At 60.3% G+C, this 56,960-nt stretch carries 52 protein-coding genes (1 of these 52 running past the window's edge); 22 read left to right on the top strand and 30 right to left on the bottom strand.

The features are described from left to right. The 7 genes from folD to ACC569_RS02850 all read left to right on the top strand — a co-directional run. Window positions 1–860, top strand: partial view of a bifunctional methylenetetrahydrofolate dehydrogenase/methenyltetrahydrofolate cyclohydrolase FolD gene (gene folD, locus ACC569_RS02880; RefSeq protein WP_372521994.1) — the 3' portion only. The gene continues 1 nt to the left of window position 1, outside the view; the window shows 860 of its 861 coding nt (coding positions 2–861); its start codon straddles the left edge of the window (only 2 of its three bases are visible, at window positions 1–2); it ends in the stop codon at window positions 858–860. Window positions 861–910: 50 nt separating this feature from the next. Next, window positions 911–2,290: a glucose-6-phosphate isomerase gene (locus ACC569_RS02875; RefSeq protein WP_372521993.1), complete on the top strand. Its 1,380-nt coding sequence runs from the start codon at window positions 911–913 to the stop codon at window positions 2,288–2,290. Then, window positions 2,274–3,098: a zinc-dependent peptidase gene (locus ACC569_RS02870; RefSeq protein ID WP_372521992.1), complete on the top strand. Its 825-nt coding sequence runs from the start codon at window positions 2,274–2,276 to the stop codon at window positions 3,096–3,098. The genes ACC569_RS02875 and ACC569_RS02870 overlap by 17 nt, the downstream gene beginning before the upstream one ends. After that, a complete protein-coding gene (locus ACC569_RS02865; protein ID WP_372521991.1) occupies window positions 3,095–3,799 on the top strand; it encodes a rhomboid family intramembrane serine protease in 705 nt (234 codons plus the stop codon). The genes ACC569_RS02870 and ACC569_RS02865 overlap by 4 nt, the downstream gene beginning before the upstream one ends. A 132-nt stretch (window positions 3,800–3,931) precedes the next feature. Further along, window positions 3,932–4,726, top strand: a complete 795-nt coding sequence (locus ACC569_RS02860; RefSeq protein WP_372521990.1) for a thymidylate synthase — start codon at window positions 3,932–3,934, stop codon at window positions 4,724–4,726. An 83-nt stretch (window positions 4,727–4,809) separates the two neighbouring features. Beyond that, window positions 4,810–5,307, top strand: a complete 498-nt coding sequence (locus ACC569_RS02855) for a dihydrofolate reductase (protein ID WP_372521989.1) — start codon at window positions 4,810–4,812, stop codon at window positions 5,305–5,307. Further along, a complete protein-coding gene (locus tag ACC569_RS02850; protein ID WP_372521988.1) occupies window positions 5,304–5,984 on the top strand; it encodes a hypothetical protein in 681 nt (226 codons plus the stop codon). Before ACC569_RS02855 ends, ACC569_RS02850 begins: the two co-directional genes overlap by 4 nt. Before the next feature lie 8 nt (window positions 5,985–5,992). Here ACC569_RS02850 and ACC569_RS02845 read toward each other — a convergent pair whose 3' ends face one another. The 5 genes from ACC569_RS02845 to leuC all read right to left on the bottom strand — a co-directional run bounded on the left by ACC569_RS02845 (window position 5,993) and on the right by leuC (window position 13,751). After that, a complete protein-coding gene (locus tag ACC569_RS02845; RefSeq protein ID WP_372521987.1) occupies window positions 5,993–8,896 on the bottom strand; it encodes a FimV/HubP family polar landmark protein in 2,904 nt (967 codons plus the stop codon). Window positions 8,897–9,252: 356 nt separating this feature from the next. Further along, window positions 9,253–10,368 (bottom strand): aspartate-semialdehyde dehydrogenase, encoded by a 1,116-nt coding sequence (asd, locus tag ACC569_RS02840; RefSeq protein WP_372521996.1) that lies wholly within the window; start codon window positions 10,366–10,368, stop codon window positions 9,253–9,255. 158 nt (window positions 10,369–10,526) lie between these two features. Next, on the bottom strand, window positions 10,527–11,600 hold the full coding sequence (leuB, locus tag ACC569_RS02835; protein ID WP_372521986.1) for a 3-isopropylmalate dehydrogenase: 1,074 nt from the start codon (window positions 11,598–11,600) through the stop codon (window positions 10,527–10,529). A gap of 103 nt (window positions 11,601–11,703) precedes the next feature. Further along, the gene (gene leuD / locus ACC569_RS02830) at window positions 11,704–12,345 is read right to left on the bottom strand and encodes a 3-isopropylmalate dehydratase small subunit (RefSeq protein ID WP_372521985.1); all 642 of its coding nucleotides are present in this window, start codon (window positions 12,343–12,345) and stop codon (window positions 11,704–11,706) included. Next, window positions 12,345–13,751: a 3-isopropylmalate dehydratase large subunit gene (gene leuC / locus ACC569_RS02825; RefSeq protein ID WP_372521984.1), complete on the bottom strand. Its 1,407-nt coding sequence runs from the start codon at window positions 13,749–13,751 to the stop codon at window positions 12,345–12,347. The genes leuD and leuC overlap by 1 nt, the downstream gene beginning before the upstream one ends. Window positions 13,752–13,844: 93 nt before the next feature. On the opposite strand from leuC, the gene ACC569_RS02820 reads away from it, so the two are divergent. Both ACC569_RS02820 and ACC569_RS02815 read left to right on the top strand, forming a co-directional pair. Beyond that, window positions 13,845–14,714, top strand: a complete 870-nt coding sequence (locus tag ACC569_RS02820; protein ID WP_372521983.1) for a LysR family transcriptional regulator — start codon at window positions 13,845–13,847, stop codon at window positions 14,712–14,714. Window position 14,715: 1 nt separating this feature from the next. Then, window positions 14,716–15,132 carry a hypothetical protein gene (locus ACC569_RS02815; protein ID WP_372521982.1) on the top strand — a complete coding sequence of 139 codons (417 nt, stop codon included), beginning with the start codon at window positions 14,716–14,718 and terminating at the stop codon, window positions 15,130–15,132. Here ACC569_RS02815 and ACC569_RS02810 read toward each other — a convergent pair. The 10 genes from ACC569_RS02810 to ACC569_RS02765 all read right to left on the bottom strand — a co-directional run bounded on the left by ACC569_RS02810 (window position 15,116) and on the right by ACC569_RS02765 (window position 23,014). Then, on the bottom strand, window positions 15,116–16,249 hold the full coding sequence (locus ACC569_RS02810; RefSeq protein WP_372521981.1) for an MFS transporter: 1,134 nt from the start codon (window positions 16,247–16,249) through the stop codon (window positions 15,116–15,118). The two genes, ACC569_RS02815 and ACC569_RS02810, sit on opposite strands and share 17 nt — an antisense overlap. Window positions 16,250–16,355: 106 nt before the next feature. Continuing rightward, the gene (locus ACC569_RS02805; protein WP_372521980.1) at window positions 16,356–16,679 is read right to left on the bottom strand and encodes an EthD family reductase; all 324 of its coding nucleotides are present in this window, start codon (window positions 16,677–16,679) and stop codon (window positions 16,356–16,358) included. A gap of 39 nt (window positions 16,680–16,718) precedes the next feature. Then, complete coding sequence (locus tag ACC569_RS02800; protein WP_372521979.1) at window positions 16,719–17,147, bottom strand: hypothetical protein; 429 nt, start codon at window positions 17,145–17,147, stop codon at window positions 16,719–16,721. A gap of 174 nt (window positions 17,148–17,321) precedes the next feature. Further along, window positions 17,322–18,167 carry a tetratricopeptide repeat protein gene (locus ACC569_RS02795; protein ID WP_372521978.1) on the bottom strand — a complete coding sequence of 282 codons (846 nt, stop codon included), beginning with the start codon at window positions 18,165–18,167 and terminating at the stop codon, window positions 17,322–17,324. Window positions 18,168–18,319: 152 nt separating this feature from the next. After that, on the bottom strand, window positions 18,320–19,099 hold the full coding sequence (locus ACC569_RS02790; RefSeq protein WP_372521977.1) for an MlaD family protein: 780 nt from the start codon (window positions 19,097–19,099) through the stop codon (window positions 18,320–18,322). Window positions 19,100–19,111: 12 nt separating this feature from the next. Further along, window positions 19,112–19,759 carry an ATP-binding cassette domain-containing protein gene (locus tag ACC569_RS02785; RefSeq protein WP_372521976.1) on the bottom strand — a complete coding sequence of 216 codons (648 nt, stop codon included), beginning with the start codon at window positions 19,757–19,759 and terminating at the stop codon, window positions 19,112–19,114. A 27-nt stretch (window positions 19,760–19,786) separates the two neighbouring features. After that, window positions 19,787–20,569 (bottom strand): ABC transporter permease, encoded by a 783-nt coding sequence (locus ACC569_RS02780; protein ID WP_372521975.1) that lies wholly within the window; start codon window positions 20,567–20,569, stop codon window positions 19,787–19,789. A 13-nt stretch (window positions 20,570–20,582) separates the two neighbouring features. Continuing rightward, window positions 20,583–21,680, bottom strand: a complete 1,098-nt coding sequence (aroC, locus tag ACC569_RS02775; RefSeq protein WP_372521974.1) for a chorismate synthase — start codon at window positions 21,678–21,680, stop codon at window positions 20,583–20,585. A gap of 173 nt (window positions 21,681–21,853) precedes the next feature. Further along, on the bottom strand, window positions 21,854–22,171 hold the full coding sequence (locus ACC569_RS02770) for a hypothetical protein (protein WP_372521973.1): 318 nt from the start codon (window positions 22,169–22,171) through the stop codon (window positions 21,854–21,856). A 36-nt stretch (window positions 22,172–22,207) separates the two neighbouring features. Then, window positions 22,208–23,014, bottom strand: coding sequence for a MipA/OmpV family protein (locus tag ACC569_RS02765; RefSeq protein ID WP_372521972.1), 807 nt, complete (start codon window positions 23,012–23,014; stop codon window positions 22,208–22,210). Between the two features lie 59 nt (window positions 23,015–23,073). Here ACC569_RS02765 and ACC569_RS02760 point away from each other — a divergent pair, with 59 nt between their 5' ends. The 5 genes from ACC569_RS02760 (at window position 23,074) to metH (ending at window position 30,806) form a co-directional block, all read left to right on the top strand. Continuing rightward, window positions 23,074–24,048, top strand: a complete 975-nt coding sequence (locus ACC569_RS02760) for a TraB/GumN family protein (RefSeq protein ID WP_372521971.1) — start codon at window positions 23,074–23,076, stop codon at window positions 24,046–24,048. Between the two features lie 94 nt (window positions 24,049–24,142). Beyond that, the gene (locus ACC569_RS02755) at window positions 24,143–25,150 is read left to right on the top strand and encodes a putative zinc-binding metallopeptidase (RefSeq protein WP_372521995.1); all 1,008 of its coding nucleotides are present in this window, start codon (window positions 24,143–24,145) and stop codon (window positions 25,148–25,150) included. Then, complete coding sequence (locus ACC569_RS02750; protein WP_372521970.1) at window positions 25,147–26,169, top strand: D-alanine--D-alanine ligase; 1,023 nt, start codon at window positions 25,147–25,149, stop codon at window positions 26,167–26,169. The genes ACC569_RS02755 and ACC569_RS02750 overlap by 4 nt, the downstream gene beginning before the upstream one ends. Before the next feature lie 203 nt (window positions 26,170–26,372). Next, window positions 26,373–26,831: a ligand-binding protein SH3 gene (locus tag ACC569_RS02745; protein ID WP_372521969.1), complete on the top strand. Its 459-nt coding sequence runs from the start codon at window positions 26,373–26,375 to the stop codon at window positions 26,829–26,831. A 249-nt stretch (window positions 26,832–27,080) separates the two neighbouring features. Beyond that, the gene (metH, locus tag ACC569_RS02740; protein WP_372521968.1) at window positions 27,081–30,806 is read left to right on the top strand and encodes a methionine synthase; all 3,726 of its coding nucleotides are present in this window, start codon (window positions 27,081–27,083) and stop codon (window positions 30,804–30,806) included. An 80-nt stretch (window positions 30,807–30,886) separates the two neighbouring features. Here the strand turns inward: metH and ACC569_RS02735 are convergent, their stop codons facing one another. Further along, a complete protein-coding gene (locus tag ACC569_RS02735) occupies window positions 30,887–31,366 on the bottom strand; it encodes a glycine zipper 2TM domain-containing protein (RefSeq protein WP_372521967.1) in 480 nt (159 codons plus the stop codon). Between the two features lie 171 nt (window positions 31,367–31,537). On the opposite strand from ACC569_RS02735, the gene ACC569_RS02730 reads away from it, so the two are divergent. Together ACC569_RS02730 and ACC569_RS02725 are read left to right on the top strand one after the other, a co-directional pair. Then, on the top strand, window positions 31,538–34,090 hold the full coding sequence (locus ACC569_RS02730; RefSeq protein ID WP_372521966.1) for a cation-translocating P-type ATPase: 2,553 nt from the start codon (window positions 31,538–31,540) through the stop codon (window positions 34,088–34,090). Between the two features lie 295 nt (window positions 34,091–34,385). After that, window positions 34,386–34,967 carry a glycine zipper 2TM domain-containing protein gene (locus tag ACC569_RS02725; protein ID WP_372521965.1) on the top strand — a complete coding sequence of 194 codons (582 nt, stop codon included), beginning with the start codon at window positions 34,386–34,388 and terminating at the stop codon, window positions 34,965–34,967. Between the two features lie 143 nt (window positions 34,968–35,110). Here ACC569_RS02725 and ACC569_RS02720 read toward each other — a convergent pair whose 3' ends face one another. The 3 genes from ACC569_RS02720 to mug all read right to left on the bottom strand — a co-directional run bounded on the left by ACC569_RS02720 (window position 35,111) and on the right by mug (window position 37,209). Beyond that, on the bottom strand, window positions 35,111–35,506 hold the full coding sequence (locus tag ACC569_RS02720) for an SRPBCC domain-containing protein (protein WP_372521964.1): 396 nt from the start codon (window positions 35,504–35,506) through the stop codon (window positions 35,111–35,113). 389 nt (window positions 35,507–35,895) lie between these two features. Then, window positions 35,896–36,513 (bottom strand): NAD(P)H:quinone oxidoreductase, encoded by a 618-nt coding sequence (gene wrbA / locus ACC569_RS02715; protein ID WP_372521963.1) that lies wholly within the window; start codon window positions 36,511–36,513, stop codon window positions 35,896–35,898. Window positions 36,514–36,615: 102 nt separating this feature from the next. After that, window positions 36,616–37,209: a G/U mismatch-specific DNA glycosylase gene (gene mug, locus ACC569_RS02710; RefSeq protein WP_372521962.1), complete on the bottom strand. Its 594-nt coding sequence runs from the start codon at window positions 37,207–37,209 to the stop codon at window positions 36,616–36,618. 189 nt (window positions 37,210–37,398) lie between these two features. Here mug and ACC569_RS02705 point away from each other — a divergent pair, with 189 nt between their 5' ends. Further along, window positions 37,399–37,701: a carboxymuconolactone decarboxylase family protein gene (locus ACC569_RS02705; protein ID WP_372521961.1), complete on the top strand. Its 303-nt coding sequence runs from the start codon at window positions 37,399–37,401 to the stop codon at window positions 37,699–37,701. Window positions 37,702–37,789: 88 nt separating this feature from the next. Here ACC569_RS02705 and ACC569_RS02700 read toward each other — a convergent pair whose 3' ends face one another. The 4 genes from ACC569_RS02700 to ACC569_RS02685 all read right to left on the bottom strand — a co-directional run bounded on the left by ACC569_RS02700 (window position 37,790) and on the right by ACC569_RS02685 (window position 41,497). Further along, the gene (locus ACC569_RS02700) at window positions 37,790–38,755 is read right to left on the bottom strand and encodes an SMP-30/gluconolactonase/LRE family protein (protein WP_372521960.1); all 966 of its coding nucleotides are present in this window, start codon (window positions 38,753–38,755) and stop codon (window positions 37,790–37,792) included. 132 nt (window positions 38,756–38,887) lie between these two features. Beyond that, window positions 38,888–39,586: a ferritin-like domain-containing protein gene (locus ACC569_RS02695; protein ID WP_372521959.1), complete on the bottom strand. Its 699-nt coding sequence runs from the start codon at window positions 39,584–39,586 to the stop codon at window positions 38,888–38,890. Further along, a complete protein-coding gene (locus ACC569_RS02690) occupies window positions 39,583–41,052 on the bottom strand; it encodes a lipid biosynthesis B12-binding/radical SAM protein (RefSeq protein ID WP_372521958.1) in 1,470 nt (489 codons plus the stop codon). The genes ACC569_RS02695 and ACC569_RS02690 overlap by 4 nt, the downstream gene beginning before the upstream one ends. Before the next feature lie 19 nt (window positions 41,053–41,071). Next, the gene (locus ACC569_RS02685) at window positions 41,072–41,497 is read right to left on the bottom strand and encodes a cupredoxin domain-containing protein (RefSeq protein ID WP_372521956.1); all 426 of its coding nucleotides are present in this window, start codon (window positions 41,495–41,497) and stop codon (window positions 41,072–41,074) included. A 67-nt stretch (window positions 41,498–41,564) separates the two neighbouring features. Between ACC569_RS02685 and ACC569_RS02680 the strand changes: the two genes are divergently transcribed. After that, on the top strand, window positions 41,565–42,254 hold the full coding sequence (locus tag ACC569_RS02680; RefSeq protein ID WP_372521955.1) for an SRPBCC family protein: 690 nt from the start codon (window positions 41,565–41,567) through the stop codon (window positions 42,252–42,254). 13 nt (window positions 42,255–42,267) lie between these two features. Here ACC569_RS02680 and ACC569_RS02675 read toward each other — a convergent pair whose 3' ends face one another. Continuing rightward, window positions 42,268–42,654: a hypothetical protein gene (locus ACC569_RS02675; protein WP_372521954.1), complete on the bottom strand. Its 387-nt coding sequence runs from the start codon at window positions 42,652–42,654 to the stop codon at window positions 42,268–42,270. Between the two features lie 102 nt (window positions 42,655–42,756). Next, the gene (locus ACC569_RS02670) at window positions 42,757–43,485 is read right to left on the bottom strand and encodes an MBL fold metallo-hydrolase (protein WP_372521953.1); all 729 of its coding nucleotides are present in this window, start codon (window positions 43,483–43,485) and stop codon (window positions 42,757–42,759) included. Between the two features lie 176 nt (window positions 43,486–43,661). Here ACC569_RS02670 and ACC569_RS02665 point away from each other — a divergent pair, with 176 nt between their 5' ends. After that, window positions 43,662–45,350, top strand: coding sequence for an EAL domain-containing protein (locus ACC569_RS02665; RefSeq protein WP_372521952.1), 1,689 nt, complete (start codon window positions 43,662–43,664; stop codon window positions 45,348–45,350). A gap of 15 nt (window positions 45,351–45,365) precedes the next feature. Here the strand turns inward: ACC569_RS02665 and hrpB are convergent, their stop codons facing one another. Further along, window positions 45,366–47,954 (bottom strand): ATP-dependent helicase HrpB, encoded by a 2,589-nt coding sequence (gene hrpB / locus ACC569_RS02660; protein ID WP_372521951.1) that lies wholly within the window; start codon window positions 47,952–47,954, stop codon window positions 45,366–45,368. Window positions 47,955–48,150: 196 nt separating this feature from the next. On the opposite strand from hrpB, the gene ACC569_RS02655 reads away from it, so the two are divergent. Next, complete coding sequence (locus ACC569_RS02655) at window positions 48,151–49,023, top strand: alpha/beta fold hydrolase (protein WP_372521950.1); 873 nt, start codon at window positions 48,151–48,153, stop codon at window positions 49,021–49,023. Between the two features lie 85 nt (window positions 49,024–49,108). On the opposite strand, the gene ACC569_RS02650 is transcribed toward ACC569_RS02655, so the two are convergent. The 3 genes from ACC569_RS02650 to ACC569_RS02640 form a co-directional block, all read right to left on the bottom strand. Beyond that, entirely contained in the window at window positions 49,109–50,614 is a 1,506-nt protein-coding gene (locus ACC569_RS02650) for a DegQ family serine endoprotease (protein WP_372521949.1), read from the bottom strand. A gap of 78 nt (window positions 50,615–50,692) precedes the next feature. After that, a complete protein-coding gene (gene clpB, locus ACC569_RS02645) occupies window positions 50,693–53,299 on the bottom strand; it encodes an ATP-dependent chaperone ClpB (protein ID WP_372521948.1) in 2,607 nt (868 codons plus the stop codon). A gap of 88 nt (window positions 53,300–53,387) precedes the next feature. Beyond that, window positions 53,388–54,140, bottom strand: coding sequence for a lysophospholipid acyltransferase family protein (locus ACC569_RS02640; RefSeq protein ID WP_372521947.1), 753 nt, complete (start codon window positions 54,138–54,140; stop codon window positions 53,388–53,390). A 147-nt stretch (window positions 54,141–54,287) separates the two neighbouring features. Between ACC569_RS02640 and ACC569_RS02635 the strand changes: the two genes are divergently transcribed. Continuing rightward, the gene (locus tag ACC569_RS02635) at window positions 54,288–55,625 is read left to right on the top strand and encodes an MFS transporter (RefSeq protein WP_372521946.1); all 1,338 of its coding nucleotides are present in this window, start codon (window positions 54,288–54,290) and stop codon (window positions 55,623–55,625) included. A gap of 35 nt (window positions 55,626–55,660) precedes the next feature. Here ACC569_RS02635 and ACC569_RS02630 read toward each other — a convergent pair whose 3' ends face one another. Next, window positions 55,661–55,996: an ArsR/SmtB family transcription factor gene (locus tag ACC569_RS02630; RefSeq protein WP_372521945.1), complete on the bottom strand. Its 336-nt coding sequence runs from the start codon at window positions 55,994–55,996 to the stop codon at window positions 55,661–55,663. Between the two features lie 194 nt (window positions 55,997–56,190). On the opposite strand from ACC569_RS02630, the gene nadC reads away from it, so the two are divergent. Then, on the top strand, window positions 56,191–56,960 hold a 770-nt coding region (gene nadC / locus ACC569_RS02625; RefSeq protein ID WP_372521944.1), incomplete at its 3' end, for a carboxylating nicotinate-nucleotide diphosphorylase.

Raw genomic sequence — 56,960 nt, 5'->3', positions numbered from 1 at the left:
TGAGCGCACGCCTCCTCGACGGAAAGAAAATCGCACAAGAATTACGCGCCCATGTTAAAGAACGGGTGGACCGTCGCCTGCGCGAAGGCCGACGCCCTCCAGGGCTCGCGGTCCTCAAGGTCGGCCACGAAGCCGCCTCCGAGGTTTACGTGCGCAACAAGCGCGAGGCCTGCAGCGAGGCTGGTTTCTGCTCCTTCGACTATGACCTGCCGATCGAGGCGACTCAGGAAAAACTCCTGTCCCTCATCGATCAGATGAATGACCATCCCGACGTGGACGGGATTCTGGTACAGCTGCCGCTGCCGAAACAGATCGACCAGACCACCGTCATCGAGCGCATCAGTCCTTCCAAGGACGTGGATGGATTTCATCCTTATAACATCGGCCGCCTGGCGCAGCGCATCCCGCGTCTGCGTCCCTGCACCCCCTACGGCATCATGCGCCTGCTCGCGACCACCGGCGAATCCCTGGAAGGCAAAGAGGCCGTGGTCGTGGGCGCGTCCAATATCGTGGGACGCCCGATGTCGCTCGAGCTTCTGCTCGGCGGCTGCACCGTCACCGTCTGCCACCGGTTCACGCGCAACCTGCCGGCGCATGTCGCGCGCGCGGACGTGCTCGTGGTCGCGGTGGGAAAACCCGGGATGGTGAAGGGCGAATGGATCAAGCCCGGGGCCATCGTGATTGATGTCGGCATCAACCGGCTGCCGGACGGCAAGCTGGTTGGCGACGTGGAATTCGACGCCGCGAGGCAGCGCGCCGGCTGGATTACCCCGGTTCCCGGTGGCGTGGGACCCATGACGGTCGCGACACTGCTGCTGAACACCCTGGAAGCCGCGGAGTCCCGGGACAGGAAACAATGATAACATTCGTCCGTCATGTCGCCTGTTGTCACCGTTAGGAATGACCTGTCGTGAACCACCGGAATAATTCATCCCCGCAAAATACTTCATCGCAGAAACCACTGCATATCGACAGCGCGCGTCTGTACCGCGATGGCGTTGGCGCGGAAGGCATCACGACGGCGGAGATGGAAGAACTCGCTCCGGAACTCAGACGCATCCACCAGATCGTGGTGGCGCAATCACGGGGCGGAGAGGACGCGGAGTTCGCCAGCCTCAACCTGCATGCCATTATGGCCGATTCGCTGGCCTCCATCGAAGCCATGGCGGCGCAGATAAGACGTTTTGAAGATGTCGTCGTCATCGGCATCGGCGGTTCCAGTCTCGGCGCCAAGGCCGTGCATCACGCCATAACATCGGTACGTCCGGATTCGTCCGCGCCCAGTCTGCATTTTCTGGAAAACATCGATCCCTACCGTTTGCGATTCATCCTGCAAAGCCGGAAGGCCGAAAAAGTCGGGGTCATCTGCATCAGCAAGTCGGGCGGGACGGTAGAGACCGCCATCCAGTACCTGATCCTGCGCGAATGGCTCGAAAAGGAACTCGGCAAAGACAAGTCGCGCGCGCATCAGTGGCTCGTCACCGATCCTGCCAGCGGCTGGCTGCGCGAGCTGGCGGGGCGCGAGGGTCTCCCGTCGCTGCCGGTACCGCCCAAGGTGGGTGGCCGTTTCTCCGTGCTCACCGCCGTGGGTCTGCTGCCGCTGGCCGTCGCCGGCGTGGATATCCGCGCACTGCTCGCCGGCGCGGCGGACAATGCCGGGCGCTGCGCCACCGATGACGTCCGCGCCAACCCGGCGCTGGAAATCGCCGCCCTGTTCTATCTTTTCGACATCAGCAAGAACAAGCGCGTGTCGATCATGATGCCCTACGCCGATCCGCTGGAACTCATCGTGGACTGGTACCGGCAGTTGTGGGCCGAGTCGCTGGGCAAACGCATGGAAACGCGGCCGGGCCGCCCGCCCGCCGGCACGCTGCCGGTGCGTGCCATGGGCGCGGTGGACCAGCACAGCCAGTTGCAGATGTATCTCGAATCGCGCCTCGACAAGATATTTACCTTCCTCGCGCTCGATTCCTGGGATCAGGATTTTTCCATCCCGCTGCCGGAGGAAAACCGGAAATATTTTTCGTATCTGGCGGGGAAAAAGATGAGCCAGGTCCTCGAGGCCGAATTCCAGGCAACACGCCAGGTCATCACGGAGACCGGACACCCCAACATGACCCTGCGTTTGCCCGCGATCAATGAGCATGTTATCGGTCAGCTGATCGATCTCTATCAGCGCATCACGGTTTACACCGGCCTGCTCTACGGCATCAACCCGCTGGATCAGCCAGCCGTGGAAAAGAGCAAGAAACTAGCGATTCAGTTGCTCAGCGGTGGCCGCTCCGCGTAAATCAGCGCCCCGACGCAATGCTCGCGTCAATGGGCGGCTGAAGGGATTGCTACGTCGCCGGCAATCCGGACATGACGGCATCTCCGACGCAACATGGTCCAGAACCCTGCGCACTTCTCGCTACGCACGATCCCTGAGCGGACCGGATCGGCAACGGCTGCGCGATCTCTCCAACCATCTCTTGCGCGCAAAATCTTTCTCGGGGGCGGCGGGCCTCGTCGTGACGAACGCCATGCGCACGCGCATGGCACTGCACGCCTGCCTGCCCATACTCAACCTCGGCCTCGATTATTACGCCGACTGGGCATCGATCGTGATCTACCCCGGCGATTTCCGGGTGCACGACGAATACATGGACGAACACGGCGTGGTGCATAGCGAGATCATGGATCTCTGCGGCCAGTCGCTGTCGCACGGCCCGATGGTGCTGTCCTGGGAAGCCATCCGTGCGGAAGACAGGACGCCGGACGATCATGATCTCGTGATCCACGAATGCGCGCACAAGCTGGATGTGCTCAACGGTGACGCCAACGGTTTCCCACCGCTGCACGCGGACATGGATGGGCGCGAATGGGCGCGCGATTTTCAGGCTGCTTACGATCGGTTCTGCGCGGCATTGGAGTCAGGTAATGGCAATACCATCGACCCTTACGCTTCCGAAGACCCCGCGGAGTTTTTTGCCGTCGCGAGCGAGACCTTTTTCACCGCGCCCGACCTGATCAACGAGAAATTTCCGGCGGTGTACACACATTTGCAGCGCTTCTACCGCCAGGATCCCTGCCGGCACCTGTCCCGGGAGCCAGCATGATTCCCCTGCGCGACGACAATCCCACCACGATTCAACCGCTGGTGACGATCGCCTTCATCGTCGTTTGTTCACTTGTCTTCCTTTGGCAGAATTCACTCGGTGGCCGGAGTTTCGAGGCAACCGTATTGAGTCTGGGTGCGATTCCGGCCGCGCTGTTTGGGGGCAAAACGCTGCCACCGGAACTGGCGCTGGTACCGCCTGCGCTGACGGTATTCACCTCCATGTTCCTTCACGGCAGCTGGATGCACCTGATCGGTAACATGCTGTATCTGTGGATCTTCGGCAATAACGTCGAGGACGCCATGGGTCATGTGCGTTTTGTCCTATTTTATCTGTTGTGCGGGATTGCCGCAGTGCTGGCCCAGGCCTTGCCCAACACCGATTCCACCGTTCCCATGATCGGCGCCAGCGGCGCCATCTCCGGCGTGCTCGGAGCGTATCTGCTGCTGTATCCTCATGCCCGCGTGCTGGTGCTGATTCCGATAGGGTTCTATACCCGCCTCGTGCATCTGCCGGCCATGGCGGTGCTGGGGTTCTGGTTCGTGCTGCAACTGATCAGTACGGCATTCGCCGATCCACGCGGAGGCGGCGTGGCCTTCGGCGCGCACATCGGCGGCTTCATCGCCGGCATGGCGTTGCTGCCGATTTTCAAGTACCGGCACGTGCGCCTGTTCGCGCCATCGCGACATTTGAGACAATAGGGCGAATAATATTTGAAGCGCCAAGATGCCAAGAAAAACAGGATATGCCTCGAACAAATTCCTGGCATCCCTGACACCTTGGCAGTTAGACTTCTTGGTGATATTTTTTACTGAAGATCGGAAAAAACAAGCATGCAGCAATATCTTGACCTGATGCGCCACGTGATGCACCACGGCGTGCGCAAGGACGATCGCACCGGTACCGGCACGCTGAGCGTGTTCGGCCACCAGATGCGCTTCGACCTGACCCAAGGATTTCCCCTGCTCACCACCAAGAAGGTCCACACCAAATCCATCATCTACGAATTGCTGTGGTTCCTGCGCGGCGACACCAATATCCGCTATCTGAAGGACCACGGCGTCAGAATCTGGGACGAATGGGCGAATGAAAACGGCGATCTCGGCCCGGTATACGGCGCCCAGTGGCGTTCCTGGCCCGCGCCGGATGGCCGGCACATCGACCAGATCAGCCAGGTAACCCGTGCGATCCGCGAGAACCCGGATTCGCGCCGGCTGATCGTCAGCGCGTGGAACGTCTCCGAGATCGAACGCATGGCGTTGCCGCCCTGCCACCTCCTGTTCCAGTTTTACGTCGCCCAGGGGCGCTTGTCCTGCCAGCTGTATCAACGCAGCGCCGACATCTTTCTCGGCGTGCCATTCAATATCGCCTCCTACGCGCTGCTCACCATGATGATGGCGCAGGCAACCGGACTCAAGCCGGGCGAGTTCGTGCATACGCTCGGCGATGCACATTTGTACCTCAATCACCGGGAGCAGGCTCACACGCAGCTCGCACGCGAGCCCAGGCCGTTGCCGAGCATGCGCCTCAATCCGGAAAAAACCTCGCTGTTCGATTTCGACTTCAACGATTTCGAATTGCTGAACTACGATCCGCACCCTTCCATCAAGGCGTCGGTGGCGGTCTAAGACCAGTGAAAAGCGTAGAGTGAAAAGTGAAAAATTATCCGTTTTTCAAACTTTACACTTTACATTTTTAACTTTTCACTCGCATGTCACGCGTTTCCATTATCGCCGCGCTATCCGAAAATCGTGTCATCGGTGTCAACAACACGCTCCCATGGCGGCTGCCAGCGGACCTCAAGCATTTCCGCCGGGTCACCACCGGCCATCATGTCATCATGGGACGCCGGAACTACGAATCGATCGGCAAACCGCTGCCGGATCGCACCAATATCGTCGTCACGCGTAACCCATCGTACCGCGCGCCGGGCTGTCTCGTGAGGCATTCCATCGAAGACGCGCTGGCGTCGGCACAAAACGACCCGGAGGTTTTTGTCATCGGTGGCGCGGAAATCTACCGCCAAGCGCTCGAACACGCTGACCGGCTGTACCTGACGCTGGTCCATGCCCACATCCCCGGCGATACCTATTTTCCGCCATTCGATCAAGGTCATTGGCAGGAGATCAGCCGCGAGCGGCATGAACCGGACGAAAAGAATCCTCACGCCTGCACGTTTCTGGTGTACGACAGGAAAAAACCGGCATGACGCGGCGCGCGCTCCTGGGGTTACTGATGATCATGCCCGTTCTGGCAGAAGCGGCGGGGCCTTTGGTACCGGACGAACCCGGGAGGGGCCCGGATCTGTCGCTGCGCTTCACGAGCGCCAAGATGCCGCTGGATTACGGCGACCGATCCTACGATACCACCAGCCGCTGGATCGGCCTCTCGTTGCGCGAAAAAGCCGGTCAACGTGTGACGCTAGGCATGTACGGCGGCTACGCCTACGTCACTCAGACGGGTAACCCAGTCACCGCCGGCATGGAGCTCAATGGATTCCACGCCGGATTTTCGCTGTACGGCGTCATTCTCGAGAGCCGGCATGAATCGCTGTTTTACGCTTTCGACTACACCTACCAGAAAGTCGACAACAAGAGTGACGCCCAAACCGTAGTCATCGACTGGTCGCAACCGCAGGCGCAGCTGGGAGCGATTATTTCACTCACGCAAAATTTCCGTTTCTATGGCGGAGGAAGTTATGGTCGCATCGACGGCGAGGAACGCGTCAGCGGAACGGTCAACCGCACGACAACCATCAGCCGCGCCGCACGTGGCGGCGGTTTCCTTGGACTGGACCTGAACACGGACCCGGACGGTTATGTCGGCATCGAGGTCAGATTGGGACTGACCCGTGGTGGAGAGATTTATTTCAAACGACGCTACTGAACGGCAATTCAGGCGATCTGAGCCGACAAATCCTGGGCCTGCTTCTTCTGCGACTCGTTGCCTTCGGTCATCACTTCCTGCAGGATGCTGCGCGCCCCTTCGGCGTCGCCCATGTCGATGTAGGCCTTGGCCAGATCGAGCTTCGTCGCGGTCTCGTCCCACTGTGCCGAGGCCTGGCTTTCGCCAGCAGGCGGTGTCGCATCAAGAACGACTTCAGGGGCGGCAGCCGGTTCCCATTTGATATCATTACCAGCGGGCGCAGCAACGCTTGGCGCGCCAACTTCAAATCCCGCGGCGGCTTCATCTTTGCCACCATTGTCAAAATTGATCGCATTGTCTGCTGCGGTGCCCAGGTCGAGCGATTCGAAACTCGTCTCCGCTCCCGCCTTGGCATCCGATGGCGGCATGGTGGCGGCAAAATCGCCTACGGGAGATCCCATGTCAAAATCAAAATCTCCGGCCGTTTCCGTTTTCGGTTTGGTGGCGGGTGGCTCCCGGTCACGGGGAATGCCCGCGCCCATGACGGCGGATGACGCCGATGTTTTGGCGGCAGGAACGGCGGCTTGAGTCGCCGACGCTGATGAAGATGCCTTGGCCGGTGCGCCACCGCGGAACATCGGGTTCTCCGGGTTGAGCTTGCGACCCATCTCTTCGACCTTTTCCCATATCTTGCCGCCGCGGCCGCCCAGTGCCGCGTAAAGCTCCTCGGCCAGAGTCTCGAACGCCGCAACATCATTGCGCTGATGATAAATCTCAAGCAGCTTGAGTTTGAGTTCCTGACGGTCCGGGTTCTTGACCATCGCTTCCTTGAGAATCTCCTCGGCCGTTTCATCGCGCCCGTAGGCGAGATAGACCTCGGCCTCGGCCACCGGGTCAACCTCGTCGGTATGGATGTTGCCCATGCCACCCTGACTGAAGTCACTGAGGAACGACGTGTCACCACCGGTGGTCGCGGCGGCGGGCTGGCCGGGCACGGTGCCAGTGGTCGCCGGCTGCTCGGTACTGATGGCATCGGCAGAAAGAATGCTTTCCTCGAACTCAGCGATGGATTTCTGGCGACGGCGGAAATACACAAGCGCGATGCCACCGCTCAACAATACGGCAATGCCGATAACCACCGGCATTAGCAGGTCGCTCTGCATAGCCTCCAGCAGGGTGGCCAGGAAATCCTTCTCTACCTTGGGAGCCGGTGCCGCCGGTGCTTTCTTTTTCGGCGCAGCCGGCGCCGGTTTGGCTACGGGTGGCAGAGCTTCAGCCTTGATCTTTTCCTCTGGCTTGGCGGCTACCGGCTTCTCGACGGGTTTTTCCGCCGGCTTCGCCACGGGTTCGGCCGGTTTGGCTTCCGCGACTTTCTGCTCCGGAGCCTTCATCTGCTGCTGGGCAAGGCTCTGGCTTTCGAGTTCGATCAGGCGCGATTCTTTCTTGAGCTGCGAACGTACCAGCCCGACCTTATCAGTCAGATCCTTGTTCTCGAGCCGTTTGGATTCGAGAGACTCTTCCAGTGTGGCGGCACGATCGGCTAGCGCCTGGCGCTCCCGAGCCGTGGCCTCCTTGGCGGATTCCTTTTCCGACACCTTCTTGTCCGGTGTGCTCTTCTCCTGCTGCAGCGTGCTGCGCACGATCTTGAGCAGCTCATCCTGTTTGCCTTTGTCGGCTGCCGTCGGCGCCGGTGTCGCTGCCTTGATTTCGGGCTTCTTGGCCGGTTCCGGCATCGCGGGTTTCACGACCGGCTGCTCCGCCGCCTTCGGGGTAGCTGCTTCAGGTGTTTCCGTCACCTTGATGGCGCCGCTGGCGCTGGCCAGCTTGAGCTTGTATTCCTGCCAGGCGTCGTATTGGGCGCGAAACTCGCGCCGCGCCTGGGGAGAGGTAACGGCATTCACCTCTTCACGCTCGGGCATCTTCAGTATCTTTCCCGCCTTGAGATTGTTGACGTTGTGACCGAAGAAAGCGTTTTTATTGGTGCGATAAATAGCGAGCATGACCTGCTCGACACTCGTGTCCTTATTGTCGCCACGCGCTTTTTCAGCAACGCGCCACATTGTGTCGCCTTTCTTGACGCTGTATTCCGGCATCGCCGCCCACACGGTGGCGGGTGCCGGTTGTGTCTCCGGCGCGGCTGGCGGCTGCGCTTCAGGCGCGGGCGCGGGCTCCGCCTTTGAGGCAGCTTCCAGGGGTTCTACGGTGGGAGCGGCTGGTTCCTGCGGGGCAGCGCCTTGGGCCACTTCCGGTGGCGCAAGTTTCATTTCTTCCGGCGCTGCTTCCGCCGGTGGTGCTTCCTTCGCGACCTCTTCCTTGGGAGGAATCTGCTCCGCTTTTGCTTCCTCCGGGGGCTTGGCTTCTTCCGGTTTCGCCATCACCGGCGTTTCTTCTTTCGGTACCTCGGCGGTCTGCGGAGCTTCGGGCGGAGGAACTTCAGCAGCCGGGACGGGAGGCGCCGGCGGCTGTATCGCGAGCTCAGGGACAGGTGCCGGCACAGGTATCGTGGGCGCTTCAACAGGAGCGGCCTTGCCTGAAATCTTGTAGGGTGGATCGATCAGCGCGGTGTATTCGCGCACCAACCGTCCCCCCGGCCACTCGATCTGCAAAAGCAAATGCAGGAACGGCTCATCTAATTGTTGATCGGTGCGAAGTTCGAGAAAATGCCGGCCGTCCGTCCGCTTCGCGACGATGAATTTTATCTGAGAGAGAAGCGGCAGACGATCAACGCCCGCGGCATCGAAATCAGCGCGCGAGGCCAGTGAGACAGCGAGGCCTTTCAATTCCTTTTCGGTGGCGGAAGTGAATTCGATCTCGGCATTGAGTGGTTCATTAAGCGCCGAGAAAACCTTGAGCTTGCCAAGCGCCAGCGCATGACTGGTTATCGGGAAGAGTGCCACCATTCCCACAATCATCCATCGCCATGCCAGCGTCATTCCCCTCCTGTTCCGAAACATCCTTTTCACCCCTTTTGTATTCAACGGGCTTCCTTATCCTAAAACCGTTATAAGACCGGGACTTATGTAAGTAAATAGCAATACTCTTTACAAATCTCAACTAACTATAGCGTACAGATGGTTTTTTACCAGATATTCCATGAACGGGAAATCCTCTTTTCACCCCTGAATAAGGCAGAGAAACGCGCCTTTTTTCGTGTGGCGACCAATGCTATTTCAGGCACCGTCACTCACGAATTGGCGTGATTTGCCCCTCCTTTTTTTATAGTCGGTGTCATTGTCGACATCAATATACCCATGCCGGTGCGGTCACGGGGTGGCAGGAAATCGTGGTTTTACTTGAATTCCAGCAGTATTCGCAGCATTCGACGCAGCGGCTCCGCGGCACCCCACAACAGCTGGTCGCCCACGGTAAAGGCCCCCAGGTACTGGCTGCCCATATTAAGCTTGCGCAAGCGCCCCACCGGAACCGTCAGCGTGCCCGTAACCGCCGCCGGAGTGAGTTCCTTCAAGGTGACCTCGCGCTGGTTCGGCACCACTTTCACCCATTGGCTGGAAGCTTTGATCATCCCCTCGATTTCATCAAGCGGGATGTCCTTGGTCAGCTTGATGGTGAACGCCTGACTGTGACAGCGCATCGCGCCGATGCGCACGCAGATGCCGTCCACGGGAACCGGTTTGTCGCTGCGCCCGAGAATCTTGTTGGTCTCGGCCTGCCCTTTCCACTCCTCACGGCTCTGGCCGCTGGGCAGTTCCTTGTCGATCCACGGAATGAGACTGCCCGCGAGCGGGACGCCGAAGTGCTGAGTCGGAAAATCCGGACTGCGGATCGTGTCGGCCACGGTCTTGTCGATCGCCAGAATCGCGGAGGCGGGATTGGCCAGAAAATTTTTCGCGGCGGCATGGGCTGCCCCCATCTGCTGCAATAGTTCGCGCATGTTCTGCGCCCCGGCACCGGAAGCGGCCTGGTACGTCATGACAGACAACCATTCGACGTAACCTTTCTGAAACAAAGCGCCCAGCGCCATGAGCATCAGACTCACGGTGCAGTTGCCACCGATATAATTCTTCACGCCTTTGGCCAGCGCATCTTTGATGACTCCGAGATTCACCGGATCGAGAATGATAACGGCGTCATCGTTCATGCGCAGCGCCGAAGCGGCGTCAATCCAGTAACCTTTCCAGCCCGCGGCGCGCAGCTGGGGGAAAATTTCGGAAGTATATTCGCCGCCCTGACAGGTGATAATGATGTCCATCGCCTTCAGTTCATTGATATTCTTCGCGTCCTTGAGCGCGGGCACGTCCTTGCCGATAGTCGGGCCCTTGCCGCCCACGTTCGACGTGGTGAAGAACACCGGCTCGATGTGATCGAAGTCGCGTTCTTCCTGCATGCGGCCCATGAGCACCGAGCCCACCATGCCACGCCAACCTACCAGACCTACCCGCTTCATCATTTCACCTCATAATATAAAAACTTGAACCGCCAAGGACGCCAAGGACTATTATGTTGCGGCCCGGGGTGCAACAAAACCCGCTGCACCCGTTCGGCGGCGCGAATGTTCACCGAACATTCGCGAAAACTCCGCCTCACCCTTGGCGGTTATATGTCTTATAAAACCTTTACCACGGCATCACCCATCTCGGACGTACCAACCTTCTTCGTCCCCTCGGTATGAATATCGCCCGTGCGCAATCCTTGATCGAGCACCTTTGATACCGCGCGTTCGATTCTGTCCGCCAGGGCCGGTTCATTGAGCGTGTAGCGCAACATCATCGCCGCCGAAAGAATCGTCGCCAGGGGGTTCGCAATGCCTTTGCCGGCGATGTCCGGAGCGGAGCCGTGAATCGGTTCGTACATGCCTTTGTTCGCCGCATCGAGCGAGGCCGACGGCAGCATGCCGATCGAACCCGTCAGCATCGATGCCTCGTCCGACAGGATATCGCCGAAAATGTTGCCGGTGACGATCACGTCGAACTGCTTGGGCGCGCGCACCAGCTGCATCGCCGCATTGTCCACGTACATGTGGCTCAGCTCGATGTCAGGATAATCCCTGGCGACCCGGATGACCACTTCGCGCCACAGGCCCGATGTTTCCAGTACGTTGGCCTTATCCACTGAGCAGAGTTTCTTGCGGCGCTTGCGCGCGGCTTCGAAGGCCACCCGCGTCACGCGCTCCACCTCGTGCTCGGCATACACCATGGTGTTGAACCCCTGACGCTCGCCGTTCGCGAGCGTGCGCACGCCGCGCGGTTCGCCGAAATAGATGTCTCCGGTCAGCTCGCGCACGATCAACAGATCAAGCCCCGCGACCACCTCGGGCTTCAGGGTCGAAGCCGAGGCCAGTTGCGGATAGAGAATCGCGGGACGCAGGTTGGCAAACAGCTTGAGCTCGGAACGCAGGCCTAGCAGGGCCTTCTCCGGGCGCAGCTCGCGCGGCAAGGTATCCCATTTCACGCCGCCGACCGCGCCCAGCAGCACGGCATCCGCGTTCCTGGCCAACTTCAGCGTCGCTTCCGGCAGCGGGTGCTTGTGCAGATCGTAAGCCGTGCCGCCCACCGGAGCGGTTTCCGTCTCGATTTTCAGGCCGAAATCACGGCGTAAACGCTCGATAATCTTGACCGCTTCGGCCACTACCTCCGGTCCAATGCCGTCGCCGGGAAGCACTGCAATTTTTTTAATCATTTCTCAGCCCAAAAAAGTTATAAGTCTGAACCGTCAAGAACTCCAAGATTTCTAAAAAATTTCATTCATGCCTTTCTTGGCGTCCTGGGCGGTTCAAAATCAATTATCCTTCAAACAGCCACGGCGCTTCCTGCCGGTGTCGCGCCTCGTAGGCGCGAATCTCATCCGCGTGCTGCAGCGTCAGCCCGATATCGTCGAGGCCATTCAACAGGCAGTGCTTGCGAAACGCGTCAATCTCGAACTTGAACACGGCGCCCGAGGGCGTCGTCACCGTTTGCACGACGAGGTCCACGGCCAGCCGGTAACCCGGCGCCGCTTCGGTCTCGCGAAATAGGCGATCCACGGCGTCGCGCTCCAGCACGATCGGCAACAGGCCGTTCTTGATGCTGTTGTTGTAGAAGATATCGGCGTAGCTTGGCGCAATGATAACCCGGAACCCGTAATCCATGAGCGCCCACGGGGCATGTTCGCGCGAGGACCCGCAACCGAAGTTATCGCGCGCCAGCAGTATCTGCGCGCCCTGGTAACGCGGCTGATTGAGCACGAAATCCGGGTTGATGCGGCGCTTGCCGTGATCCATACCCGGCTCGCCCGGATCGAGATAGCGCGAGTCATCGAACAAGCTCGGCCCGAAACCGGTGCGCTTGATCGACTTCAAATATTGCTTGGGAATGATCGCATCGGTGTCGACATTGGCACGGTCCAGCGGCATGACAAGTCCGTTCAACTTTTCGAATTTCTGCATCAGCGTATCTCCCGCACGTCGACAAAATGTCCCGCGATCGCCGCGGCCGCCGCCATCGCCGGGCTCACGAGGTGCGAACGGCCGCCGGCCCCCTGGCGTCCTTCGAAATTGCGGTTCGACGTCGAGGCGCAGCGTTCGCCCGGTTCGAGCCGGTCGGCGTTCATCGCCAGGCACATCGAACAACCCGGCTCACGCCACTCGAAACCGGCGTCCCGGAAAATTTTATCCAGGCCTTCCTTCTCCGCCTGCGCCTTCACCAGACCGGAGCCCGGCACCACCATGGCGAGCTTGATGCTCTTGGCCACTTTTTTGCCTTGCACGATACCGGCGGCGGCGCGCAAATCCTCGATGCGCGAATTGGTGCAGGAGCCGATGAAAATCTTGTCGAGGTGAATATCGCGAATCAACGTGCCAGGTTTCAGCCCCATGTACTTGAGCGCCTGTTGTATCCCGGCGCGCCGGACGGCGTCGGCTTCTTTTTCCGGATCGGGCACCGCGCCGTCCACCGGCACCACCATCTCGGGTGACGTGCCCCAGGTTACTTGCGGTTTGATATCCACCGCCTTGAGCGCCACCTCTTTATCGAACTTGGCGTTCGAATCGCTTTTGAATTCACGCCAGGCTTTCGCCGCCATGTCCCATTGTCCGGCTTTCGGCGCATACGGACGTCCGCGGAAATATTCAATCGTTTTGTCGTCCACCGCGATCATGCCGGCGCGCGCGCCGGCCTCGATGGACATGTTGCACACCGTCATGCGTCCCTCGACCGAGAGCTGTTCGATCGCCGAGCCGGCGAATTCAATCGCCTGCCCCGTGCCCCCGGCAGTACCGATTTTGCCAATAATCGCGAGCACGATGTCCTTGGCGGTCACGCCTGCCGGGAGATTACCGTCCACGCGCACGCGCATGTTCTTCGCTTTCTTGAGGATCAGGCATTGCGTCGCGAGCACGTGCTCCACCTCGGAAGTGCCGATGCCGAAAGCGAGCGCGCCGAAGGCACCATGCGTCGAGGTATGTGAATCGCCGCACACCACGGTCATGCCCGGCAAGGTCGCGCCCTGTTCCGGTCCGATCACGTGCACGATCCCCTGGCGGGAATCGTTCATGCCGAACTCCGTAATACCCAAGTCATGGCAATTTTGATCGAGCGTCTCGACCTGCAGCCGCGATACCGGGTCGGCGATGCCGCGATTGCGGTGGGTCGTCGGCACATTGTGATCGGCGGTCGCTAGATTGGCGTCCACCCGCCACAGCTTGCGTCCCGCGAGCCTGAGCCCCTCGAAGGCCTGCGGGCTCGTCACCTCGTGCACCAGGTGACGGTCGATATAAATGAGGCAGGTGCCGTCGTCGTTGCGGCGCACCACATGCGCATCCCAGAGCTTGTCGTAAAGTGTTTTCCCGGTCATGACGGCCAACTGCTCAATGAATTGCGTAGATCTTAGGCATGATATATAAATAACACAAATTCATGTTTATCATATATTCTATTCTTTACAGTTATGGATATATCAGCCCTCCAAGCCTTCATCGCCGTTGCCGAATCGGGGTCATTTTCCCGTGCGGCTGAGCGCATCTTTCTGACCCAGCCGGCCGTCAGCAAGCGCATCGCCGCGCTGGAACAGGATATCGGCGCGCGCCTGTTTGACCGCGTCGGGCGCAAGATTCACCTCACACCAGCCGGCGAGGCGCTGTTGTTGCGCACCCGCGCCGTGTTGGGCGAATTGGAAGACATCAAACGCGACATTACCAACCTCTCCGGCACTATTGCCGGTGAGCTTTCGATTGCGACCAGTCATCATATCGGCCTGCACCGTCTCCCGGGGCCACTCAAGCGGTTTCACGAAACCTACACACAAGTACGATTGAATCTGCACTTCATGGATTCGGAAAAAGCCTGTAATGCCGTCGCCAGAGGCGAACTGGAGCTGGCGGTCGTCACCTTGCCGCCGTCGGCGGAGCCGCCATTGCGGGTCGAGAAAATCTGGGACGATCCGCTGGATATCGTCGTCAGCCGGAGCCATCCGCTGGCACAGGTGAAACGGGTACAAGCCGCGATGCTGCTGGATTATCCGGCGATTCTGCCCGGTCTCGGAACCTACACCCGCGAAATCATTCTCAATAGCTTTGGCCCGCTGCGCGACCGGATCCAGGTAGGCATGGCCACCAATTACCTGGAAGTGCTCAAAATGCTTGCCGCCATCGGCCTCGGGTGGAGTGCCTTGCCACGGACTATGATTGACGAAGGGCTGAAAGTGGTCCAGATTGAAAAAAGGGAGATACGACGTGAATTGGGGATTGTGACCCACGAAAGGCGCACCCTCTCCAACGCCGGTCAGGCGATGATACGAATCATTCGGGAAACACATTGAAATGAACTTCAAGGAATTACTGTCGCAGCTGGAAGAACACCTGGGCTCTCACCAGTTCCCGGTGAACCCGGCGGCGACGACCATCAAGAATATTTTCGAGGGCAGCCCGCTGCATCACGACATGATGACGGGTCTGGCGCGCGCGATTTACGTGTCGAATGCCTGCCGCCGACTGACCGATCCGGTCAATCTGGATAAGACCCTTCAGGCCCTCGCGCCGATCCGCCAGGAGGCATTGCGCTCGACGGCGACGGACGTGGATCTCTACCGATTGCTCGACGATCTGGGAGCCGCGCTGAATGAAATCTTCGCGGATACCAAGGCGCCCATCAAACCCATCGCGCCGATCCGGCGCACCGCCGAAATCATCCTGCTGTCGGCCTATCGGCGGCAGCGCTATCTCAAGTCTTTGGCTTAATCAGAAACCAAGCGACAAGAAACGCCAGCCCCGCGCTCGCGGCGGCAATATTGAAAGTAACCGTCGGACCCAGCGTCACCCAAGTGTGACCGCTGTAGAAACTCCCCACTGCCCCGCCGATGCCGAAGCTCAGGCTTCCATAGATCGCCTGCCCACGATGCTGATGCTTCCCCGTAAAGAACCGATGCACCAGCTGCATCGCCGTCGCATGGAAACTCCCGAAGGTCGCGGCGTGCAGCGTCTGCGCCAACACAAGCACGGCGAGGCTCTCTGGATAATGGCCGATCAACAGCCAGCGCACGGCGGCAAGGAAAAAGCTGGCGATCAAAACGGCGCGTAGCGCCACGCGCGTGAGCAAGCGCTGCATCACGAGAAACACGCCGATCTCGCATAGCACTGCGAACGCCCACAGCAGACCGATCAGCGTCTTCGAATAGCCATAACCTTCAAGATAAATCGAATAGAAGGTGTAGTACGGCCCGTGGCTGATCTGCATCAGCAGACAGGCGAGCAGAAACGCGAACACTTCGGGACGCAGCAGCGCCTGACGGAACGACCCCGGATGTTCCACCGCACCTTTCATCTCGGACTCCGGCAGCGTCAGGCTGAACGCCCCGATGCCGAGCATCATCGTCAGCAACGCCGGCAGCACCCACCACGGACCGTGCGCGTCGATCACCGGCCCGAGCGCGGTCACCGCGACGATGAAACCGATCGAACCCCACATCCGCACGCGCCCGTAGGCGCCTGGACGCGAAGCGGTGTGGCGCATGACGAACACTTCGAGCAGCGGCAACGAGGCGTGCCAGAAAAAACTGAACAACAGCATCACCGCCGCCAGCCACCAGAACGACGAACCGAAGAACGCGCCACTGAAGGCTACGATCGTGAGAAACGACGCCAGCCGCACCACCGCCATGCGCGATTCGCGGTGATCGGCGATCCAGGCCCACACCATCGGCGCCACGATGCGCGAGAACATCAGGATCGCGATCAGATTGCCGATGTCCACCGGCGTGAAACCGACGGACTGGAGATACAGTCCCCAGTACGGCACCAGCACGCCGAGCGTGGCGAAATAGAAAAAATAAAATCCGGAAAGGCGCCAGTATGGCATTGGGTTAGAAACTACTGGCTTCAATCACGAGAGACTCATTGAGACGGTAATTTGAATCAGAGGGAACGGGATAGATTGAATCATTCCCCGAAAGTTGCGTATGTGATCACCTTGTAATTTTGACTTCATTTATCTGAATAATCGGTTGGATGTTTGTATAGTTCGCGATGTCTCCTTGCAGTTCTTCCGCATGTGGCATGAAGGCCGACATGAAATTTTCCAGTGAATCAAAATAATAATGACACATAGCCACGTAGGAGGATTCTATTCTCGGCTCGTCGACATCCACGCCGCGCTCGACAGACACCCCCTTGAACCCTTTTGCCTTGGACAGCCTTTCGATGGACATAGGCATATGCGTATTTAAGTAATAATCAAAATCGAATCGATATCCTTCTTTCTTTGGGTAGATACTTGAAATATTAAACATCGCTTCTCCTTATGAGGAAATCGAGCCTGGACCCTTTGATTAGTTATTAGGGGCATTGTCATAACGCCGCCAGCCATTTGGCAGTTGCGAGCCGCGTACAATAAATAAAGGGATTCTCTCCTTACGACAGAGGGTCTTGATATCTTCAAGCAGAAGTTTCTCCGATTCAGAGTATGCATCGGGATGTGTAGTTACTATCCAGACTCCGTGGTCCCGGACATTCTTGTCTTGTTTCCTTACGAAGGCCAGAAGCTCTGCGGTGGATTGCAGTACAGGTTGTGCTTGTTCCGGCTTTAGATAGTCTGCATATGTTACAACGAAGCCCCATTTCTGATCGCCAATCTCTGCGACTTGCTTGGGCAACATATGCAGAGAAATGCCTTTGGAACGTTCGGGACCGGCAGCCACTGCCGACAGCACGACAGAGAAAAGAAGTATCAGAAATATAACGACCTTCACTCGTGGCATTTTATGCCCTCTAACTAGAAGTAGACGACCTAATTGTCGCTTTATAAAGCGACATAATGCTGTATGTCAGTGCAATATATTCTTCTGGCCCTTTATATTTCATACGCTGCGCGATTTTAGTGCGACCTAAAAAGTAAACCGCAAACCCGACAAGGAAGTGACACGCTGCACGTATCAGGGAGTCACTTTCTTGATTTCCGCCGCGGCATCTTCCATGGCCTTAGTATCGCCTGCCCCTTCACTGACTGAATAGGCGCGCTGAAAATACTCGACAGCCTCGGTGCGCCGGCCCTGCCGCGCGATACTGCGGCCGAGGCCCATGAGATCCAGCGCGATCTTGGCAGCGGCGCCGGTGTCCTTGTCGAGCCGTAGGGCATCGTCATAGGATTGCTGCGCCGTTTTGAAATCCTCCAATTTGAAAGCGGCATCCGCGATCAAGCGCTGCGAATTGGCTGCTTCATTCTTATCGCCGGCATTTCTGTTCAGCACCAGGGCGCGGCGGGCATGGTTCATGGCGTCCTGCGGCTGACCGGCAAGCGCCATTCTGGCCATAAGATTGTAAAGCCGGCCTTCGGTGCCGCAACCGTGACAGAATTCGAGCGCCTTGTTCAGCCATGACAGCGCTTCGGTTTCGTTGCCGTCATCCAGGTAATAACCGGCCTTGCGGTACGCGGCCTCGGCCTTCTGGTCGGCGCTGAAGGCAGGGCTCCTTTCCGTCAGTATCCGATCAAGCGTGGCCTGCGCGGCCGCCTTGTCGCCGAGCCAACGATAGACGACGGACAGATTCAGCAGTTCAGTGGCGATGCCTGCCACGTTCTCGACCGACCGGTGGATTGACAGCGCGCCCTGATATTCCTGCAGCGCCTGCGCATAATCGCCGCGGCGGAAAGCAGTCTCGCCGCGCTGATTGAACTGGATAGCCGTTTCCTGCTGTTCCGTGAGCGCAGGCGGATTGCTGCCGCAACCGGCGGTGAGCACCACCAGCATGAGGAAAAATATAATGACAAAGTTTCCCCTCATCCTGTTATTCCTGCCGGGGTGCAAGAAAAACATTTGCACCCGCTCGGCGGCGCGAATGTCCACTGGACATTCGCGATAACCCCGCCTCGCCTCCCGCAAGGGGAGAAGGGACTCTCTGTTATGCGCCATTGCATCATGGTGTTGTCAGGCGATTACTTTTGTTTCGGGGCCTGATCGGGCGCATAACTGTCGACCGGCAGGGTTACCGAGTGAGGCTCTTTAATTTTGCTGCTGATCGGCCAGGTGCGGCTGACCGAATCCACGACCTTGTTGGCTTTCTCCACCGTCTCGCGCCCGCTTTTCGTGATCGCCGGCAGGTCGGAGGCCGTGACTTTTTCCAGATTCGTAAAATTTTTCGTCGCGCTGGTGAGCGCCGTATCCAGTTTCTGCTGCGTCGCGGGCAGACCGGCGAGCAGCGTGTCAGCACGGCGTGCCACACGCTTCAGGTCTTCGATCAGGGGAATCACTTCCGCGTACAGCTGATCCACCACCTGCCCGAGACCGCGCTCGCGCTCGAAAGCGATCACGGCATTGTGTTCCAGAGGTTTTTCCTTTTCGGACCCGAGGGTGATCTCGATGATATTCGCGCCGATGACGCCTTCCTTGAGCAGGCGCGCCTTCGAATCGCTTTTCACCCACTTCATGTGGCTGCGCAAAATGGAAAGCGTCACCTTGACTCTGGCGTCGTCGGTAAGCTCGAGCTTCTCCACCTTGCCAATGTTGAAACCTCTGAGCTTGACCTCCATTCCTTCGCTAATATCCTGCCCGCTATCGGTGATGATAAAGAGCCGGGTCTTGGGCGAGAAGACGTCCTGCTGGATGCCAACGGCAATAATGGTCAAAACGATGCCGAGGAAGGCGATGATGACGAAGAGCCCAATTTTTTTCTCCAGGCCTTTGAAACGCGTATCGTCATCGTGCAATATGGCCATGGGTCCCTCGCGTCATTGGGTCAGGGTGATGGTGCTATCGACCACGAGACGCGCCGAAACCGCGTCGTCCGGGCACAGGTACAGCGACACCCGGCCGGCCTTTCTGCCGTGAAACTCACCGGTCAGCTTCATCAATTGCTGGACGGCGTCGCGATCCAGGCCGGCGAAGGTGAAATCATATATCAGGATGTCCGGCTCCATCAGCATCGCCCGCGCCAGGGCCACGACACGCCGTTCGTACAGGCTCAGCTGGCCGGGCAACTCGCCCATGCGTTGCTTCAACCCGGCCTCGCCCGGTCCGAGCTGATCGAATATCTCCGCCACCGGTCGTTCGGCCTGCTCCGCCGTCAAACCACGGTGATACCATGCCGGCAGGAGCAGATTCTCCCATGCCTTGAGATTGCTGATCAGGCCGCCGTGCGCCGGCACCACGCCGATGCGCCGGAACAGCGCCAGGCGTTCATTTTCCCCGTGGGCAAACAGATCCTCACCGAAGAATAAAATCTTGCCGGTCTCCGGACGCTGCAACCCAGCGAGCATGCCGAATAAAAGATTTTTCCGATCTTCTGAATTGAACAGGATTTTGGCCGTGCCACCCCGGTCGAGATCGAACGACAGGTTGCGGACCGGTCCTTTCGTCACATGATCGAAACGAATCATGAGTTGCCGCGGCCCGAAAGCGATGCGTCATACGAAGAAGGCATAGGTAATGATTCCATCGAGCAGGAAAATCGTCAGCAGATTGCGCATGACGGCCCCGGTCGCGGCGCGCGGAATCGCGGTCACGGTACCGCTCGCGCGCAGGCCGTAATAACAGGACGTGATGGAGATCACCAGCCCGAAGACAAACGCCTTGAGCAGCGATACCAGAACCTCGGTCATGCTCAATGTCGAAATGACGCCGGTAATACTTTTGACGAACGGCATGAATCCCATGAAGGCGGCGAACGCGTAGCCCATCACGATCGCCGTCATCTGGAAATAGAAGGTAACGGCCACGACCGAGAGCGTGATGCCGGCGATGCGCGGCACCATTAGATAGTCGCCGGGAGCAATACCCATGAACCGCAAATGGTCGATCTCGCCGCGGATCTTCATGCTCGCCAGCTCCGAGGCGGTAGCCGAACTGCTGCGCGCGATGATCACGATGGCGGAAAGCAGGGGCCCAAGTTCGCGCACCACGGTCCAGAGCATGATCTTCGCCGTGAGCGCGATGTTCTGCCCCACGAGGCTGGTGATCTGGGTGGTGATCACGATGCCGGACAGCGCGGCGATCACCGTCACCGCACCCAGCGCCTCAATGCCGGTGAAATATATCTGCTTGAAGAAGACGAGCCGCACGGGCGGCTTGCCCAAAGCGCCGAGCCGCCGCAAGCTGTAAAACAGGAGTTCGTGGAAGCCCTTCCAGTAATCGCCGGTACCGAGCACCGCCCTGCCGATCCGTCCCGGATTGATGAGCGTCATGCTCATGCTCGCGGGATTCTCAGACGCTGCCGGGAATGGCGGGCGTGGGACTTTTGACGTCGAGGTTCTGCGCGCGATGGCGCAGCGCGTGGTCTATCAGCACGATGGCGAGCATCGCCTCGGCGATCGGTGTGGCGCGGATGCCAACGCAAGGATCGTGACGGCCGGTAGTGGCGATCTCGACGGCCTCGCCGCTTACGTTCACCGTGCGCCCGGGCAGACGGATGCTGGAGGTAGGCTTGAGCGCCATGCTGACCACGATATTCTGGGCGGTGGAAATGCCGCCGAGAATGCCGCCGGCGTTGTTCGAGAGAAAACCTTTCGGGGTGATTTCGTCGCGATGTTCCGTGCCCTTCTGTTCCACCGCGCGGAAACCCGCGCCGATCTCGACGCCCTTCACGGCGTTGATGCTCATCATCGCGTAAGCGATATCCGCGTCGAGTCGGTCGAACACCGGTTCGCCCAGACCCACGGGCACGTGCGAGGCGACGACGTTGATGCGCGCACCGATGGAATTACCTTCCTTGCGCAGCGCGTCCATGTAGGCCTCGAGCTCCGGAACCTTCGATGCATCCGGACAGAAAAACGCATTGCGCTCGACTTCGTTCCAATCCTTGAGCTCAAGCTTGATCGGCCCGAGTTGTGCGAGGTAACCGCGCACCGTCACGCCGTAGCGTTCATGAAGATATTTCTTGGCGATCGCGCCGGCCGCCACGCGCATCGCCGTTTCGCGCGCCGACGAGCGCCCGCCGCCGCGGTAATCGCGCAGCCCGTACTTTTGCAAATAGGTGAAATCCGCATGACCCGGACGGAACCGGTCTTCGATCTTGGAATAATCCTGCGAACGCTGGTCGGTGTTCAGGATCTGCAGCCCGATCGGCGTACCAGTGGTCTTGCCCTCGAACACGCCCGAGAGAATTTTAACTTCGTCGGACTCGCGCCGCTGCGTGGTGTGCCGCGACTGGCCGGGCTTGCGCCGGTCGAGGTCGGGCTGGATATCGGCCTCGGAAAGCGCCATGCCGGGCGGGCAGCCGTCCACGATGGCGATATAGGCCGGGCCGTGGGATTCCCCCGCCGTGGTAACGGTAAACAGCTTACCTATGGTGTTTCCGGACATGGCGGCATGTTACCGGCAAAGCCGGAATCGAACAAACCCCTGGGCAAGATCTGAACAAGTTCCCGTTCGTGCTGAGCTTGTCGAAGCACGAACGGGAAACCTGGTTTATTAATACCGAATCCGTCCCCCTTCGACAGGCTCAGGGCGAACGGATTCGGGCTTGTTCAGCCTCCCTAAGTCTGGAATCCGGTCTTGTAGGTGTAGTTCAACGCCGCGAACAGGTCGAGGAATGGAATCCTCTCCTTCCACGCGGACACCAGCGACATGAATGGCAGGTCCTCGCCCTGGCCGATGGCATGCTTGCCCTGCAGGATATCGGCATGCAGTTTCTTGAGATCGCTCGACAGCTTTTCAAAGACCGGCAGAATGTCGGAAAACGCGTTGTCTTCCGGATCGCCCTCGTCTTCGGCGCACATAAGCACATCCTCGATTTCGAAGATCGCCTGCTCGACCAGATCCAGATATTCATCCTGCGTACGTGGTGTCATCATGAAAAGATATGTCCCGAATGAAATGGCTGGCGATACTTAGCGAGACGTGGCCAGAATCCAGGCGATGCCGACTCCGGCCATGAACGAATCGTTCTTTTTGACCAGCGGGCTGTCCGCGAAAACCGCGCCGGAAAGATTATCATACCGCGCAAACGCGCCAACCCAGAAGCGCGGGTATCGCCGGCTCGCCGTCAGCGTCAGCCGGCTGCCGCTGTAACCGGCCCGCGCATCGTAGGCAGGTCGCGCGGCCGTGGCAAAGGCGGGCTGAACCTCATAATAATAATCGTGGTAGTCCTCGGAGGCGTACATCGGTCCCGCGGCCACACCGATATCCCAACCTCCGGCAAGGCCGGTGGCATCGAAGTTGAGACTGGGCGCGAACACCCAGCCGATGCGCTGGACATGCCTGAGATCGGTGGCGGCCGCGGCGCGCAGCGGCAGCCGCAGCGACCAGATACGATCGCGGATTCCGTTACGCGCGAGAAAAATATAGAGCGAAGGGCCCGTCTCGACCGTGGGATCGATATCCGGCATGCCGCTGCGCGCACCGTTGCGGCCGCTCTTCGCCGGGGGCCCGGCGTTGAGGCTGACATCGAGCTTGAAGCGGTCCGATCTGAACAAATCGCCGTGGGCGCCCTCACGGTCAATCCGGAAGATGTCTCCCCGATACTGAACATAGGGCAACGGCAACAGATATCCGCGCTGCCGGTCCGAGCCGCGATAATCGGGGATGCTCAATGCCGCCACGCCCAGGCCAACTTCCCAGCGCGGCAATTCGTCGGCATGTGCCTGGCCTGCGAGCAGGCCGGCGGACAGAAAGACAAAACGGAGTATTTGTCGCATCGGCATTCCTAATATACTCTTGGATACATGGTAATCGGGCCATCATCCTGACACCACCCATGCGGGGCACCGGTTTCCCGTCATCCGCCTCGATTCAGTCCACGACTGGTCTGCGGTCATTTCTCAAATTTCTTTTCACTCTTTTCTGCGCCCTGCTGTTCACCTCAGGCACGGCACTGGCAGCGACGGCGGCGAATGCCGGTCCCGCTGCGGATGCCAAACTGCCACCGGCAGCCAAATATGCCAAGGGGCTGTTATGGAAAATCGAGGCGCCGGGCGCAAGATCAAGCTATCTTTTCGGCACGATCCATTCCGATGACAGGCGCGTCACGGCCTTGCCGGAACCGGTGACCAAGGCGCTCGACGCCTCGAACCGCTTCACGATGGAAGCGGTGATCGACGACGAAGGTCTCGTGCACATGGCCGAGGCCATGTACTTCAGCGATGGCCGAACCCTGGAACAGGTGGTCGGCAAAAAACTGTACGCGGAGTCCGTGAAGGCGCTGGCCGCACGCGGCATCCCGACGCTCGGCGTAGAGAAACAGAAACCCTGGGCGGTGATGATGGCGCTGTCCATGCCGCAACCGAAAACCGGCGAGTATCTCGATCTCATCCTGCAGGACCGCGCCACGCGCCAGAACAAGCCCGTCTCCGGGCTGGAAACCATCCAGGAACAGCTGGCGGTATTCGATGAACTGCCCCTGCCGGACCAGGTCGCGCTCCTGAAAGAGGCGGTGCAGGAGCAGGACGCGTTCGAAAAGGATCTCGAGGAAATGATCGAGGCCTATCTCGCCCGCGATATCGCCGCCCTGGCCGAGGCTGGCGCGAAGCACAAACCGGACAACGACCGGTTGCATCGATCCGTCATGGACCGGCTGCTGACGCGGCGCAACATGCGCATGGCCGCGCGGCTGGGACCTATACTCAAGGATAGCGGCGTCTTCATCGCCGTGGGGGCCGCCCACCTCACGGGCGAATCAGGGCTGTTGAATCTTATCGAGAAAGCCGGGTATCGTGTCACCCCTGTCTATTAAGTAAGAAACGCTAAATAACAAGGAGACGGACATCTCTTCCCGCAAAACCAAAATCCGAAAACGGCGCAAAAAAGCGTCATCACGCCGTCCCGTGATGACGTCCTGGACGCGCCGGTCCGACGAGCATCTGCTCGACACACGCTTGTGCGATCTGGGGCTGACGCTCGCCGGCACCAAGTTGCAGAAAGAGATCGAGGCCCTCTACCGCGAGCTGGAAAACCGCGGCTTCGTGTTCCGCCCGCACACCTGGCTGTCGGACTGCTGGTTCTGTCCCGACGGCGTGCCGGGCTTCGCGATTCCGTTCTATCTCGCGCACCCACGGCTCATGCGCCTGGAAAAAGCGCACATGCTCGAATTCGACGGCAACACCGCGGAGTCGCGCATGAAACTGCTGCGGCACGAAACCGCGCACGCGCTGGCCAACGCCTTCCGGCTGCACCTCAAACAGAGCTGGCGCCGGCGCTTCGGGCGCGCGAGCAAGGTCTATCCCGAAAGCTATCTGCCACGGCCCTACAGTCGCAATTACGTGCTGCATCTCGACAACTGGTACGCCCAAAGCCATCCGGCGGAAGACTGGGCGGAGACTTTCGCCGTGTGGCTCGATCCCGATTCGCGCTGGCGCGAAAAATACCGTGACTGGCCGGCGCTCAAGAAACTCAATTATGTCGACGGGCGAATGAAGGAAATCGTGGGCCACTCTCCGCCGGTGCGCACCAAGAAACAGATCGAATCGACCACCACGCTGCGCATCACGCTGCGCGAGTACTACGCGGAGAAACAGACGCGCCTGCAACAAGACCTGCCGCGCTTCCACGAACAGCAGTTGCGGCAGATCTTCCCGGCCGCGGGCGGACGCAAGAATGAAAGAGCGGCGCATTTCATCCGCCGCCTGCGCCGCGAGGCGATCACCACCGTCGCGCGCTGGACCTCGGATTCACGCTACCGCATCCATCTCACCATCGAGGACATGATCCACCGCTGCGAGGAGATGAACCTGCATGCCTCGCGTGACCGGGAAGAAACCAAGGTCGCGCTCATCGCCTCGCTTGTCATGCTGTACATGGGCTCCCTGCGCAGCGGCACCTCGCGCCTGGCGGTATGAAAAAGCTGCGCGTCATGATGGTGGTGCACTACACGCTGGTGCCGCCGGATGACCTGCTTGCCGAGGGCGACCCGCGGATGGAGAAATACCGCACCGAGTACGACGTCAAGACCGCGCTGCTGACTCTCGGTCACGAAGTCCAGGTCGTCGGCGTCTATGGCGATCTGGCGCCCATCCGCAAGGTCATCGAGGAATGGAAGCCGCACATCGCCTTCAACCTTTTGGAGGACTTCGCCGGCAACAGCGCCTTCGATTATTACGTCGTCAGCTATTTCGACATGATGCACCTGCCCCACACCGGCTGTAATCCGCGCGGGCTGCTGCTGGCGCGCGACAAGGCCTTGTCCAAGATGATCCTCACCTACCATCGCATCAGCGTGCCGCACTTCACGGTCTTCCCGCGCGGCAAGAAAATCAGCCGTCTGCGCAAGTTCACTTATCCTCTGATCGTCAAGTCGCTGATGGAGGAAGGCTCGGTGGGCATCGCCAAGGCCTCGTACGTGGAAAATGACGCCCAGTTGCGCGAGCGCGTGGCGCTCATCCACGAGAAACTCCAGGGCGACGCCATTGCCGAGGAATACATCGACGGCCGCGAGCTGTACGTCACCATCCTGGGCAACACCAAGCTCGAGGTGCTGCCCCTCCGTGAGCTGGAATTCGGCGGCACCGAACCCGGCACGCCGCGCATGGCCACCTACAAGGTCAAGTGGGACGACAAGTATCGCGAGCGCTGGAAGATCGAGTATCAGTTCGCGCGCAACCTGCCGAACGGCATGGCCGAACGTATCGGCCACCTGTGCAAGCGCGTCTACCACCTGCTCGACATGAGTGGCTATGGTCGCCTGGATCTGCGCGCGACGGCGGACGGCGAACTCTATGTTCTTGAAGCGAACCCCAACCCCGGGATCGCCCGCGACGAGGATTGCAGCCTCTCGGCCATCAAGACCGGGCTCAGCTACGAGGATTTCATCCAGCGTATTCTGCAACTGGGTCTGATGGCCCGGTCCATCGATGAATAGCGTTGCTGCCTAACACCTTTTTTAATCAATCCTCGTAAATTTCCGGCCCGAATCACGGTGCTCTTGAAGCCATTTTTTATGGCCCCATAATACTTGACTATATTAGTATATTATTATATGGTCATAAGCGTTGCTAATCGCTGATTTATGGCCTGTTGCCCGAGTAGAACCGGCTCTATTTGATTATCAGGAGGTATCCGAACATGGCTCAACTAATTAATGGCTTTCCGTCGGATGGCGTGGTCACAGTCAACCGGGTTTTGCTCAAACCCGGATTCACCGTGGACGACCTGCAAGAACGCGTCGCCATGCTGTGCGAGAACGTGAAAACCTATCACTCCGACACCGGCTTCGTCGGTGGTTTCGTCGCCCTGAACAGCGGCGCCATCTCGAACGAGGGCTCGACCATCGGCCAAGCAGTCGCGAATCCGCTCAAGGACAAGGAAGCGCTGATCGTGACCTTCTGGCGCTCCTTTGAGGAGCATGAGCAGTCGCATCGCAGCGATTCCTTCCAGCCGCTATTCAAAAAAGTTCTGGAGCTGTGCGAGAACGGCAACGAGGAAATCGCCTACTCGATGCTCTGGTCCGGCCAGGCCTACTCACCCGAGGAGGCCAGAGCCGCGCGCGTAGCCAAGGCCAGGTACGGAAACAAGGCGGCATAAACCGCCAGCAATCTCCGCGGTGTACCAGTCAACCCCGCTTAGCCGCCGGAACCCAAGGTGGAGTTCTTTCGCAAATGGCGGCTATAGTGCCCAAGGAAACTAAGCTCATTGCGGCTATCTGCGCCCATTGTCGAAGGAGCATTCGCCTCGGGCACTGGGCGCGCGGCGGAGTTGTCGTTTTAGGCATCAGCGCAAGGTTTCCGGTACACTTCACATCACTAAATTAAATAATGCATTTTCACCCGTCGAATGCCGCAACGCCCTTACGCCGTCCCCGACAGCGCGCGCCGCGAACGCCTGTCGCGGCTCGAAACTCTCCTTAAAGAACGGATTCTGATCCTGGACGGTGCCATGGGCACCATGATCCAGCGCTACAAGCTGGAAGAAAAGGACTACCGCGGCGAACGCTTCGCCGCCTGGGCGCACGAGATCAAGGGCAACAACGATCTTCTGACGCTGACGCAATCGAAGATCATCCATGACATCCACGCCGCCTATCTCGAGGCCGGCGCGGATATCCTCGAGACCAACACCTTCAATTCCCAGTCCATCTCCATGGCGGATTATCACATGGAGGAATTGGCCTATGAACTGAACCGGGAAGGCGCACGTCTGGCACGTGCCACGGCCGACGAATACGAACGCAAGGACGCGACGCGTCCGCGCTACGTGGCCGGCGTGCTCGGACCAACCAACCGCACCGCCTCGCTCTCGCCAGATGTCAACAACCCGGGCTTTCGCAACGTCAGTTTCGACGCGCTTGTCACCGCCTACAGCGAGTGCGTGCGCGGCCTGCTCGACGGCGGCGCCGATCTGCTGCTGGTCGAAACCGTGTTCGACACGCTGAACTGCAAGGCGGCGTTGTACGCCATCGATAAATATTTCGAGGACCACGGCATCCGCGTGCCAATCATGATCTCGGGCACGATCACGGACGCCAGCGGCCGCACGCTGTCGGGACAAACCACCGAGGCCTTCTGGAATTCCATCGCGCACGCGGAGCCGTTGAGCGTGGGCCTGAACTGCGCGCTCGGCACGACGCAACTGCGTCAGTACGTCGAGGAAATGGCGCGCGTCGCCAACGTGCACGTGAGCAGCCACCCCAACGCCGGCCTGCCGAATGAATTCGGCGGTTATGACGACACGCCCGAATTCATGGCCGGGCAAATCAGGGAATGGGCCGAATCCAGTTTCCTTAATATCATTGGCGGCTGCTGTGGCACCACACCGCCGCACATCAAGGCGATTGCCGACGCCGTACGGACCGTCCAGCCGCGCACACTGCCGAGGATCGAGCCGCAATGCCGGCTGGCGGGACTCGAACCACTCAACATCGGCCCGGACTCGATGTTCGTGAACGTGGGTGAGCGCACCAACGTCACCGGCTCGGCGGCGTTCAAGAAACTCATCCTCAATAACGAATACGGCAAGGCCCTCGACGTGGCGCGCCAGCAGGTCATCAACGGCGCGCAGATGATCGACGTCAACATGGACGAGGCCATGCTGGACGGCGAGAAGGCGATGACGACGTTCCTGCACCTTATCGCCTCCGAGCCCGAGATCGCGCGCGTGCCGGTGATGATCGACTCCTCCAAGTGGAGCGTGCTCAAGGCCGGTCTCAAATGCATCCAGGGGAAGCCCGTGGTGAACTCCATCAGCCTCAAGGAAGGCGAGGAGAAATTCATCGAACAGGCCCGGGAGGTACGCCGCTGCGGCGCGGCCGTGGTGGTCATGGCGTTCGACGAAAAAGGCCAGGCCGACACACGCCAACGCAAGATCGAGATCTGCGCGCGCTGCTACGGGATTTTGACGGAAAAGCTGGGCTTTCCGCCGGAAGACATCATCTTCGATCCCAACATCTTCGCGGTCGCGACCGGCATCGAGGAACACAACAACTACGCCGTGGACTACATCGAGGCGACGCACGAAATAAAGCAGCGCTTAGCCCATGTGCTCATCTCCGGCGGTGTGTCGAACGTGTCGTTCTCGTTCCGCGGCAACAACGCGGTGCGCGAGGCGATTCACTCCGTATTCCTGTATCACACCATCAAGGCCGGGATGGATATGGGCATCGTCAACGCCGGTCAGCTCGCCGTGTATGAAGACATCCCCGCCGAACTGCGCGAGCGGGTCGAGGACGTCATTCTCAATCGTCGTCCGGAGGCGACCGAACGCTTGCTCGAGATCGCCTCGAAGTACGCCGGCGAAGGCGGCAAGGCCAAAGCCCAGGACCTCGCCTGGCGCGAGGCGCCGGTCACTGAACGCCTGACGCACGCTCTGGTGCACGGTAACGACGAATTCGTCGAACGTGACACAGAAGAAGCGCGCCAACAGTTCGCGCGCCCGATCCAGGTAATCGAAGGCCCGCTCATGGACGGCATGAACGTGGTCGGCGATCTGTTCGGCGCCGGCAAGATGTTTCTGCCGCAGGTGGTAAAGAGCGCGCGCGTGATGAAAAAGGCTGTGGCGCATCTCGTGCCCTTCATCGAGGCCGAGAAATCGGCAAGCAGCAAACCAAAAGGGAAAATCCTGATGGCCACGGTCAAGGGCGACGTGCACGACATCGGCAAGAACATCGTGGGCGTGGTGCTGGCCTGCAACAATTACGAGGTTATCGATCTCGGCGTCATGGTGCCGGCCGCGAAGATTCTCGAAGAAGCGCGCAAGCACAAAGTCGACATCATCGGCCTGTCCGGTCTGATCACGCCTTCGCTCGACGAAATGGCGCATGTCGCCAAGGAGATGCAGCGCGAGGGCTTCACGATCCCGCTGCTCATCGGCGGGGCCACCACCTCGCGCGTGCACACCGCGGTCAAGATCGCGCCGCATTACCCGGCACCCGTTATCTGGGTCAAGGACGCCTCACGCGGCGTCGGCGTGGCCTCGAACCTGCTCTCGACCGACCTCAAGACCGATTTTGTGGCCAAGGTGCAAGCCGAATACGACGAGGTGCGCCTGCGTCACAAGGGCAAGCAGGCTGGAGCGCGGCTGCTCGCGTTCGCCGAGGCACGCGCCAACAAAACGAAAATCGATTGGTCGGGTTACACGCCTCCGGCGCCGCGCAAGCCGGGAATTACCGTCCTGGAAAATTACCCGCTCGAGGAGCTGGTGCGTTACGTCGACTGGACACCGTTCTTCATCACCTGGGAGATGAAAGGCCGCTACCCGGCCATTCTCAAGGATGAAAAAGCGGGCCAGGAAGCGACTAAATTGTTCAACGACGCCCAAGTCCTGCTCAAGCGCATCATTAATGAGAAGCTGCTCGTGGCAAAAGGCGTTATCGGGCTGTTTCCGGCGAGCAGCGTGTCCGACGACGATATCGAAGTGTATGAAAACGAGTCGCGCCAGAAAGTAACGATGACGCTGCATACCCTGCGGCAACAGGACGAGAAGCCGCCGGGGCGGCCGAACCGCGCACTGGCTGATTTCGTCGCGCCGCAAACATCCGGTCTCAAGGACTACGTCGGCGCTTTTGCCGTCGGCATCCACGGCGCCGATGAACTGGCGAAAAAATTCGAGAAGGCACACGACGATTACAACGCCATCATGGCCAAAGCACTGGCCGACCGGCTGGCCGAGGCCTTTGCCGAGCGGCTGCACGAACTCGTGCGCCGGGAATTCTGGGGTTATGCAGTTGGTGAAAAACTCGACGGCGACGCCCTCATTCGCGAAGAGTACCAGGGCATACGTCCGGCGCCGGGCTACCCGGCCTGCCCGGATCACACCGAGAAAGAGTTACTTTTCAAATTGATCGAAGCAACGCGAAACACGGACGTGAAGCTCACGGAAAGCTTCGCCATGTGGCCGGCCGCCGCCGTCAGCGGCTTCTATTTTTCACATCCCGATTCTACGTATTTCGCCGTGGGCAATCTGGGCAAGGACCAAGTCGAGGATTATGCCAAACGCAAAGGCATGAGCCTTGCGATCATTACGCGCTGGCTGTCGCCGAATCTGGGATACGAACCCGAGGAGTAAATAAAAAGGGCGCTTTTCATGTTGAAAAGCGCCCTTGTCTTGATATAAACCGGGACAGGTGCTCAGTTGTTCTCCCGGTATTACCCTCTGACCAGCGTTCCGTTTTCGATCTTCACGCTGTCGCCCGTTCTGAAGCCGGGATCGGTTTTCTGGGTGATGGTACGCACGCTGCCGTTGTTCATGCGCACCGTGATGCGGAAATGAGCGGATTTCTTCATGTTCTTCTCGACCTCGTTTCCGGCGTAGGCGCCGCCGGCCGCGCCCGCGACCTCGGCCAGAGTCTTGCCTCTGCCCGCGCCGATCTCGCTGCCCACCACGGCACCGAGCACGCCACCGGCCACGGCACCAGCCCCGGAACCCTCGCCTTTCAATTCGACGAGATTGATCGACTCGATCACTCCGCAATTAAGACACTCTTTGGCAGCTTCCTGCGCCGTATTCTTGGAGCCCGCGCCAGGAATGATGCCGGTCATCATGCCAACACCCACGGCGGCGAAAATAATCACGGCCACGGCGGCAATCTTTACAATAGGTGACGATGAACCTTCAGTTGCTGGCATATAAACCTCCTTGATGAAACATTCATATTCCGAGCGCTGAAGTATACGCCGGTTAATCAGCCCTGGAAAAGATATTAAATGTAAATTTTTGCAAAATACTTAAACTTGATACTGTGATCGCCGCCTGTGTATCAGCGCCATAAATATCTTTGACTGGAGAAGAAAGCCCCATTGCTGAGCGAATCTGATATCGCAACCCTTTCAGGGTTATCCGGAACCGAAGCCGTTCGTCGGCTGAAAACCGACGGCTATAACGAACTCCCTTCCAGTAAACCGCGCAGCCTGCTCGTCATCGCCCTGAGCGTCCTGCGCGAGCCCATGTTTCTGCTGCTGCTCGTCAGCGGCGGCCTCTATCTCCTGCTCGGCGATGTGCGCGAAGCGTTGCTGCTGCTTTTCTTCGTACTCATCGTCATCGGGATCACGCTGTACCAGGAACGCAAGACTGTGCGCGTGCTTGAAGCGCTGCGCGATCTCTCAAGCCCACGGGCGCGGGTGATCCGTGACGGTCAGACTCGACGCATTTCGGGACGCGAGGTAACGCGTGGCGACGTACTGGTTCTTGCCGAAGGCGATCGCGTACCGGCGGATGCCAGGGTCCTTTGGTGCAGCAACTTGTCCGCCGATGAGTCGCTGTTGACCGGCGAATCGGTCCCCGCGCGCAAGCTCGCCGCCGATGACGCGCCACCTGCTGCCCGACCCGGCGGAGATGATCTCCCGTTCGTGTACGCCAGCACTCTTGTGGTGCACGGCAAGGGAGTAGCCGTCGTCGAGGCCATTGGCCTCAACACCGAGATCGGCCGTATCGGCAAGGCGCTGCTAAAGGTGGAAGAGGAGCCGACATCGCTGCAGCGCGAGACGCGACATATGGTACGGCTGTTCGCCGTGCTCGGCGTTGTGCTCAGCCTCATCGTCGTAGCCGCCTATGGCCTGCTGCGCGGCGACTGGTTGAACGGTCTGCTCGCCGGGCTCACCTTGGCCATGTCCATCCTGCCGGAGGAATTCGTGGTGATCCTTACGGTGTTCCTGGCCCTCGGCGCGTGGCGCCTGGCGAAGGCGCAGGTGCTCACCCGGCACATGCCCGCCGTGGAAACGCTGGGTGCCGCCACCGTGCTGTGCGTGGACAAAACCGGCACGCTGACCCGGAACCGCATGTCGGTGAACCGGCTCTTTGCCAACGGCGAGCATCTGGACGTGTCCGCGCCGCTTCGAACGCTTCCGGAAAATTTTCACGAGATCGTCGAGTTCGCCATTCTCGCCAGCCAGCGCGATCCCTTTGACCCGATGGAAAAAGCGCTACGTTCGCTGGGCGAAACCACCCTCGCCCACACCGAGCACCTGCACAAACACTGGACGCTGGTACGCGAATACCCGCTCTCTCCCGAGCTTCTGGCGCTGTCGCATGTATGGCGCGGACCGGACCGGCAGCATCATGTCATCGCCGCCAAGGGCGCGCCGGAAGCGATCGCGGACCTGTGCCACTTCAGCCAGGCGCAACTGGACACATTGGAAGAATCCGTCCACCAACTCGCCGAGCAGGGCCTGCGTGTGCTGGGCGTGGCGCGGTCCGAGTTCCGCGAGCAGCCGCTGCCTGGCAAACAACATGATTTTGATTTCGAGTTCCTCGGGCTGGTGGGACTTGCCGACCCGATCCGTCCGGCGGTGCCCGAGGCGCTCGCGGCTTGTTACACCGCCGGCATCCGCGTGATCATGATCACCGGGGATTATCCCGGCACGGCGTCCAACATCGCGCGTCAGATCGGCCTGGTGCAAAGCGAAGCCATCATCACCGGTCCCGAGCTCGATCGGTTAAGCGATGCCGAACTCGGCAACCGTATCAAACGGATCAACATCTTTGCGCGCGTGGTGCCGGAACAGAAGCTTCGCATCGTCAACGCGCTGAAGGCCAACGGCGAGGTCGTCGCCATGACGGGCGATGGCGTCAACGACGCGCCGGCGCTGAAGAGCGCGCACATCGGCATCGCCATGGGCGAACGCGGTACCGACGTGGCGCGCGAGGCGGCGGACCTCGTGCTGCTCGACGATGACTTCTCTTCCATCGTGGCCGCGGTGCGGCTCGGGCGACGCATGGCCTCCAACCTGCACAAGGCGATGGCCTATACGCTCGCCGTCCACGTGCCGATCGCGGGATTGTCGCTGCTGCCGGTACTCGCCGGATGGCCCTTGATCCTTACGCCGGTGCACATCGTTTTTCTCGAGCTCATCATCAATCCCACCTGCTCCATCGTGTTCGAAGCCGAGCACGAGGAGGCCGACGTCATGCGCAAACCGCCACGGCCGCCCGGCGCACCCCTCTTCAGCCGTCACCTGCTCGCCTTGAGCTTGCTGCAGGGCGCCGGCGTGCTGCTCGTCGCGCTCGCGTTGTTCGGCCTCGCGCTCTACCGCGGCTTGGACGAAAACCAGGCACGTACGCTGACTTTCACCACGCTGGTGGTTTCCAACCTTGCGCTGATTTTCACGAACCGCTCCTGGGTACGCTCGGGTTTTACCATGTTGCGCGCGCCCAACCCGGCGCTATGGTGGGTCACGTCAGGCACACTGGTGGTGCTGGCGCTCACCTTGTCGGTTCCGGTGCTGCGCGACCTGTTCCGCTTCGCAGCACTGAGTGTCGCGGACTTTGCCTTCAGTATCACCGCCGGCGCCGCGGGAGTGTTGTGGTTCGAGCTGTTCAAGCGCTTCCGGCAAACACCGATGGCCGGACCTTGACTTTCAATTTCATCAACTCCTTACTCCAACACTCCATATATCCGCGCGCTTGACGTAGCAGGACCGGACCTTATTCACGGAAGCACGCGGAAGAGATTGCCAGTCTTGAGGATTCAGGCATTCGCAAATTTAATAGCCTGTAAACCGCGGGGCCACATGCGCGTTAACTGTGTAACGTCGAGTTGCCACCCGGGGTTTTAGTTGTTTTGGCTGAAAACTTAGCTGCCTCGGGAGTATCTAACGACTATCACAGGATCGCCGTCGAACGGCACGGATTCTCATAAAGGAGACAAAGATGACAAACCCGGAAGGAAACAAAAAGACGATCATCACCATCGTCACCACGTTCGTGCTCGCGGTCGGTGCGGTGGCCGCCGCGGTCATGACCGGCGTAATTCAACGCCCCGCCGTGGTCGCCGAGCAAGCGGAATCAACTCCGCCCGCGCCGGCTCAGGCCGTAACGCCGACAGTGACGCACAAGCGCTCGGCGTTCAAAGCCCATGCACCTGAAGCCCAGGTGGCCAGCGCCGCGGCGCCGGTCGTGTGTCACGACTGCGGTGTGGTGGAATCGATCGAGAGCCTAACGGAGAAAGGTAAAGCCTCCGGTGGCGGCGCGGTGGCGGGCGGCCTGCTCGGCGGCGTGCTCGGTCATCAGATCGGCAAAGGCCGCGGCAAGGACCTCGCCACCGTGGCCGGTGCCGTCGGCGGTGCGATTGCCGGCAACGAGATCGAAAAGAACTCGAACAAGGTCACCCATTACCGCGTCGGCGTGCGCATGGATGACGGCACGCGCCAAGACCTCACGCTCGATGCCGCGGCCGGCGTTGGCGTGGGCGACAAAGTGAAAATCGTCAACGGCACTCTCGTCCGCAACTGAGCGGCGTTTCAAGACACCAATCGTCGTGCCCGTTTACGCGGGCATAACTCAATTTCGCAGTCTTGCAAGGATACGCGGCCTTAGAAAGCCTGAACAAAGGTTTCCTGAGGCGATGGGGTTACGATGTAGCTACGCCGGTTCGGCTAATGCGACTGCAAGTATTGTCGCCACGGTTTCCAGTAATACTTCTCCCAGCCCTCGGTCACGCCAGGCACGTCGTGATCGGCGACGTTGACGTGAACCAGGTCTATGCGTCCAACCTCCCCCGCCGGCCAGAAGGTCAGAACCAGGATGGAGTCGAGATCATCGTTATTCCAGTGGGTGGATCGCCACGTCTGCACAATGAGTCGCTGCGGCACCGTATAGAGCATCGTCCCGGAGAGGGCGCCATCGAAGGCGTGGAAGGGCGATCCTGGTTCGGGACTGATCGTGACGAGAGCACCGGTAATCGCTGCATGCAGCTTGGGATCCAGATACATGGCGAACAGGCGCGCGGGCGTGGCTGGCAGGGTAACGCTTTGCTGGATGGTCTGTGGCATGACCGATGTCTCCGGTTGGTGGGTTGCTAGGCGCGGAGTCTGTGAATGATCGTTGCGCAGCGCCAGTAGGCCAAGATCATCTTGTCCATGGCGAATTATTATTCGTTATCATACTGTCATGCCTCCGACTCGGAAAGGAAGCGGAATACATTCACAGACTATTACCACGGACACCGAGTTCACGCTGCCGTGGAGCGCAAAACGCCGGAACCAGCGAGCTGGTGACAGGTTATTCACCCTCGCGCAACCGGAAGAGTTCGCCTGGATATCACATTGTCGCCGGTTGTTTCAAACGCCGGTGGCGACGTGATGGGGAATGCGCCATGCACACTGAACCTTGCAGTGTGATTCACAACCAGGGCTCTGCGGTGCAGCGCCAAAGCGCCCCGCTAGCGCGTCAGCCTGACGGCGATCTCCGCAACGTGCCTGCCCTGGAAGCGGGCAATGGCCAGCTCGTTCTCCGAAGGCAGCCGCGATCCGTCGCTCTTCGTGATCGTCGAGGCGCCGTAGGGCGAGCCGCCGGTGATCTCGTCCATGTTGAGCAACCGCTGTTCGGAGTAGGGCACGCCGACGATCACCATGCCCTGGTGTAGCAGCGTGCTGTGAAAGCTCGTGATCGTCGTCTCCTGTCCGCCGTGCTGGGTCGCGGTGCTGGTGAACACGCTGCCCACCTTGCCGATGAGCGCGCCCTTCATCCACAGACCGCCCGTCTGGTCGAGGAAGTTGCGCATCTGCGCGCACATATTGCCGAAGCGCGTCGGCGTGCCGAAGATAATTGCGTCGGCATCGGCTAGCTGCTCAGGCTTGGCGACCGGCACGCGGGCGAACGCGGCGCGCGCCGCTTTGGCCCCGCTCTTCTCCAATACGTCGTCGGGCACCAGTTCCGCAACCTGGTAAAGCGACACCTCGGTGTTGGCGACCTCCTTCGCGCCCGCCGCGACCGACTCGGCCAGCCGATAAACGTGGCCGTACATGCTGTAGAACACGACTTGAATCTTGGTTGCCATGTTTCACCTCGCTTTCGGGATTGATGCCATATCCGGCGTACGCCGGGATACGGAGCTGAACGGTTTTTGATTTCTGTTGCTTACCTCCTCCGACAGGGATATTTAAATGTTACTCTTCTCCGCCGCTCTGTATAGCCTCCGCAAAAGCCGCGCGAGGTCGGGAAGTTGATAATTGGCGTTGAGACCGCTTGGGTTGGGCAGAACCCAGACCCGGGTGTTGCCGATTCGCTCCGGTTGTTCGCCGATGCGGACGCGGGTGTGGCCGAAAGCAGCTTGATACGCGCCGACACCGAGGACGGCGGCGACGCGCGGGCGATAGCGGCGGACCTTCGCTGTCAGGCGACGGGAGCCAGCGCGCAGTTCATTTTCTTCGAGCTCCGCGGCGTTGGCCGTGGTGCGGTTGACGAGATTGGTGATGCCACAGCCGTATTTGAGCAACTCGCGTTCTTCGTACGGCAAAAGTAGTCGCGGCGTGAAGCCGGATTTATGCAACGCAGGCCAGAAGCGATTGCCGGGACGGGCGAAATGGTGGCGCACCGCACCCGAATAAAGTCCCGGGTTGATGCCGACGAATAGTACTTTCAGACGCGGAGCGATGACGTCGGGAACGGTTTTATTGCGCGCGGCAAGAAGCTCCGCCTTTGTCGGGCGGCGCGGCTCGATGTGTGGCGCTTTTCTTATTGGTCTTTTGGTCATGTGCCGATAGAGCCTGCCACAACGCCAGACGCCAGGGAACATGGCTGTGCCATCGAAGGAATCGAACCGTAAAATCACGCCAGCCGGCCTGCGGGTGCTCCGCGGCACATAGAAGACATGCGTGGAAATAATGACTCAAGAATCATTATTCCCTATGCTGCTATCCCCTCATCGATGAAGGAGTCGGTCATGCCCAAAACTCTCGAAGATTTCAAGAAGCAATTTCCGAAGACCTGGACTGCCTATGCGCAGCTGAGAAGCGCCTGCGACAAGGAAGGTCCGCTGGATGCCAAAACGGCGGAGCTGATCAAGATCGGCATCTCCACGGCGTTGCAACACGAAGGCGGAGTGGTGGCCCACATTTCTCAGGCTAGGAAGGCCGGCGCCAACAACGCCGAGATCTACCACGCCATCCTGCTGGCGACCGGACTTGCCGGTTTCCCGGTGGTCCTGTCGGGTGTCGCGACGGCGAAGAAATATCTCGGCGCTTAAGCGTGGGTGGCTTGCGCCACGAGTAGTGCCGCTCTTGCCGGGCGGCGCGGCTCGGCGCGCGGCGTTTCTCTCTCCTGATTCCGGCTGCTCACTCGCGAATCACCGCGAGCTTGTCCACGCCAGACTCCGGCAACCACACTTCACCGGGCCTTCCGAGAATCTGCCGCACGCTTGCGCCGCGGCTCGGCAGCGCGAACACAGTGAACTTTTCGGTCTTGGGATCGAAGCGCACGATGGCGTTGGCGCCGAAATCGGAAAGCCAGACGATGTCTTTGTCGTCCACGTACGCCGCGTAGGTTTGCGGATTGTTGCCGGGGAGTTTCCATTCGCGCCAGCCGTTACCCTTTGGGTCGTACAGCGCGAGCTTGCCCGCATTGTATTCGCTCACCCAGATGCGGCCCCGCGAGTCAGCCCACACACGCCGCGCGCCCTGGTGCGACGTGGGCGGTTCGATCACCGTGGCCTGGCCAGTCTTGGTGTCGATGCGCGCGATGTGCGAGCCCGCGAGCGAGGCGTAGTACACGCTTCCGTCCGGCGCGGTGCAGATGCCGTACGGCCCGCGCCCGCGCGGCGCTTCGAACACCTCCACCTTGCCGGTCTTGGGATCGACCCGGCCGTAATAACCGCTCTGGCCGGTATACCAGAGGACACCATTGTTATCGAAGGTCGCGGTGTTGAGATTGGTATAAGGCGTGCCCTGCGGCAGCGGGAAGACGTCCACCTTTTCGGTCTTGGGGTCCACGCGCACGATGGCGTTCTGGCCGCCGTCGGTGATCCACGGCGCGCCATCGGGCCCGACGATCACGCCGTGCGGTGCGGAGTTATTGCCGAGTGGGATGTGTTTGGTTTTGCCTGTTATTGGATCGAGCCAACCGAGTGCGCCTGAAGCTTGCGCGGTGTACCACACGCCGCCGTCGCGCGCGGGCGCGACGTCGTGCGGCTGCGAACCTTTGGGTACGGGAAATTCCTTGATTATTGGCTCAGCGGCATACGACGGCGCCGCGCACCACAATGCGGCCGCTACAACCGCGAAAAGGAAAACCCTCCTCCGCATGCATTCTCTCTTACTGAGATGGACACGAGGATATTACGCCTGCGTATCAGATGCGCAAAGCAAGGTTCGGCGGGTTACGCGCCAAAAAACAAGCGCTAACCCGCCCTACATTAACTCAGCACACCTAAATTCTTAGGCCGAAACAACCGCTGTTGCGTGGGTCGGTTGCGGCGGCTGCTTCCCGAACGTCAGCTCGGCAATCAGTTCCTTCTGGCGATCTTCCAATAGTTCGCACAGCCGGTCGTAATCCGCGCCGACGGCCTCGAACAGACTCCGCACGGGAACACCGAAACCGTGGAAGGCGTCCGCCAGCGATTCGATGCGCGCGGGCAGCCGTTCCAGAAAAGTCTGACGCTCGGCTTTGGGCAGACGCGCCAGTTCCTTCCGGAGTCGTGAAATGCCGAACGCGACATGATCCAGCTCATCCGCCAGCGGAATCCGCAGGGATTCGCGCGTGCCGGGATCGGCCAGCGGCACGATACGCTCCACCGCCTCGCTGCCCAGCGCCTCGACGCAAACATAAAGATCGGCGAGGAAATCGATCCACGGCAAGGCGTGGAAATACTCGCGGATCATCTGCTCCTGTTCGGGCGTGATGAGCGGCGTGGGGGCGGCGCCGAACTGGCGCATCCATTGGCGCTGGATGGTAACGTGGCGGCTTTCATCGCCGACCTGCTTGGCGAGCGACAGCTCCGCGTCTTCATCGGGCGCATCGGTCAAACGCTGGGCGCAGACTTCCATGATGAGCCGGTCGACCTGGGTGTAGAGCATCAACAGCTGGCCCATGGACTGGCGATAACCATTGTCTTCGACTGACTTTTGCAGATTCATAGGACTTTCCTCCTTGGGTTAGGGATACCCCAACTGGTGTTGGGACGCAGAAACTTGGTACGGCTGGCGGCGCGCATCGCGGAAAACCGCAACAACCGCCACAGCGGACCCGAAATGCCCAGGGCGCGCAATACGCGCTGACTGGTGGGCAGCAACGGCGGACTCAGACCCGGCAACACCCAGTTACCCGCCGCGCGCGCCTGACGCAGCAGATAGCCGGGCAGAAAATCTCTCACCTCCGGTTCGACATAAAACGTGGGCAAAAGTCCCGCTTCATCGGACCGAATTTTTCCTTCCGTGACCAGTTGTCGGGTCAGGGGCGTGCCGGGATAGAGCCGCACGCCGGTCATGGCGACCACGGCGGTTGGCCGCATGGCGCGCAGGGCCCGGCAGGTGGCGCGCACGCTGGCTTCGGTTTCGCCCGGCCCGCCGAAGATCACCGTATGGCAGACGCGCAGTCCGGCCTCCAGGCCATGCGCGTTGGCGCGGAGTACGGCATCGGCATCGAACGATTTGCCGAGGCGTCCGAGCTGGCCGTCTTCCACGGCGTCGCTGCCGAGTTCCATCCCGTCGCAGCCGGCGCGCGCCATGAGGCTCGCCTGCTCACGGCCCAGCTTGACGGGCGTGGCATAGCAGCTCCAGCGCAGCCGCAGCCGGCGTCGCAAAATTTCTGCGCACAGCGCTTCCACGTGGCCGACTGGAAAGTTCAGGATGGAGTCAACGAAGAAAACGTCATGCGGTCCATAATCCGTCATCAGCGCTTCGAGCTCGTCCACCACGTCGCCGGCCTCGCGCGCGCGGAAACGGTTTCCTTCCAGCAAGGGATAAGTGCAGTAACTGCACTTGAACACGCATCCGCGCTTGGTCTGAACGTTGCCCATGCCGCCGCGGCGTATGTAGCGCGGGTAATCGAAAAGATCGCGCGCCGGACGCAGCCCCGCTGCCCAGTCGGTGGGCCGCCGCACCGGCGTGGCGGAGGCTCGCGTATCTGCCGAAGCGCGGCGGCGGGATATCACACCCGGTATGCCGGCCGGATTCCATCCGCGATCGAGCGCCGCCAGGAGTTCCACAAACGCCTGTTCACCTTCCCCCGCCACACCCCAGTCGCCATCCAGGGCCTGCATATACGGCCCCGGCAAAATCGCGAAACCGGATCCGCCCAGAACTATCGGTGCGTGCGTGACAGCACGCAGCGTATCCACGACCTCGCGATGTTGATCCAGATATTCCACGGTGAGCGGATAGGCCGCGTTGTCTATGTTGCGAATCGAGAGGCCGACGACGTCGGGTTGAAATGCGTTCACCTGCCGGCGCAAGTCATCGAGTGGATGCAAGCCAAAGCACAGATCGGCCACGGCCACTTCGTGTCCCGCCTGGCGCGCGGCGGCGGCAATATAGGCTAATCCCAACGGGAAGATCGGATCGGGAATCCGCTCGCGGTTCGCAGAGACCAGGAGAACTCGCATGGGCTTCTCTATGCCGCGTTCAGGAGGCGGGCCGAACGACGAGTTTCCCTTCCATGCCGCGTTCGCGGTGACTCTTCATGAAAGGAAGTTTTTTGTTGCAGTAAAAAATGTAACTGCCGGCCGTCGGGGGAGTAAAGTGCAGCGTGGTGGATTCGCCAGCCGGTACCGCGGCATCCAGATCGATGCCGGCGTTCGGTCCCTTCAGCGTGAAGTTGTGCGGTGTGATTTTGTCGTCGTTCACCAGCGTCAGTTCCACCGGCTGGCCGGCGACCAATTCAATGGCATCGGGGTGGAAGCGGTAATCGCCGAGATGAACCGTGACCTGCTGGGCTCCGGTCTCCGCGGCGAGCGCCGCGAGCGGAACCGAAACCAGCAATGTACAGGCGAGAACGGCCGAAAATCTTTTGCGCCGTGCCCCGCGTTCTGACTTATTATCCTTCTCCATGAAACCTCCTTGTGGTTTATCCGACGTTCGCAGGCGTCGTGATTGCTTCGACATACGGGTTGCATTCTTGTTCCTGGCGTTCTTTGGGATAGTGGCGGCGGCCGCGGAACCGGCCGGGCCGGCGGTCCCGGAGGAAAACCCCATCCTGAAAGCCGGCTGGTATCCGGTGTCGGAACGGGGTGGCCTGCGACTCTATAACCGCGCCGTGCCGGGTGTCGCCGTACCCGCTGCCCTGGCACGCGTCCGCATCGAGGTCCCGCCGGCGCGCCTGTTCTCGGTGATCACGGACTACGACCGCTTCGCCGAGTTCGTGCCATACGTCGTGCGCAGCCGAGTAGTGCACCGTGAAGACGGGCTACGCCGGGTTTCTCAGCATTTGCACTTTCCCGGGCCGGTAGCTGACCGACATTATGTCATTGAGAGCCGTGATAGATACACGCCCTTTCCGCAGGAACACTGGCGCGTCGAATGGCGCCTAGTCCCGGAAACAAACCGGCCCGCGCCGGACGCGGAAGGAATTACCCCGGCCGCGTTCACGGGTTACTGGGAACTGGCACCGGTCTCCGGCGGCGCGGCCACCGACGCGATTTATTCCTTGCACTTCGACCCCGGCGGTGCGCTGCCCGCCTGGCTCGTGACGTTCGCGATGAACCGCTATCTGCCCAAGGTCATCGACGCCGTGCGCGCCCGCGCCGCCGGGTCGGATGGAATATCACCGGCGCCGGGCAGTCCCGCGACGCCGGTTTCCGGACGTTAGCCGGGAGAAACGTTCATCGCAGGCTGGCCTCGAGCAAATGCGTGTCGATCGGATAGGCGAGCGCGGCGTGTATCGGGAACTGTGTCTGGAGTTTGACAAGCTGATGCGCCTGGTCTTTTTCGTAGAAGACAATCACTTTTGTAGTTGGCGACCGCTGCACGACGGCTAGTAGCGATTCGAGACTGCTGGTGCGGTCACGGAAATCCGACTGGAAATTAAACTCGGCGACGATGACGTCGGGATTTATTTTCTTGAGTAGACCCAGCGCCTTGCGCACCGACGTTACCGATTCCACGGCATAACCCGCCTGCTGATAGAGCGGCGTGAAATTGGGGTAACCGCCGAGTTCGATGATCGACAGCAGCGTGCGCTTTGACGGGCGCGGGACGGGATGATTCATGCAATGGGCTCCGGCCCAAATCATCTCCGTATCCACGGGTTTTCGCAACGGCTTGGGGCGGTGGATTACTTACGAAACAAACGTGGAAACGACGTTGTTATGTCACGCGGCAGTGTTGATCAGCACGATCTGACCCATCTCCGCAGTGCGCGGAGGCAGCTTGCTGGTAATTTGGCGGATGAATTGTTCCTTGTCCGTGATGGCGAGTAGCGGATTACAGCGTTTTTCGAACCCCAGCGTAGAACTCGGCTTGCCGGAGAGCCCCGAACCGCACATGCTGCCGGCCTGATGGCCGGGGAAAAATTCCAGGTGCTCCGGCAGCATCAGCAGCTTCCGGTGCAGCGAATCGAACAACATGCCGGCCATGTCGTATTCCCGCCCCGTGAGGTCCGGCCGGCCGACGCCACCGACAAACAGCGTATCGCCGGTCAGCAGAAACCATGGCTCCGGACCGCGACGCATGTCGGTCACCAGCAGGCAGACACTGTCGAGCGTGTGCCCCGGCGTGTGTAGGACCGTGACCTGCACGTTGCCGGCCTCGATCACGTCGCGATCGTTAAGCAGGAGACAAGGGAAATTAATTGGGGCGCTCGCGTGCAGGCAATACTGCGCCCCTACCCGTAGGGCCAGTTTGCGTCCGCCGGAATAGTGATCCGCATGAACATGGGTGTCGATGACATGCGTGATCGCAGACTTGGCTTTGCTCGCCTCTTCCACGAACCACTCCTCATCGCCCGCCACCACGTCGACGGCCACGGCCTTGCCCAGTCCGCCACAACCAAACAGATACGACAGCGTGCTGTCTTTTGAGGTTTTCTGTCTGAAAAACACGGAACGACGCCCCCGGTTATCCAACAATTCTGGGGTTTCACGTGCATAATTCGGACCTATTCGGGGAAATACCATAATTCTTCGAAAACAGGTACAAATCTTGCTTGTTTTATGGGTATCGCGATGGCACCCGGCGTCAGTCCCGAAGTGCTATCGCGCCGGAGGTACCCTCTGTGATGTCGAAGACGAAAACCCCGCCGGATACGGATTTCCATCTGTCGTTGTTGCGCGCCTATATTGATAGCGCGAATGACGGTATTTTCGTTGTCTGCGACGAGATGAAATTCCACGTCGCCAATCGCCTGCTCACCTCCTGGCTGGGCGAGACCGAGGAGACCCTGTCGGCACACCAGCGGCGCCTCCCCATCACCCGATTCTTCGGCGACACGGATAATAAAAAACTGTTCAAGAAACAATTCCAGACGGTGCTCGGCGGCAAACCGGTGCGCTTCGAGTGCCGCCTCGAACCCAAACACGGAGAGCCGCGCTGGGTCGAGATCAGCATGAACAAGGTAGACGTGGAAGGCGGCGATCTCGTGATCGGCGTGGTGCGCGACATTACCGAGCGCGCGGAAATGATGGCGCTGGTGAACCACCATGCGCGTTACGACGATCTGACCGGGCTGGTTAACCGGCGCGAGTTCGAGCGACGCTTGCATGAACTGTTCGAATCCGCCAAATCCCGAAACGCCGAACATGTGCTTCTTTATCTCGACCTGGACCAGTTCAAGATCGTCAACGATACCTGCGGACACATGGCCGGCGACGAACTGCTGCGTCAGCTATCGGCGCGGACTCGGGAACATATCCGCGCGAACGACACCATGGCACGACTGGGCGGCGACGAATTCGGCGTGCTGCTGGAAAGCTGTTCGGTCGAACGCGGACTGGAAATAGCCGAAACGCTGCGGCGAACCATCGCCGGATTCCGCTTTCAGTGGGAACAACGCTCCTTCGATGTCGGGGTGAGTATCGGCGCCTGCGCCATTACATCCAAAAGTGAAAGCCCCGCGACCGTTCTGAGCAATGCCGATGCCGCCTGTTACGTGGCCAAGGACAAGGGCCGCAACCGGGTGCAATTGTATTTCGGCGGGCGCGATTGCACGCTCAAGCGCACTGAAATGAGCTGGGTCGCCCGGCTGAACCGGGCGTTGGAAGAAAATCGACTGTGCCTGTATTACCAGAAAATCGTCCCGGTCGGCGCTCCACGCGAGGGGTCCGAACATTTTGAAGTGCTGCTGCGGCTGATCGACGAAGCCGGCAACGTCGTCGCGCCCGGCGTCTTCCTGCCGGCGGCGGAAAAATACAACTTGATGCCGGTCATCGACCGTTGGGTGGTGCACCACTTGCTGTCCGGCAACGATGAATTCCACCGCCGCCTGAATTCCGGCGGTAACGTATCCTGTTCGATCAACCTCTCCGGCGCGAGTCTGAACGACGAGCGGTTCCCCGCTTTCCTGAAAGAACAAATAGCCTTAAGCCGGATTCCTCCGCAGGCGCTTTGTTTCGAAATCACGGAAACGGTGACGATTTCCAATCTGCCACGCGCGTCGGCGTTCATGCGCGAACTGAAGGAAATCGGCTGTTGTATTTCACTCGACGATTTCGGCAGCGGCATGTCCTCGTTCGGCTACCTCAAGTCACTGCCGATCGACTATCTGAAGATCGACGGCCTGCTGGTGAGGAATATCGCCAACGACCTGACGGATTTGGCCATGGTGGAATCCATCAACCGCATCGGTCACATCATGGGCCTGCTCACCATCGCCGAATTCGTGGAAAACGACGCCATCCTGGCGAAACTGCGGGAGATCGGCGTCGACTACGCGCAAGGCTTCGGCCTGCACATGCCTGAACCGCTGTAATCCCCACGCATAAGCCTATGACCGCGGGGGTCGCCTGGCACGCGCGGTCGGTGTTGCACTCCACGGATCGTCCGGCCACGGGTGCTTGGGATACCGCCCCTTCAATTCCTTTTTCACTTCCGGGTAGGTCCGCTCCCAGAAACCGCGCAGGTCCTGCGTGACCTGAATCGGCCGCTGCGCCGGCGAGAGCAGGTGCAGCGTCACCGGTACCTTGCCTCCGGCCACGCGCGGGCTATCCGCCAATCCGAACATTTCCTGGAGTTTCACCTTGAGCGCGGGCGACTCGCCCGGAATATATTCAAGCCGCACGCGTGATCCGCTCGGCACCTCCAGATGCGTCGGTGCCTCTTCCTCGAGACGCCGGCCCTGCTCCCAGGCGAGCAGATTTTTCAGAATCGCGGACAGATCGAGTCGCGTCAGGTGATCGCGGCGCGTGATGCCGTCCAGATACGGCCCCAGCCAGTCATCCAGCGTGTCACGCAACGCCATATCCGAAACGTCCGGCCAGCCTTCATCGGGTAACCAATGACGTAGCGACAGAATCCGCGCCTGATATTCGCGGGCTTCGCGCGTCCAGGGAAGCGTCTCGATTCCCAGACGGCGAATGCCGCCGAGCATCGCGGCGCGCATCTGGTTCGCATCCGCAGCGGTCAACGGCTTACTGTCCAGAACCAGCGTACCGAAACGTTCCTCGCGGCGCGCGACGACCGCTTGCTGTTGTCCATCCCAGCGCACCACGTCTTCGGTCCGGAGATGCGTCGCAAGATGTTTGCGCAATACGGACACATCGAGCGGTGCGGCGGAATAAATCAGGCCCTCGGTTTCCCCGGCGTCGAGGCTGGCCGCCACGATGCAGGGCTGGCGCAGACGCATCTCCGCGTCCGGCAAGCGCGCCCCACGGCCCGAGGCCAGAAGATAGCGCGTCTCACCCGGTGCCCGCGCCAGTGCCACGCGGTCGGGATACGCCAGCGCCAGCAACAGCCCTGCCGATCCGGCATCGGCGGTATTCACCGGTTCGGACAAAGACTGCATCCGCCGGAACTGCTGCGCGGCCTGATTGGCGCGCGCGCACGCGCCGGCATCGGCATGATGCGACTGCGCGCCCTGACGGCCGTGTAGGCGGAACGCCCACAATGCCTCGAGCCGCTGCGTGAAATCGGTCGATCGACGCGACTCACCGGCCAGAATATCCCGCTCCGAAAGCAGCGCGGCGACATCGCACGCCAGCGCTTCCAGTCCGAGGTGTTGCGCCGCGAACAGCATATGCGACAGACGCGGGTGCAGCGGCAGACGTGCCATGGCGCGTCCGGTTTTTGTAATCAGGCCCGAGCTGTCCAAGGCATCGAGCTCGGTGAGCAGTTCACGCGCCTGACTGAATGCCGCTTCGGGCGGCGGATCCAGCCAGGCGAGCGAGCGCGCCTCGCGCGCACCCCACGCGGCCAGTTCCAGCGCCAACGACGCCAGATCCGCGGAGCGGATTTCCGGCAGCGACTGCGGCACCAGACCGCGCTGCGTGGTTTCGCTCCAGAGCCGGTAGCACGCACCCGGGGCGAGCCGTCCGGCGCGCCCGGCGCGCTGCTCGCTCGAAGCGCGCGAGATGCGCACCGTCACCAGGCGCGTCAGTCCGGAGCGTGGGTCGAACTGCGGAACCCGCGCGAAACCACTGTCGACCACCACACGCACGCCCTCGATGGTCAGGCTCGTTTCGGCAATCGGTGTGGCCAGCACGATCTTGCGCCGGCCGGCGGACGGACGGATAGCGCGATCCTGTATTTCCCATGACAGATCGCCGTAGAGCGGAAATACATCCACGCGCGCGGCGACCTGCGCTTCCAGCAACTCCTGGGTGCGGCGGATTTCCCACGCGCCGGGCAGAAATACCAGCACATCGCCCTCGTCCTTCTCGATCGCTGACAGTACGGCATCGCATACTAGCGGCGGCAGGGGTCCGCTGGGGTCGCGCGGAAGATAACGAATATCCACCGGATAGCGGCGACCTTCGCTGGTCACGATCGGGGCATCGTCCAGAAGTTTCGATATCGATTCGCCGTCGAGGGTCGCGGACATCACGAGAATCTTCAGGTCCTCGCGCAAGACCTTCTGACTGTCGAAACAGAGCGCCAGCGCCAGGTCGGCATGCAGGTGACGTTCATGAAACTCGTCGAAAATGACCAGCCCGACATTTTTCAATTCGGGATCGGTTTGCAACCGGCGCGTCAGGATTCCTTCGGTGAGCACCTCGATGCGGGTTTTTGCCGTTACCTTGCTGTCGAAGCGGATGCGATAACCGACCGTCTCCCCCGCCGTTTCGCCACGCAGCTGGGCCATGCGTGCGCACGCCGCGCGCGCCGCCAGCCGCCGCGGTTCCAGCATCAGGATGGAACGTCCGGCCAGCCAGGCTTCGTCAAGCAACGCGAGGGGAACGTGGGTGGTCTTGCCCGCGCCGGGCGGCGCCTGCAGCACCACGGCATGATTCACGGCGAGCGTCTGGCGCAGTAACGGCAGTATCCCGTCAATCGGCAGAGGTTCGTGGCTCATGGCAGCCGGCAACAGGTCCATCGCGCCGCGCGGTGGCAGGTAAAATACATGACCGGAATCTATCATGGGCCATCGCTCCGGCAAACCCGCGGCGCGGCGTGTTGCGGAAACCAACGGTTAGGGACGTTCTGAATAAACTACTTTCATTGTGGCGCGAGGTATAGATTCCCTGGAATCCACGCTATACCACAAACCCGTCGTGCATTAATCAGTACGACCTTAGTGGCGAAATTTCACGCGCGCCTCTATTCTCTGTACACCGATGGAAGTGATCCGCAATCTGACTACAGCCGATGGCGCCACGCTCGGCTACCACCTTTTTCGCGGGGCGGCGGCGCCACGACGACTGATCGTGCTGTTGCACGGCGTGGCGAGCAACATGAGCCGGTGGTCGGAATTCGTCGAACACACGTCGCTGAAGGAGTCCTGGGATCTGCTGCGACCCGACCTGCGCGGTCACGGCGAATCCTTCGCGCGTGGCCGACTCGGCCTGGAAATCTGGTGTCGGGACCTGCGGGATATTCTCGATGCGGAGGGCTACGACCAGGCGCTGCTTATCGGGCACAGCCTCGGGGCGCAGGTCGCCGTGCAGTTCGCGGCGCGTTATCCGGCCCGCGTGCGCGGATTGGTGCTCATTGACCCGATCTTTCACCAGGCGCTGCGCGGCGGCATGCGAGTCCTGAGCTGGTTGCGGCCCGCGATCAGCCTGCTGGCGGTTCTGGTCCACCTGCCGAGCAGGCTGGGGTTGCGCCGACGACACATTCCGGTCCGCAACCTGCGAAAACTTGACGAGAAAACGCGGCAAGACCTGCTTGCGGCGGGCAAACAAAAAGAGATGATCGAGCTGTATTCGTCGCCGTGGGAGGATCTGAAGTTTTTCCCCCTGGCGAGTTTTCTGCAGGAGCTGATCGAGATCAGCCGTCCGCTGCCCGCGCTGGCGGAGATCAAGGTGCCGATCCTGGCGCTGCTCTCCTCCGGCATTACCTACACGGACCCGGGCATCACGCAAAAAATGCTCGCTGGAAATGCGCAGGTGCGGACCGTTATGGTTGATGCCTATCACTGGCCGCTGACGGAGAAGCCGCGGCAGGTTCGGGAGGCTATCGAAAAATGGTGCGAGCGTTTTCCGCTCTGAATTATTGCGGCGGCATGAATCTACTTGAAGTAGGGGCACAATTCACGCGCCCACGGGCGGGATAAATCCCGCCCCTACACAACCGTCACGGCCGGAGCGCGAGGAACAATTTACGCCCTTGGCGATTGATCAGCAGCAAGCTGCTGTCTTTCTTCGAAAGCTTGCCGCTCAGGCGTTTGAAATCTCCAATGTTGCGGACCGGCTGGTGGTTGATTTGCATGATGACATCACCTTCCTGCAGCCCCGCTTCCTCGGCGGCGCTGCCCTGCTCCACGCCGGCAATCACCACGCCCATTGTTCCCGGAGGCAATCCGAGCTGGCGCGCGATGTCGGGGGTCAGGTTGCGCGCCTCGACGCCGGCCAGCGCCGTGTCCTTCCCATCGCCCTGGGCGGTCTCGCCTTCCGACTGCGCGATATCCTTCGGCTGTTCGGAAATCTTCACGTCAACCGTCATGGATTTCTTTTCGCGCAACACTTCCACCTTCACGCTCTTGCCGACCACGGTCTGCGCCACGGAATTGCGCAGCGTGCTCGGGCTGTCAACCGCCTTGCCATTGAACGCGGTAATGATATCGCCACTCTGAATACCGGCGGCCGCGGCCGGGCTGTCCAGAATGGCCTCGTTCACCAGCGCCCCCCGGGCTTCCTTCATGCCGAACTGTTTCGCCAGATCCGGCGTGACCTCCTGGATCGAAACGCCGAGCCAGCCGCGCACCACCTTGCCGGTCTTGATCAGGCTGTCCATGACCGAGCGCGTCATGTTGCTCGGCACGGCGAAGCCGATACCCATGTATCCGCCGGAGCGCGAAAAAATGGCGGTGTTGATGCCCACCAGCTGGCCGCGCGCGTTCACCAGCGCCCCGCCCGAGTTGCCGGGGTTGATCGCGGCATCGGTCTGAATGAAATCCTCGTAATCGGCAATACCGACGTTGGCGCGTCCCACGGCGCTGACGATGCCCTGCGTCACCGTCTGATTGAGTCCGAAAGGATTCCCGATGGCCAGGACGTATTCGCCCACGTCCAGCTTGTCCGAGTCGCCCCACGGAATGACCGGTAGATCCCTGGCGTTGATCTTGACGATGGCGATATCGGATTTTGGATCGGTGCCCACCACCTTGCCGGAAAACTCACGTTTGTCGTTGAGCAACACCTTGATCTCGTCGGCCTTGGCCACGACGTGATTGTTGGTGACGATGTAGCCGGCGGAATCCACGATCACCCCGGAACCGAGACTGCTCTCGCGCCGCTCGCGCGGCATCTGGAAGCGGTGGAAAAATTCTTCGCCGAAGAACTGGCGGAAAAACGGATCGTCCTGAAATTGCGAGGGCACGTCGCCGCCCTGTGAACGCACCGTGCGCCTGGTGGAAATATTCACCACCGCGGGCATGACCGCCTTGACGATCGGGACGAAATTAGGCGGTGTCGGCCCGGACAATGCCGGCGCCGTGGTTGCCGCCCCCTCGGTAGGGCTGCTGACGGCGCTGGGAAGCCAGCCGAGACGCGAACTGAACACGATTCCGACCGCCACGCCGGTGACGAGAAACACGCCGGCAATGATGCCTACCTTGAACGAGCGACGATCCAAAGACATATTATTCCTCCCGGGTTGCGGGCTATTTTATCTAGTCACATGGATGGGGAAAACACGAAAAAGTTCACCCGTCTAGCGTCAGGCGACCCCGGCTTTCTTTCCGGCCGGGCGTTTCTTGCGGAAAACCAGCTCGTCCGCGGCCACGTCGACCTCGATGACATCCTTGGGTCCGAACTTCCCGGCCAGAATTTCCTGCGCCAGGGGATTTTCCACGTGCTGCTGAATGGCGCGCTTGAGCGGCCGCGCGCCGAATACCGGATCGAAACCGGCCTCGGACAGCTTGTCCAGTGCCCGCGGGGTAAGCTCGATATCCATCTCGCGCGCGCGCAGCCGGGCGCGCAGGTACTGTACCTGGAATTCGGCGATACGATGCAATTGTTCGCGGCCGAGCGGATGGAACACCACGATATCATCGATGCGGTTGATGAACTCCGGCCGGAAATGACCGCTGACGATGTTCATGACCGCCAGTTTCATCTTGTCGTAGTTCTCTTCCCCCGCCAGTTCCTGGATCACGTTCGAGCCCAGGTTCGAGGTCATGACGATCACCGTATTACGGAAATCCACCGTGCGCCCCTGGCCGTCGGTCAGGCGTCCGTCGTCCAGCACCTGCAGCAGCACGTTGAACACGTCCGGATGCGCCTTCTCGACCTCGTCGAGCAGGATCACGGAATAGGGTTTGCGACGCACGGCTTCAGTGAGATAACCGCCCTCTTCGTAACCGACGTAGCCGGGCGGTGCGCCGATGAGCCGGGCCACGGAATGCTTTTCCATGAACTCGGACATGTCGATGCGCACCATGGCATCGTCGCTGTCGAACAGGAAATAGGCCAACGCACGGGTCAGTTCGGTCTTGCCAACGCCGGTGGGTCCGAGGAACAAGAACGAGCCGTAGGGACGGCGCGGATCGGAAAGGCCCGCGCGCGAGCGGCGGATGGCGTTGGCAACCGCGCGAATCGCCTCGTCCTGACCGACCACGCGCTGGTGCAGCGCCTCTTCCATGCGCAGCAATTTGTCGCGCTCGCCTTCCATCATTCGGGATATTGGAATGCCGGTCCAGCGCGACACGACTTCGGCCACTTCATTCTCGGTCACGGCATTGCGCAGGAGCTTGCGCTCCTTGCCTTCGGCGGCCTGCGCGGCATTCAGCTGCTTTTCCAGTTCGGGAATGCGGCCGTATTGCAGTTCGGACAAACGCGCCAGATCGCCGGCGCGGCGCGCGGTTTCGAATTCCTGGCGCGCGCGATCGAGCGCCTCCTTGATGTGCTGCGCGCCGTGAACCGCCGCTTTTTCGGATTTCCAGACTTCCTCCAAGTCCGAATATTCCTTTTCCAGTTTTTTGATTTCGCCTTCGAGCGTGGTCAGACGCTTCTTTGAAGCCTCGTCGGTCTCTTTCTTCAGTGCCTCGCGCTCGATCTTGAGTTGAATGAGTTTTCTGTCCAGGCGATCCATGGATTCGGGCTTGGAGTCGATTTCCATGCGAATGCGCGACGCCGCCTCGTCCACCAGGTCGATGGCCTTGTCCGGCAACTGGCGATCGGTGATGTAGCGATGCGAAAGCGTGGCCGCGGCGACAATCGCCGGATCGGTGATGTCCACCCCGTGATGTACTTCGTATTTCTCTTTCAGGCCGCGCAGAATCGCGATGGTGTCCTCGACCGTGGGCTCGTTGACCAGCACCTTTTGGAAACGTCGTTCGAGCGCGGCGTCCTTTTCGATGTACTTGCGGTATTCGTCCAGGGTGGTGGCGCCGACGCAGTGCAGATCGCCGCGCGCCAGCGCCGGTTTCAGCATGTTGCCGGCATCCATCGCGCCCTCGGCCTTGCCGGCGCCGACCATGGTATGGAGTTCGTCGATGAACAGGATGATGCGGCCCTCCTGTTTGGACAGATCCTTGAGGACGGCTTTCAACCGCTCCTCGAACTCACCGCGGAATTTGGCGCCGGCGATGAGCGAACCCATGTCGAGCGAGAGCAGGCGTTTGCTCTTCATTCCTTCCGGCACCTCGCCATTGATGATGCGCTGCGCGAGCCCTTCCGCGATGGCGGTTTTGCCGACGCCGGGTTCGCCGATCAGCACCGGATTGTTCTTGGTGCGCCGCTGCAGGATCTGGATTACGCGGCGGATCTCGTCATCGCGCCCGATGACCGGATCGAGCTTGCCCTGCTCGGCGCGCTCGGTGAGATCGATGGTATATTTCTCCAACGCCTGGCGGCCTTCCTCGGCGTTCGGGTCTTCCACCTTCTGCCCGCCGCGCATGGCATCGATGGCTTTCTCGATGCCGTTTTTGGAAACGCCCGCTTCCTTGAGCAGGCGTCCGAACTCACCCTTGTCCTCCAAGGCGGCGAGCAGGAACAGTTCGCTCGAAATATATTGATCGCCGCGCTTCTGCGCGTACTTGTCCGTGAGATTGAGCAGCGTGGACAGATTGTTGGAAACATGCACCTCGCCGCCGGCGCCTTCCACCGTCGGCTGGCGGTCGAGCACTTGCGAGAGTTTCGTGCGCAGGGCGTTGACGTTCACGTCGGACTTGGCGAGGAGGCTGCGGGTCGTGCCACCTTCCTGGTCGAGCAGCGCCGTCATCAGGTGCACCGGTTCGATGAACTGGTGGTCGCGCCCGAGCGCCAGGCTTTGCGCGTCGGCGAGCGCCTGCTGAAACTTGGTGGTCAATTTGTCCATGCGCATGGGGTAATCGTCCTCGATTCTTCAGATTCGTGCTAGATAACTGGGGGAATGGCCTCCTGTTTTCAAGGGTCAATGCGCGGATTTCCAATCAATCCGGCATCCGCCGGCGCTGAGGACGGTGCGGATTTTCGTGTCCGGCGCGAACCTGCGGCGCCGCGAGGATATCCCATAATTTCTCAAGACAATCCTCCACCGACTGGCCGTCGCATCGCAGGGGAGCAAATCCCTGGACGCGCGCGCGGCTCGGCACAAAGACCGCCGCGACGGTCATACCCTGCGCGCGGACGCCCTCCACGCGCACCGGCAGAATCGGCGCGCCGGTCATGCGCGCCAACAGCACGATGCCGCGCTTGAGTGGCGTCGGCGGGTGATGGTCGAGATGAATGCGACCGTGCGGAAACAACGCCACCACTTCGCCCCGCTGCAGCGCCTCGCGTGCGGCGTACAGCGCGGCGCGCGGATTGCGCGTGCGTTCCACCGGGATGCAGCCGACCGCGCGCAACAGCCATCTGAGCCACCAGCGGTCATATTGCTCGCGCGCGATGAGAAAACGCAATGGCCGCGGACTGGCGGCGATGAGCAACAGCGGGTCGAGGCCGGAGACGTGGTTGGACGCCACGAGCACGCCGCCGGTGGCGGGAAGGTTCAGTAGTTCGTGGTTGAGGCGGTGGAAACGGCGGCAGAGAATCCGGTTGAGCCCGTCCAGGCGGTTGAGCCAGCTGCTACCCCAGTCAGCGACATGGGCGCGTTCGCAGCGGCGGATAAACCAGCGCCACAACCCGCCGGCACCTACCAGGACGAACCCCAGCCCCATCAGCCACACAAGATCTCGCTCAGACACCCGTTGCCCCTCTTCCACGGGCAGACACTGCACCGTCGGATTGATTCGTATTTATGTTCTGGTAGATCGCCACGGAATACGCCACAATAAAATAAACTTGGTGCGGGACAGCGCCGTGGCCTGTCCTAACCATGGCGACACATAATAATGCAAAAATCCATTGCCCACCGCAGGGAACAGCGTGCCTGGTATTTCTACGACTGGGCCAACTCCGCGTTTCCTACCACCGTTCTGACCGTATTTATCGGCCCCTATCTCACGACCATCGCCAAAGCGGCGGCAGGCAGTGGCGGTTTTGTCTACCCGCTGGGGCTTAAGGTAGCGCCGGAATCGTTCTTTCCTTATGTCGTCTCCCTGTCCGTCCTGTTGCAAGTGATATTTCTCCCTTTGTTGGGTGCCATCGCCGATTACTCGCATTTCAAAAAACAGATGCTGGCCGTTTTTGCCTACGTGGGCGCCTTCGCCACCATGGGACTGTATTTTCTTCAGGGCACGAATTATCTGCTCGGCGGCGCCCTGTTTCTTGTCGCCAACCTGAGTTTCGGAGCCTCCATCGTTTTTTACAACGCTTTTCTCATAGACATCGCCCTGCCCGAAGAACGCGATCGCGTCTCATCCATGGGATGGGCGATTGGTTATATCGGCGGTGGCCTGTTGCTTGCCCTGAATCTTCTGCTCTTCGCCAAAGCCAGCGACTTCGGGTTCAGCATCGGCGAAGTGGTGCGTATCAACCTCGCCTCCGCCGGTGTGTGGTGGGCGGTTTTCACGGTAATCCCCCTCGTGGCATTGAAGCGGCGTCAGCCCGTCAAGCAATTGCCGCCGGGTGGGCACTACCTGACCGTCGGGATCAGGCAACTGCGGAACACCTTGGGCAAAATCCGCGCCCATCCCCATGCGCTGCTTTTTCTTGTCGCGTACTTGATCTACAACGATGGCATTCAAACAGTCATCTCGCTGGCGTCCGTGTTCGGTCAGGAAGAGCTGGGGTTGAGCATGACCACCTTGACCACCGTTATCCTGATGGTCCAGTTTGTCGGTTTCTTTGGCGCGATCCTGTTCAACTATATCGCCCGGGCGGTAAGCGCTAAACGAGCGATCATCATCAGCCTGCTGATATGGATCGGCACTTTGGTTTATGCCTACGCCTTTCTGAAAACCACCCGCGATTTCTTTATGATGGCCGCCGCCATTGCCATCGTGCTTGGCGGAAGTCAGGCGCTCAGCCGTTCGGTGTATTCGCTGATGATCCCCCAGGGCCAGGAATCGGAATACTTCGGACTTTATGAAATTAGCGACAAGGGGACAAGCTGGCTTGGTCCGCTGCTCTTCGGTCTGGCACTGCAATTCACCGGCAGCTACCGCATTGCCATTCTGTCGCTGATTGTTTTCTTTGTCCTGGGCCTGCTGTTGTTATTCAGGGTAAACGTCCGCCAAGGCATTTTAGAAGCAGGCAACGATCAATCCCCCACCACGGCATCTCGCTAAGCTATTCAAAGTGTGGCCGAGTCAGTGGCGCCAGGTCAGGCAGCGGGCTTGATGACGCTAACAGATCGGCTGGTGACAAAGTCGTGCACGATGCGCATGACCTCGGCGCAGTAAGCTTGATTGATATGGTAGTAGACTTCTTTGCCGCGCTTTTCGGACACCAGCAATTCCGCATTGCGCAGAACCTTCAGGTGATGCGAGATGGCCGGGCGGCTGATCTTGAACAAGCGCGCGATGTGGTTGACGCAGATTTCCTCACCGGGCTCGAACACCAGCAGGATTTGCTGGCGGGTGGTGTCACCCAGCGCGGAAAAGAAGCGGGAGAACCGTTCCCAGTTCTCGGGCAGGCGATCGGCGAATTCGGGGTTCATGCAACGTGGAACGACGGCATTTCGGAACCAGACCGTAAATCAAATCAGGCTCAGCATAGCGCAACCGGAAAACATGTCAATATATTCGAACGCGATGAATTACTGATATTGCCCTGTCTCGTCCCTGCGCTCTTGGTTAGACTCACCCGCCTGACAATAAACCACACAGAAGCGTGGAAGTTCATGCCTTTTTGATGTCTATGCCGAAACTTCCCGATGACGTCACCGAAACGGTCCGCCGGGCGCTTGCCGAGGACGTGGGCGCGGGCGACCTGACAGCGGCGCTCATCCCCGCCGACGCACGCGTCGAAGCGCAGGTCATTACCCGCGAAGACGCCGTGCTCTGCGGCACGGCCTGGTTCGACGAGGTTTTCCACCAAGTGGACAAGCACATCCGCGTCGTCTGGCTCGTCAAGGATGGCGACGCCATGCGCGCCGGTCAGGCGCTTTGCAATGCCAGCGGCCCGGCGCGCGGTCTTCTGACTGGCGAGCGTACCGCGCTCAATTTCCTCCAGCTGCTCTCCGGCACCGCGACACGCACCCGCCAATACGTGGACGCGGTGCGCGGCACGAAAACGATCGTTCTCGACACGCGCAAGACCATTCCCGGACTGCGCCGCGCGCAGAAATATGCCGTCACCCGCGGCGGCGGACAAAACCACCGCATGGGTTTGTACGACGCCATCCTGATCAAGGAAAATCATATCGCCGCCGCGGGCTCCATCACGGCGGCGCTCGAGGCCGCGCGCCACTCGGCGCCCAAGAGCACCGGCGTCGAGATCGAGGTGGAAAATATCGCGCAACTGCGCGAGGCGCTGGCCGCCGGCGCGGATCGCCTGTTGCTCGACAATTTTAGCGTGGTGGAACTGAAAGCCGCCGTCACGGAAACGCGCGCACGGGCAAAGCTCGAGGCCTCCGGCGGGATAAATCTTTCCAACATCCGAGCCTTTGCTGAAACCGGGGT

The sequence above is a fragment of the Sulfuricaulis sp. genome (genome assembly GCF_041499725.1).
Taxonomy (GTDB): Bacteria; Pseudomonadota; Gammaproteobacteria; order Acidiferrobacterales; family Sulfurifustaceae; genus Sulfuricaulis.
Note: the sequence above shows the minus strand (reverse complement) of the source record. Positions and strands in the feature narration are given on the sequence as shown.

What these genes read in the sequence shown, in the direction of transcription:
- ACC569_RS02865 (WP_372521991.1), top strand. Translation starts at nt 3,095, where the DNA reads ATGATTCCCCTGCGCGACGACAATCCCACCACGATTCAACCGCTGGTG.
- ACC569_RS02860 (WP_372521990.1), top strand. Translation starts at nt 3,932, where the DNA reads ATGCAGCAATATCTTGACCTGATGCGCCACGTGATGCACCACGGCGTG.
- ACC569_RS02855 (WP_372521989.1), top strand. Translation starts at nt 4,810, where the DNA reads ATGTCACGCGTTTCCATTATCGCCGCGCTATCCGAAAATCGTGTCATC.
- ACC569_RS02850 (WP_372521988.1), top strand. Translation starts at nt 5,304, where the DNA reads ATGACGCGGCGCGCGCTCCTGGGGTTACTGATGATCATGCCCGTTCTG.
- ACC569_RS02845 (WP_372521987.1), bottom strand. Translation starts at nt 8,896, where the DNA reads ATGACGCTGGCATGGCGATGGATGATTGTGGGAATGGTGGCACTCTTC.
- asd (WP_372521996.1), bottom strand. Translation starts at nt 10,368, where the DNA reads ATGAAGCGGGTAGGTCTGGTAGGTTGGCGTGGCATGGTGGGCTCGGTG.
- leuB (WP_372521986.1), bottom strand. Translation starts at nt 11,600, where the DNA reads ATGATTAAAAAAATTGCAGTGCTTCCCGGCGACGGCATTGGACCGGAG.
- leuD (WP_372521985.1), bottom strand. Translation starts at nt 12,345, where the DNA reads ATGCAGAAATTCGAAAAGTTGAACGGACTTGTCATGCCGCTGGACCGT.
- leuC (WP_372521984.1), bottom strand. Translation starts at nt 13,751, where the DNA reads ATGACCGGGAAAACACTTTACGACAAGCTCTGGGATGCGCATGTGGTG.
- ACC569_RS02820 (WP_372521983.1), top strand. Translation starts at nt 13,845, where the DNA reads ATGGATATATCAGCCCTCCAAGCCTTCATCGCCGTTGCCGAATCGGGG.
- ACC569_RS02815 (WP_372521982.1), top strand. Translation starts at nt 14,716, where the DNA reads ATGAACTTCAAGGAATTACTGTCGCAGCTGGAAGAACACCTGGGCTCT.
- ACC569_RS02810 (WP_372521981.1), bottom strand. Translation starts at nt 16,249, where the DNA reads ATGCCATACTGGCGCCTTTCCGGATTTTATTTTTTCTATTTCGCCACG.
- ACC569_RS02805 (WP_372521980.1), bottom strand. Translation starts at nt 16,679, where the DNA reads ATGTTTAATATTTCAAGTATCTACCCAAAGAAAGAAGGATATCGATTC.
- ACC569_RS02800 (WP_372521979.1), bottom strand. Translation starts at nt 17,147, where the DNA reads ATGCCACGAGTGAAGGTCGTTATATTTCTGATACTTCTTTTCTCTGTC.
- ACC569_RS02795 (WP_372521978.1), bottom strand. Translation starts at nt 18,167, where the DNA reads ATGAGGGGAAACTTTGTCATTATATTTTTCCTCATGCTGGTGGTGCTC.
- ACC569_RS02790 (WP_372521977.1), bottom strand. Translation starts at nt 19,099, where the DNA reads ATGGCCATATTGCACGATGACGATACGCGTTTCAAAGGCCTGGAGAAA.
- ACC569_RS02785 (WP_372521976.1), bottom strand. Translation starts at nt 19,759, where the DNA reads ATGATTCGTTTCGATCATGTGACGAAAGGACCGGTCCGCAACCTGTCG.
- ACC569_RS02780 (WP_372521975.1), bottom strand. Translation starts at nt 20,569, where the DNA reads ATGAGCATGACGCTCATCAATCCGGGACGGATCGGCAGGGCGGTGCTC.
- aroC (WP_372521974.1), bottom strand. Translation starts at nt 21,680, where the DNA reads ATGTCCGGAAACACCATAGGTAAGCTGTTTACCGTTACCACGGCGGGG.
- ACC569_RS02770 (WP_372521973.1), bottom strand. Translation starts at nt 22,171, where the DNA reads ATGATGACACCACGTACGCAGGATGAATATCTGGATCTGGTCGAGCAG.
- ACC569_RS02765 (WP_372521972.1), bottom strand. Translation starts at nt 23,014, where the DNA reads ATGCGACAAATACTCCGTTTTGTCTTTCTGTCCGCCGGCCTGCTCGCA.
- ACC569_RS02760 (WP_372521971.1), top strand. Translation starts at nt 23,074, where the DNA reads ATGCGGGGCACCGGTTTCCCGTCATCCGCCTCGATTCAGTCCACGACT.
- ACC569_RS02755 (WP_372521995.1), top strand. Translation starts at nt 24,143, where the DNA reads ATGACGTCCTGGACGCGCCGGTCCGACGAGCATCTGCTCGACACACGC.
- ACC569_RS02750 (WP_372521970.1), top strand. Translation starts at nt 25,147, where the DNA reads ATGAAAAAGCTGCGCGTCATGATGGTGGTGCACTACACGCTGGTGCCG.
- ACC569_RS02745 (WP_372521969.1), top strand. Translation starts at nt 26,373, where the DNA reads ATGGCTCAACTAATTAATGGCTTTCCGTCGGATGGCGTGGTCACAGTC.
- metH (WP_372521968.1), top strand. Translation starts at nt 27,081, where the DNA reads ATGCCGCAACGCCCTTACGCCGTCCCCGACAGCGCGCGCCGCGAACGC.
- ACC569_RS02735 (WP_372521967.1), bottom strand. Translation starts at nt 31,366, where the DNA reads ATGCCAGCAACTGAAGGTTCATCGTCACCTATTGTAAAGATTGCCGCC.
- ACC569_RS02725 (WP_372521965.1), top strand. Translation starts at nt 34,386, where the DNA reads ATGACAAACCCGGAAGGAAACAAAAAGACGATCATCACCATCGTCACC.
- ACC569_RS02720 (WP_372521964.1), bottom strand. Translation starts at nt 35,506, where the DNA reads ATGCCACAGACCATCCAGCAAAGCGTTACCCTGCCAGCCACGCCCGCG.
- wrbA (WP_372521963.1), bottom strand. Translation starts at nt 36,513, where the DNA reads ATGGCAACCAAGATTCAAGTCGTGTTCTACAGCATGTACGGCCACGTT.
- mug (WP_372521962.1), bottom strand. Translation starts at nt 37,209, where the DNA reads ATGACCAAAAGACCAATAAGAAAAGCGCCACACATCGAGCCGCGCCGC.
- ACC569_RS02705 (WP_372521961.1), top strand. Translation starts at nt 37,399, where the DNA reads ATGCCCAAAACTCTCGAAGATTTCAAGAAGCAATTTCCGAAGACCTGG.
- ACC569_RS02700 (WP_372521960.1), bottom strand. Translation starts at nt 38,755, where the DNA reads ATGCGGAGGAGGGTTTTCCTTTTCGCGGTTGTAGCGGCCGCATTGTGG.
- ACC569_RS02695 (WP_372521959.1), bottom strand. Translation starts at nt 39,586, where the DNA reads ATGAATCTGCAAAAGTCAGTCGAAGACAATGGTTATCGCCAGTCCATG.
- ACC569_RS02690 (WP_372521958.1), bottom strand. Translation starts at nt 41,052, where the DNA reads ATGCGAGTTCTCCTGGTCTCTGCGAACCGCGAGCGGATTCCCGATCCG.
- ACC569_RS02685 (WP_372521956.1), bottom strand. Translation starts at nt 41,497, where the DNA reads ATGGAGAAGGATAATAAGTCAGAACGCGGGGCACGGCGCAAAAGATTT.
- ACC569_RS02675 (WP_372521954.1), bottom strand. Translation starts at nt 42,654, where the DNA reads ATGAATCATCCCGTCCCGCGCCCGTCAAAGCGCACGCTGCTGTCGATC.
- ACC569_RS02665 (WP_372521952.1), top strand. Translation starts at nt 43,662, where the DNA reads ATGTCGAAGACGAAAACCCCGCCGGATACGGATTTCCATCTGTCGTTG.
- hrpB (WP_372521951.1), bottom strand. Translation starts at nt 47,954, where the DNA reads ATGATAGATTCCGGTCATGTATTTTACCTGCCACCGCGCGGCGCGATG.
- ACC569_RS02655 (WP_372521950.1), top strand. Translation starts at nt 48,151, where the DNA reads ATGGAAGTGATCCGCAATCTGACTACAGCCGATGGCGCCACGCTCGGC.
- ACC569_RS02650 (WP_372521949.1), bottom strand. Translation starts at nt 50,614, where the DNA reads ATGTCTTTGGATCGTCGCTCGTTCAAGGTAGGCATCATTGCCGGCGTG.
- clpB (WP_372521948.1), bottom strand. Translation starts at nt 53,299, where the DNA reads ATGCGCATGGACAAATTGACCACCAAGTTTCAGCAGGCGCTCGCCGAC.
- ACC569_RS02635 (WP_372521946.1), top strand. Translation starts at nt 54,288, where the DNA reads ATGCAAAAATCCATTGCCCACCGCAGGGAACAGCGTGCCTGGTATTTC.
- ACC569_RS02630 (WP_372521945.1), bottom strand. Translation starts at nt 55,996, where the DNA reads ATGAACCCCGAATTCGCCGATCGCCTGCCCGAGAACTGGGAACGGTTC.